The 55,389-nt window shown below is 66.9% G+C and carries 54 protein-coding genes and 1 pseudogene (2 of these 55 cut by a window edge); 18 read left to right on the plus strand and 37 right to left on the minus strand.

Translation table 11 applies throughout. The features are described 5' to 3' along the window. Positions 1-78 carry the final stretch of an SRPBCC family protein gene (locus tag CAL13_RS11975; protein WP_086072521.1) on the plus strand. 366 nt of this gene lie to the left of the window's left edge, so only the last 78 of its 444 coding nucleotides appear in the window; its start codon lies off the left edge, out of view; its stop codon occupies positions 76-78. Here CAL13_RS11975 and CAL13_RS11980 read toward each other — a convergent pair. Then, the gene (locus CAL13_RS11980; protein ID WP_086072522.1) at positions 75-1,010 is read right to left on the minus strand and encodes a LysR family transcriptional regulator; all 936 of its coding nucleotides are present in this window, start codon (positions 1,008-1,010) and stop codon (positions 75-77) included. The two genes, CAL13_RS11975 and CAL13_RS11980, sit on opposite strands and share 4 nt — an antisense overlap. An 89-nt stretch (positions 1,011-1,099) precedes the next feature. Between CAL13_RS11980 and CAL13_RS11985 the strand changes: the two genes are divergently transcribed. Further along, positions 1,100-1,933 carry an NAD(P)H-dependent oxidoreductase gene (locus CAL13_RS11985; protein WP_086072523.1) on the plus strand — a complete coding sequence of 278 codons (834 nt, stop codon included), beginning with the start codon at positions 1,100-1,102 and terminating at the stop codon, positions 1,931-1,933. On the opposite strand, the gene CAL13_RS11990 is transcribed toward CAL13_RS11985, so the two are convergent. Beyond that, positions 1,885-3,426, minus strand: a complete 1,542-nt coding sequence (locus CAL13_RS11990) for a glycosyltransferase family 39 protein (protein ID WP_086072524.1) — start codon at positions 3,424-3,426, stop codon at positions 1,885-1,887. The two genes, CAL13_RS11985 and CAL13_RS11990, sit on opposite strands and share 49 nt — an antisense overlap. A gap of 183 nt (positions 3,427-3,609) precedes the next feature. After that, positions 3,610-5,274, minus strand: coding sequence for a gamma-glutamyltransferase (gene ggt, locus CAL13_RS11995; protein ID WP_232462614.1), 1,665 nt, complete (start codon positions 5,272-5,274; stop codon positions 3,610-3,612). Between the two features lie 253 nt (positions 5,275-5,527). Between ggt and CAL13_RS12000 the strand changes: the two genes are divergently transcribed. After that, the gene (locus CAL13_RS12000) at positions 5,528-6,805 is read left to right on the plus strand and encodes an MASE1 domain-containing protein (RefSeq protein ID WP_086072525.1); all 1,278 of its coding nucleotides are present in this window, start codon (positions 5,528-5,530) and stop codon (positions 6,803-6,805) included. A 24-nt stretch (positions 6,806-6,829) separates the two neighbouring features. Here the strand turns inward: CAL13_RS12000 and CAL13_RS12005 are convergent, their stop codons facing one another. The 7 genes from CAL13_RS12005 to CAL13_RS12035 all read right to left on the minus strand — a co-directional run bounded on the left by CAL13_RS12005 (position 6,830) and on the right by CAL13_RS12035 (position 14,998). Next, complete coding sequence (locus tag CAL13_RS12005) at positions 6,830-9,106, minus strand: hybrid sensor histidine kinase/response regulator (RefSeq protein WP_086072526.1); 2,277 nt, start codon at positions 9,104-9,106, stop codon at positions 6,830-6,832. Continuing rightward, entirely contained in the window at positions 9,100-10,968 is a 1,869-nt protein-coding gene (locus CAL13_RS12010) for an ABC transporter ATP-binding protein/permease (RefSeq protein ID WP_086072527.1), read from the minus strand. Before CAL13_RS12010 ends, CAL13_RS12005 begins: the two co-directional genes overlap by 7 nt. Before the next feature lie 111 nt (positions 10,969-11,079). Next, positions 11,080-11,865, minus strand: coding sequence for a phytanoyl-CoA dioxygenase family protein (locus CAL13_RS12015; protein WP_086057600.1), 786 nt, complete (start codon positions 11,863-11,865; stop codon positions 11,080-11,082). A gap of 69 nt (positions 11,866-11,934) precedes the next feature. Beyond that, a complete protein-coding gene (locus CAL13_RS12020; RefSeq protein WP_086072528.1) occupies positions 11,935-12,468 on the minus strand; it encodes a chromate transporter in 534 nt (177 codons plus the stop codon). Further along, complete coding sequence (locus CAL13_RS12025; RefSeq protein ID WP_086057602.1) at positions 12,465-13,043, minus strand: chromate transporter; 579 nt, start codon at positions 13,041-13,043, stop codon at positions 12,465-12,467. Before CAL13_RS12025 ends, CAL13_RS12020 begins: the two co-directional genes overlap by 4 nt. Before the next feature lie 202 nt (positions 13,044-13,245). Beyond that, complete coding sequence (locus CAL13_RS12030; RefSeq protein WP_086057603.1) at positions 13,246-13,938, minus strand: 4-carboxy-4-hydroxy-2-oxoadipate aldolase/oxaloacetate decarboxylase; 693 nt, start codon at positions 13,936-13,938, stop codon at positions 13,246-13,248. A 64-nt stretch (positions 13,939-14,002) separates the two neighbouring features. Next, entirely contained in the window at positions 14,003-14,998 is a 996-nt protein-coding gene (locus CAL13_RS12035) for a Bug family tripartite tricarboxylate transporter substrate binding protein (protein ID WP_086057604.1), read from the minus strand. A 120-nt stretch (positions 14,999-15,118) separates the two neighbouring features. Between CAL13_RS12035 and CAL13_RS12040 the strand changes: the two genes are divergently transcribed. Further along, positions 15,119-16,012 carry a LysR substrate-binding domain-containing protein gene (locus CAL13_RS12040; RefSeq protein WP_086072529.1) on the plus strand — a complete coding sequence of 298 codons (894 nt, stop codon included), beginning with the start codon at positions 15,119-15,121 and terminating at the stop codon, positions 16,010-16,012. Positions 16,013-16,068: 56 nt separating this feature from the next. Here CAL13_RS12040 and CAL13_RS12045 read toward each other — a convergent pair whose 3' ends face one another. Next, positions 16,069-16,473 (minus strand): transcriptional repressor, encoded by a 405-nt coding sequence (locus CAL13_RS12045; protein ID WP_086057606.1) that lies wholly within the window; start codon positions 16,471-16,473, stop codon positions 16,069-16,071. Positions 16,474-16,662: 189 nt separating this feature from the next. Here CAL13_RS12045 and CAL13_RS12050 point away from each other — a divergent pair, with 189 nt between their 5' ends. Then, positions 16,663-17,721: an AI-2E family transporter gene (locus CAL13_RS12050; RefSeq protein WP_086057607.1), complete on the plus strand. Its 1,059-nt coding sequence runs from the start codon at positions 16,663-16,665 to the stop codon at positions 17,719-17,721. A gap of 104 nt (positions 17,722-17,825) precedes the next feature. Here CAL13_RS12050 and CAL13_RS12055 read toward each other — a convergent pair whose 3' ends face one another. The 5 genes from CAL13_RS12055 to CAL13_RS12075 all read right to left on the minus strand — a co-directional run bounded on the left by CAL13_RS12055 (position 17,826) and on the right by CAL13_RS12075 (position 22,734). Next, a complete protein-coding gene (locus tag CAL13_RS12055; RefSeq protein WP_420042394.1) occupies positions 17,826-18,656 on the minus strand; it encodes a MetQ/NlpA family ABC transporter substrate-binding protein in 831 nt (276 codons plus the stop codon). Continuing rightward, positions 18,656-19,321, minus strand: a complete 666-nt coding sequence (locus tag CAL13_RS12060; RefSeq protein ID WP_086072530.1) for a carbonic anhydrase — start codon at positions 19,319-19,321, stop codon at positions 18,656-18,658. The genes CAL13_RS12055 and CAL13_RS12060 overlap by 1 nt, the downstream gene beginning before the upstream one ends. Positions 19,322-19,789: 468 nt before the next feature. After that, positions 19,790-20,467, minus strand: coding sequence for a DNA oxidative demethylase AlkB (alkB, locus tag CAL13_RS12065; RefSeq protein ID WP_086057609.1), 678 nt, complete (start codon positions 20,465-20,467; stop codon positions 19,790-19,792). 344 nt (positions 20,468-20,811) lie between these two features. After that, a complete protein-coding gene (gene xerD / locus CAL13_RS12070) occupies positions 20,812-21,780 on the minus strand; it encodes a site-specific tyrosine recombinase XerD (RefSeq protein WP_086072531.1) in 969 nt (322 codons plus the stop codon). Between the two features lie 6 nt (positions 21,781-21,786). Further along, complete coding sequence (locus CAL13_RS12075) at positions 21,787-22,734, minus strand: VTT domain-containing protein (RefSeq protein WP_086073627.1); 948 nt, start codon at positions 22,732-22,734, stop codon at positions 21,787-21,789. A 113-nt stretch (positions 22,735-22,847) separates the two neighbouring features. Here CAL13_RS12075 and CAL13_RS12080 point away from each other — a divergent pair, with 113 nt between their 5' ends. After that, positions 22,848-24,005, plus strand: coding sequence for a metallophosphoesterase (locus CAL13_RS12080; protein WP_086072532.1), 1,158 nt, complete (start codon positions 22,848-22,850; stop codon positions 24,003-24,005). Positions 24,006-24,008: 3 nt separating this feature from the next. Here the strand turns inward: CAL13_RS12080 and CAL13_RS12085 are convergent, their stop codons facing one another. Beyond that, the gene (locus CAL13_RS12085; protein ID WP_198297843.1) at positions 24,009-25,319 is read right to left on the minus strand and encodes an ABC transporter ATP-binding protein; all 1,311 of its coding nucleotides are present in this window, start codon (positions 25,317-25,319) and stop codon (positions 24,009-24,011) included. 2 nt (positions 25,320-25,321) lie between these two features. Next, complete coding sequence (locus tag CAL13_RS12090) at positions 25,322-26,926, minus strand: ABC transporter permease (protein WP_086073628.1); 1,605 nt, start codon at positions 26,924-26,926, stop codon at positions 25,322-25,324. 331 nt (positions 26,927-27,257) lie between these two features. On the opposite strand from CAL13_RS12090, the gene CAL13_RS12095 reads away from it, so the two are divergent. The 3 genes from CAL13_RS12095 to CAL13_RS12105 all read left to right on the plus strand — a co-directional run bounded on the left by CAL13_RS12095 (position 27,258) and on the right by CAL13_RS12105 (position 29,872). Next, entirely contained in the window at positions 27,258-28,490 is a 1,233-nt protein-coding gene (locus CAL13_RS12095; RefSeq protein WP_086072534.1) for an MFS transporter, read from the plus strand. Positions 28,491-28,587: 97 nt separating this feature from the next. Further along, positions 28,588-28,971 carry a DUF423 domain-containing protein gene (locus CAL13_RS12100; RefSeq protein WP_086072535.1) on the plus strand — a complete coding sequence of 128 codons (384 nt, stop codon included), beginning with the start codon at positions 28,588-28,590 and terminating at the stop codon, positions 28,969-28,971. 31 nt (positions 28,972-29,002) lie between these two features. After that, positions 29,003-29,872: a DMT family transporter gene (locus tag CAL13_RS12105; RefSeq protein WP_086072536.1), complete on the plus strand. Its 870-nt coding sequence runs from the start codon at positions 29,003-29,005 to the stop codon at positions 29,870-29,872. On the opposite strand, the gene CAL13_RS12110 is transcribed toward CAL13_RS12105, so the two are convergent. Beyond that, on the minus strand, positions 29,820-31,172 hold the full coding sequence (locus CAL13_RS12110; RefSeq protein WP_086072537.1) for an MFS transporter: 1,353 nt from the start codon (positions 31,170-31,172) through the stop codon (positions 29,820-29,822). The two genes, CAL13_RS12105 and CAL13_RS12110, sit on opposite strands and share 53 nt — an antisense overlap. Before the next feature lie 145 nt (positions 31,173-31,317). Here CAL13_RS12110 and CAL13_RS12115 point away from each other — a divergent pair, with 145 nt between their 5' ends. Genes CAL13_RS12115 through CAL13_RS12125 form a run of 3 tightly spaced genes read left to right on the plus strand, consistent with a single transcriptional unit; the run spans position 31,318 to position 33,721 of the window. After that, complete coding sequence (locus CAL13_RS12115) at positions 31,318-32,277, plus strand: LysR family transcriptional regulator (RefSeq protein ID WP_086072538.1); 960 nt, start codon at positions 31,318-31,320, stop codon at positions 32,275-32,277. Beyond that, positions 32,277-32,930, plus strand: coding sequence for an ABC transporter ATP-binding protein (locus tag CAL13_RS12120; protein WP_232467652.1), 654 nt, complete (start codon positions 32,277-32,279; stop codon positions 32,928-32,930). The genes CAL13_RS12115 and CAL13_RS12120 overlap by 1 nt, the downstream gene beginning before the upstream one ends. Then, positions 32,927-33,721 carry an ABC transporter permease gene (locus CAL13_RS12125; RefSeq protein WP_086057617.1) on the plus strand — a complete coding sequence of 265 codons (795 nt, stop codon included), beginning with the start codon at positions 32,927-32,929 and terminating at the stop codon, positions 33,719-33,721. Before CAL13_RS12120 ends, CAL13_RS12125 begins: the two co-directional genes overlap by 4 nt. 74 nt (positions 33,722-33,795) lie before the next feature. Here CAL13_RS12125 and CAL13_RS12130 read toward each other — a convergent pair whose 3' ends face one another. Together CAL13_RS12130 and CAL13_RS12135 are read right to left on the minus strand one after the other, a co-directional pair. Further along, positions 33,796-34,434 (minus strand): glutathione S-transferase family protein, encoded by a 639-nt coding sequence (locus CAL13_RS12130; RefSeq protein ID WP_086057618.1) that lies wholly within the window; start codon positions 34,432-34,434, stop codon positions 33,796-33,798. A gap of 210 nt (positions 34,435-34,644) precedes the next feature. Beyond that, positions 34,645-35,517 (minus strand): annotated as a pseudogene (locus CAL13_RS12135) (LysR family transcriptional regulator); the annotation flags it as partial. 266 nt (positions 35,518-35,783) lie between these two features. Here CAL13_RS12135 and CAL13_RS12140 point away from each other — a divergent pair. The 3 genes from CAL13_RS12140 to CAL13_RS12150 all read left to right on the plus strand — a co-directional run bounded on the left by CAL13_RS12140 (position 35,784) and on the right by CAL13_RS12150 (position 39,034). Further along, a complete protein-coding gene (locus CAL13_RS12140; protein ID WP_086073630.1) occupies positions 35,784-36,725 on the plus strand; it encodes a Bug family tripartite tricarboxylate transporter substrate binding protein in 942 nt (313 codons plus the stop codon). A gap of 124 nt (positions 36,726-36,849) precedes the next feature. Beyond that, on the plus strand, positions 36,850-38,289 hold the full coding sequence (locus tag CAL13_RS12145) for an N-acyl-D-amino-acid deacylase family protein (RefSeq protein WP_086072539.1): 1,440 nt from the start codon (positions 36,850-36,852) through the stop codon (positions 38,287-38,289). A 58-nt stretch (positions 38,290-38,347) separates the two neighbouring features. After that, complete coding sequence (locus CAL13_RS12150) at positions 38,348-39,034, plus strand: aspartate/glutamate racemase family protein (protein ID WP_232462615.1); 687 nt, start codon at positions 38,348-38,350, stop codon at positions 39,032-39,034. 12 nt (positions 39,035-39,046) lie between these two features. Here CAL13_RS12150 and CAL13_RS12155 read toward each other — a convergent pair whose 3' ends face one another. From CAL13_RS12155 to CAL13_RS12210, 12 genes are all read right to left on the minus strand, one after another. Then, positions 39,047-39,661, minus strand: coding sequence for a hypothetical protein (locus tag CAL13_RS12155; protein ID WP_086072540.1), 615 nt, complete (start codon positions 39,659-39,661; stop codon positions 39,047-39,049). 12 nt (positions 39,662-39,673) lie between these two features. After that, positions 39,674-40,375, minus strand: a complete 702-nt coding sequence (locus CAL13_RS12160) for an ABC transporter ATP-binding protein (protein WP_086059429.1) — start codon at positions 40,373-40,375, stop codon at positions 39,674-39,676. Next, positions 40,375-41,142: a high-affinity branched-chain amino acid ABC transporter ATP-binding protein LivG gene (gene livG / locus CAL13_RS12165; protein WP_086057622.1), complete on the minus strand. Its 768-nt coding sequence runs from the start codon at positions 41,140-41,142 to the stop codon at positions 40,375-40,377. Before livG ends, CAL13_RS12160 begins: the two co-directional genes overlap by 1 nt. Continuing rightward, positions 41,139-42,371, minus strand: coding sequence for a high-affinity branched-chain amino acid ABC transporter permease LivM (locus CAL13_RS12170; RefSeq protein WP_086057623.1), 1,233 nt, complete (start codon positions 42,369-42,371; stop codon positions 41,139-41,141). The genes livG and CAL13_RS12170 overlap by 4 nt, the downstream gene beginning before the upstream one ends. Continuing rightward, entirely contained in the window at positions 42,371-43,297 is a 927-nt protein-coding gene (gene livH / locus CAL13_RS12175) for a high-affinity branched-chain amino acid ABC transporter permease LivH (protein WP_086057624.1), read from the minus strand. The genes CAL13_RS12170 and livH overlap by 1 nt, the downstream gene beginning before the upstream one ends. Positions 43,298-43,397: 100 nt before the next feature. After that, a complete protein-coding gene (locus tag CAL13_RS12180) occupies positions 43,398-44,513 on the minus strand; it encodes a branched-chain amino acid ABC transporter substrate-binding protein (protein ID WP_086057625.1) in 1,116 nt (371 codons plus the stop codon). A 234-nt stretch (positions 44,514-44,747) separates the two neighbouring features. Continuing rightward, entirely contained in the window at positions 44,748-45,440 is a 693-nt protein-coding gene (locus CAL13_RS12185) for a VIT1/CCC1 transporter family protein (protein WP_086057626.1), read from the minus strand. Positions 45,441-45,461: 21 nt separating this feature from the next. Beyond that, positions 45,462-46,346 carry a 3-hydroxyisobutyrate dehydrogenase gene (gene mmsB, locus CAL13_RS12190; RefSeq protein ID WP_086057627.1) on the minus strand — a complete coding sequence of 295 codons (885 nt, stop codon included), beginning with the start codon at positions 46,344-46,346 and terminating at the stop codon, positions 45,462-45,464. Positions 46,347-46,455: 109 nt separating this feature from the next. Then, positions 46,456-47,637, minus strand: coding sequence for an enoyl-CoA hydratase/isomerase family protein (locus CAL13_RS12195; protein WP_086072541.1), 1,182 nt, complete (start codon positions 47,635-47,637; stop codon positions 46,456-46,458). Then, on the minus strand, positions 47,634-48,788 hold the full coding sequence (locus tag CAL13_RS12200) for an acyl-CoA dehydrogenase family protein (protein ID WP_086057629.1): 1,155 nt from the start codon (positions 48,786-48,788) through the stop codon (positions 47,634-47,636). Before CAL13_RS12200 ends, CAL13_RS12195 begins: the two co-directional genes overlap by 4 nt. A gap of 117 nt (positions 48,789-48,905) precedes the next feature. Beyond that, a complete protein-coding gene (locus tag CAL13_RS12205; RefSeq protein ID WP_232467653.1) occupies positions 48,906-49,226 on the minus strand; it encodes an RnfH family protein in 321 nt (106 codons plus the stop codon). Between the two features lie 10 nt (positions 49,227-49,236). Next, the gene (locus tag CAL13_RS12210; protein WP_086057631.1) at positions 49,237-49,671 is read right to left on the minus strand and encodes a type II toxin-antitoxin system RatA family toxin; all 435 of its coding nucleotides are present in this window, start codon (positions 49,669-49,671) and stop codon (positions 49,237-49,239) included. A gap of 147 nt (positions 49,672-49,818) precedes the next feature. Here CAL13_RS12210 and smpB point away from each other — a divergent pair, with 147 nt between their 5' ends. Continuing rightward, positions 49,819-50,289 carry an SsrA-binding protein SmpB gene (gene smpB, locus CAL13_RS12215; RefSeq protein ID WP_086057632.1) on the plus strand — a complete coding sequence of 157 codons (471 nt, stop codon included), beginning with the start codon at positions 49,819-49,821 and terminating at the stop codon, positions 50,287-50,289. A 60-nt stretch (positions 50,290-50,349) separates the two neighbouring features. On the opposite strand, the gene CAL13_RS12220 is transcribed toward smpB, so the two are convergent. From CAL13_RS12220 to CAL13_RS12230, 3 genes are read right to left on the minus strand one after another with little or no spacing between them, the layout of a single operon-like run. Then, entirely contained in the window at positions 50,350-51,495 is a 1,146-nt protein-coding gene (locus tag CAL13_RS12220) for a GGDEF domain-containing protein (protein WP_086057633.1), read from the minus strand. A 51-nt stretch (positions 51,496-51,546) separates the two neighbouring features. Further along, positions 51,547-52,470: an SPFH domain-containing protein gene (locus CAL13_RS12225; protein ID WP_086057634.1), complete on the minus strand. Its 924-nt coding sequence runs from the start codon at positions 52,468-52,470 to the stop codon at positions 51,547-51,549. A gap of 4 nt (positions 52,471-52,474) precedes the next feature. Continuing rightward, entirely contained in the window at positions 52,475-52,921 is a 447-nt protein-coding gene (locus CAL13_RS12230; protein ID WP_086072543.1) for an NfeD family protein, read from the minus strand. Between the two features lie 192 nt (positions 52,922-53,113). Between CAL13_RS12230 and CAL13_RS12235 the strand changes: the two genes are divergently transcribed. Both CAL13_RS12235 and CAL13_RS12240 read left to right on the plus strand, forming a co-directional pair. Continuing rightward, complete coding sequence (locus tag CAL13_RS12235) at positions 53,114-53,827, plus strand: glutamine amidotransferase (protein ID WP_086073631.1); 714 nt, start codon at positions 53,114-53,116, stop codon at positions 53,825-53,827. 149 nt (positions 53,828-53,976) lie between these two features. Then, positions 53,977-54,852, plus strand: a complete 876-nt coding sequence (locus tag CAL13_RS12240) for a bifunctional transcriptional activator/DNA repair enzyme AdaA (RefSeq protein WP_232462375.1) — start codon at positions 53,977-53,979, stop codon at positions 54,850-54,852. Positions 54,853-54,884: 32 nt separating this feature from the next. Here the strand turns inward: CAL13_RS12240 and ppsA are convergent, their stop codons facing one another. Then, a protein-coding gene (gene ppsA / locus CAL13_RS12245) for a phosphoenolpyruvate synthase (protein ID WP_086057637.1) crosses the window boundary here: on the minus strand, positions 54,885-55,389 show its 3' portion. The gene runs 1,859 nt beyond the window's last position; the window shows 505 of its 2,364 coding nt (coding positions 1,860-2,364); the start codon falls outside the window, past its right edge; it ends in the stop codon at positions 54,885-54,887.

Below are 55,389 nucleotides of genomic sequence, written 5' to 3' on the forward strand. Positions count from 1 at the left end.
CTCAAACGCTTCATCGGCCAGGAAGTCTTCCTGGCCGGATTCCAGGCCCTGCAGGCGCGCATGGGCCGGCGGCGCTAGGGCGTGTTCACGCTGGAAGCAGTCCCGCCCTCGCGCCCCGACACCGAGGCGGCGACACAGTCGCGCAGCCAGCGGTGGGCCGGGTCGCGATGCACCCTTTCGTGCCACAGCATCGACATTTCAAAACCGGGCACCTCCACGGGCGCTTCTACCACCCGCAGGCCGGGCATGCGCCGCGCCAGGCGCTCCGGCAGCATGGCGACCAGATCGGTGCCGGTGACCGCCTGGACGACGAACAGGAAATGCGGCACCGACAACACCACCCGCCGCTCCATGCCCATCGCGGACAGGACCTGATCGGTCGTTCCAAGAAAGCCTCCGCCTTCCGGCGATACGACGACATGGCCAAGCTCGCAGAACTGCGGCAGGGTCGGCCGCCGCCTGAGCCGGGGGTGTCCCGCTCTTCCGACCAGCACGTAGCGTTCGTTGAACAGCGCCCGGCGCCGCAGCGATGACGGCGCGCCTTCGGTCGTATGAAACGCCAGGTCGATTTCGCCCTGCTCCGCCTGCCGTGCAATGCGGGACGGCACGGCATCGATGATGGACAGCCTCGTTCCCGGCGCCGCTTCACGCAAGCGCTGCAAGGTCGGCAGGACGATGGTGGATTCGGCGTAATCGGAAGCCGCGATGCGCCAGATGCGCGTGGCACGGGTCGGGTCGAAGGGACGTCCCGGCGATACCGCACGGTCCAGGGCATCCAAGGCTTGCCGCAGCGGTTCGCGCAGGGCCTCGGCTTTCGCGGTGGGACGCATGCCGCGCGGGCCCGGCAACAGCAGCGGGTCGCCGAAGATCTTCCTGAGCCGGGCCAGATGAACGCTGACCGACGGCTGCGACAGGCTCAGCCGGTGGGCGGCGCGCGTGACGCTGTGCTCGGACAGCAGCACGTCAAGGGTAACGAGCAGATTCAGGTCGAGCGTCCGGAGATTAATCATGGCTATACCTGGAAATTGCAAGAATTTATTGTCAATATAGCGCCGGCGGTCCTAATCTGGCTCCATCGCGTCAACCGACAAGGTGTTCCATGAATGTTCTCCTCGTGTATGCCCATCCCGAGCCCACGTCCCTGAACGGATCGATCCGGGACTTCGCCGTCGGCCGCCTGCGCCAGGCGGGCCATCATGTCCAGGTATCGGACCTGTACGCCATGAACTGGAAAGCCTGCCTGGACGCGGACGACAGCGCCGCGCCGCGGGAGCCGCGCTTCAATGCCACCGCCGCGTCGCGCCATGCGTACGACCATGGCTTGCAGCGGGCCGATATCGCGGCCGAGCAGGAGAAACTGCGCTGGGCCGACGCCCTGATCCTGCAATTTCCCCTGTGGTGGTTCTCCATGCCGGCGATCATGAAAGGCTGGGTCGATCGCGTCTATGCCGCCGGCTTCGCCTACGACGTGGGGGAACATTCGGACCGGCACTGGGGCGACCGCTATGGGGAAGGAACGATGGCGGGCAAGCGCGCCATGCTCATCGTGACGGTCGGCGGATGGGAATCCCATTACGGCCCGCGCGGCGTCAACGGTCCCATCGACGACCTGCTGTTTCCGATCCAGCATGGCGTTCTGTACTACCCAGGATTCGACGTGCTGCCGCCTTACGTGGTGTACCGCACGGGACGCGTGGACGCTGCGCGGTTCGCCGACATACGAGAAACCCTGGGCCGTCGCCTGGACACGCTGGCCACCGCTGCGCCCATTCCGTTCCGTCCGCAGAATCGGGGCGACTACGAGGTTCCGGCACTGACCCTCCGCCCGGATATCGCCCCCGGCGCCGTGGGTTTTGCCGCGCATATCGACCGCGGCGATGGCGGTCAGCCCGCGTGCGGGACAGCGGAAGGCGGCAGTACGAACAGCAGATAGCGATGCGCCGGCAATCGCAGGCCCCACGCCGTTTTGGCCACCTCGACGGCGACCGGGGCTGCGCCGGCGAAGGCCTGAGCGGCGTCGATACAGCCGCGGTTTGCCTCGCGACACACGAGCAGCGCGCCGGCACGCCGGACATCGCGTTCGGTCAGCCACGGCGTGGTCGCCGGCTCGAACAAGTCCCAATAGTGGCTGCGGTCGGGTCCATAGAAGGCGATGGCGCGGGCCTCCTTGTCGTCGCCCGACACGATGGCAAGGGGTTGACCGGTGCGTTCGCGCCAGATCGCGGTGGCGAGCTTCGCCAATTCGGCGCGCGGCTCGGCGGTCAGGCGCTCATGGCGTTGGGCATTGACAATGCCCCCTGCCGCCGATAAGGCCAGAACGACGATCCAGTAGATCGCCATCAGCCGGGCGATGCGCCTTTGTTCCATCGCGATGCCCGCGTTGTCCAGGATCGCCATCCAGAACGGCACGATGGCGAACCATTGGGTGTTTCCCCACAGGGCCGAAAGGCCCGTGCGGGTCACGAACGCCAGCGCGCATATCGCCAGAAACGTTCCTATCGAAAGCCACCACAGGTCGCGGCACAAGCTGCGGTGCGTCCAGCTGTGCAGCATCAGCTTGGCGGCCTGCGCGCGCCGATGGCCGGACAGCAACAGCAGAAACGCGGCGCTGGGCAGCAGGTATCCAGCCTGCATCAGGGAGTACCTGACCAGATCGGCCGCGACGACGGGCAGCGGATGGGACACGTCGTCCATGCGCTGGCGGGCATAGACGATGGTCTGCATGCCGGTATGCAACATCCATTCGATGTGCGGGAACAGCACGATTGCCGCCGCCATGACTGTGAGCCAAGCATGCGGGTGCAGCAGTCGCGCCCGCCATGCGGGACGGGCCAGCCCTGCCACCGCCAGGCCCGCCAGCAATGCCACCGAAAAATACTTGCCGAGCAGCGCAAGCGCCGCCGCGACGCCCAGCGCCATGGCGTCCTTGCGCGTACCGGACTGCACATAGCGGACGAAGAAGTACGCCGTCCACGGCCAGAGCGACAGCAGCACCGTGTTCGCGTTGAACTTGATCGCCAGGGTCGTATAAATAGGCGACACCGCCATCGCAAGCCCCGCCACGGCCGCCAGCCCGGGCGTCAGGAAGCGGCCGGCCAGCGCGACAATGCCGCACAGCCCGGCCAGGGCATTCAGACTGGACAAGGCGAAATACGCGGCGTCGCTGCGCGGGAAAACGGCGAACCAGGCGGCCGTTATCCAGGCGAACAGGGGCGGATGCTTGTGATACCCCGCCTGCCATTCAATGCCCCAGACGTAGTTCTCGAGCATATCGCCGGCCCAATCCAGATTGCTCCGGTAAAGCCAGGCGCCTGCCGTCCATACGGCGGCATGCAGCGCGAACAGCAGACGCAGGCGGGCGACATGCGTGTCAGCCCCGCGAAGGGATGGAGGATGCGGAAGGGGTAGAGCAGGATTTTTCGCCATTGGCCTGGACCGTCGTACCGGATCGGACAACCCGCTCCGGGGTGCACTTAGGTCAAGCGGGGAGCGAACGGTTCCATGGCTGCCAGCCCGGGTCCGCGACCCTCGGCAAGCGCGCGCCGGATCGATACCCCGAATGCCCTCCAACGCCGGCGTACTACCGTTGAACGGGCGAAAGCTGCGGCCTCAATACCCCAGCGCCGAGCCAGCCGGCCGCCGTTCGTCGTTGGCCCCGTAAAAGTAGCCGGGCCGCACCGCGCCGGACACCGCGGCATCATTGCCCGAACTGGCCTGGCCGGCGGGCCCCGCCGTTTCAGGCAGGCCGACCAGCACCAGTTCCGCGGCGCCCCAAGGCGTCTGCTCCACCATCTTGTAGCCCATGCCGCGCAGGATGTTCAGCGTATCGGGAGACAGGCCGCGCGTCTCGTAATAGACCTCATCCGGCAGCCATTGATGGTGGATGCGCGGCGCATCCACCGCTTCCTGCGGCGCCATGCCGTGGTCGATGACGTTGATCGCCGTCTGCAGCGTGATCGTGATGATGCGCGATCCCCCCGGCGATCCGAGCACCATGAAGGTCTTGCCGTCCCGGGTGACCAGCGTCGGCGCCATGGAAGACAGCGGCCGCTTGCCGGGCTCGATGCTGTTGGTTGCGCCCTGCACCAGCCCGAACAGGTTCTGCGCGCCGACCTTGGTGGTGAAGTCGTCCATTTCGTCGTTCAGGAAAAAGCCGGTTCCGGGCGCGATCACCCCCGCGCCGAAGCGGCCGTTCACGGTATACGTGGTCGACACCGCGTTGCCCTCTTTGTCGACGATGGAGTAATGCGTGGTCTCGGTTTTTTCGTGCGGCCCCATCCCGGGCTGCACCTGCGACGACGGCGTGGCGCGGTCCGGAAGAATTTTTTCCCGGATCGCGGCGGCATAGGAGGGACTCAGCAGGCGCCCTATCGGGTTCTCGACGAAGGCGGGATCGCCGAGATAGGTATTGCGGTCCATATACGCGTGGCGCATCGCCTCCGCCATGACGTGCACCGACGCCGCCGATCCATATCCCATGGCGCGCAGATCGTAGCCCGACAGGATGTTCAGAATCTGGCACAGCGTTACGCCGCCCGAACTGGGCGGGGGCGCCGACACGAAGGTGTAGCCGCGGTAGTTGCACGTAATGGGCGCGCTTTCGGTGATCCGGTACGCGGCGAAATCGGCGGCCTTCAATACGCCGCCGCCCGCGGTGGATGCCTGTTCGACGGCCTGGGGAATGCGGCCTTTGTAGAACGCATCCGGCCCATGCTCGGCAATGGCTTCCAGCGTTCGGGCCAGATCCGGCTGGACCAGCCGGTCGCCCGGCTGCAGCGGCGTGCCGTCCGGCCGCAGGAAAATACGGGCGGCCTCCGGATCGCGGCGGAACATGCCGATGCTGGTGTCCAGGATGTCGGTGTCGGCGCGGGTCAGCACGAAGCCTTCGCGCGCAAGCTTGATGGCCGGCGCCATGACGGCTTGCCGCGGCAGCCTGCCGTACTGCCGCAACGCCGTGTCCATCCCGAGCACCGTGCCGGGCACCGCCACCGCACGGTAGCCGTACAGGCTCGCGCCCTTGACCAACTGCCCCTTGTCGTCCAGGTACATGTCGCGCGATGCGCCGGCGGGCGCGGTTTCACGGAAATTGATGAAGGTGTCCCGCCCATCCGCCAAATGGATGGTCATGAAGCCGCCGCCGCCGATATTGCCGCAACAGGGGTTGACCACCGCTTGGGCATAACCCACCGCCACCGCGGCGTCGATGGCATTGCCGCCCATTTTCAAAATATCCACGCCGACCTGCGAGGCAAGGTACTGCGATGTGACGACCATGCCGTTTTGCGCTTCGACCGCGGGCCGGGATGCCGACCATACCGGAGCCGTCAACCCCAGACACAACACACCGGCGATCACCCACTTCGAACGTTGAATGTTGCGCATCGCGTCCCCTTGCCATCGGCGTGTGAAGTTGGAGCGGGCATTGTAAGATGCCGCGCACCGGCGCCCGGCAAACACCACAACAAGCCCCGGCTCATTCTAGTGATGGCAGGCGCCGGCTGCCACGCTCGCTTTCCCGCGATACGCCATGAATCGTCAACGACAGTGGGCATCGATCGGCTTTGCGTTGGCTTACGCCGCCCTTGCGGGCGCCAGCATGCTGCGCCGCGATACGCTCAACCTATCCACCCTGTTCTGGCCGCCGGCCGGCCTGCTCCTGGCCGCCCTGATGCTGGATGCGCCGCGGCGTTGGCCGGCCTGGATGGCGCTGGCCGCCAGCCTGCATATCGTCACGGGAATCGTTGTGGGGCAGCGCTCCTTTCCGGTGGCAGCGGTGTTCGCGCTGGCGGACCTGTTGTTCTGCGCCGCGGTGGCTGCCGCATGCCGTCCGCGGACCCATGGCGCCGCGGAGCCCGCATCCCTGCCGGTGACGCTGCGCTTCATCGGCGTGCTGGCGCTGTGCAGTGTGGCGGGCGGGATACTGACCGCTTTCATACTGCGCGCGATCGGCCAGGCCTCGTCTCCGACGCACTGGTATGTATGGAGCATGGCAGCCTTCGTGGGTTGCATCATCGCCACGCCGCTCGTAATGGCGGGATCGCGCCTGCGCTGGCGCGCCCTGGCCGAACAAAGCGTTGCGCGGCTATGGTTTGGACTGCTTGCCGCATTCGCCATGCTGGGCGGCACGACGATCGTTTTCAATGATCCTGCGCGTGCCGCCGGCCGCTTCGTCTGGCACGACGGCTTCGGCATGAGCTATGGCCCCCTGCTTTTCCTGGCCATCGTCGCTCTTTGCTGGGGACCGGCGGGCAGTGCGTTGACCGTCGCCGGCCTTGCCCTGGTCGCCGGCTCGTACACACTGAGCGGCATGGGTCCCTATGCGAACATCGCGCATTTCAGCGGCCAGCCCTTGCTCGCGGTGCAGGGCTATCTGGGCTGCGCCGCGATCTTGAGCCTGATCATCGGCGCGCTCGCTGCGGACCGCGAACGCGCGCTGCAACGCGCAGCGGCGCTTACCTCGCAATTGGAATCGGCGCTGCGCGTCAGCGGCCAGGTCGCTTGGGAGTTCCGGCGCGCCGGGTCCACGTTGCACTGGCTCGGCGAGCTTCCGCATGGCATTGCCTCGGGGCGCGCCGTTGTCCCCCTGGACGACTGGCTCAGCCGCGTGCACCCGGACGAACAGGAAAGGCTGCGCGTCTGGCTGCATACAGGCGCCGATTCCTATGCCTTCCGCCGGCTGCGCTTTCGCGTGCTCGGCAACGACGGCCGCTACCACGAAATGGAGTTGAGCGGCTCGGCCAGGCATGGCGTGCCGGACAGGATGACGGGCTTGCTCGGTACGCCCGGCGAGGAGCTTCCCTTCTGAGCGCAGGAATCCGGCGGCGCCGCTTCACCGCGGCTTGCCGGGCGTCCCTGCATCGGCGCCGCGGCGATCTGCCGCCCCTTTGATGACGGCATCCCTGTCCTCATCGAGACGGCCATCGATATGGCCATCGATTTCGCGATCGATCTGCGCGATGGTGTCGCCGAACCGGTCCAGGAAGGACTGCACCCTGGATAGTTGTTCCGGTCCCGGAGACGCGCGCAATGCGGCTTCCAGGTCCTCTCCCTGCTCAATCAGGGGCCACCGGCCCAGCATGCTCATGGCGCCCAGCACGCGATGCAGCCATTGCGCCAGACGGCCGCAGAACGGTTCGCACAGATCCGCACGCGCCGCGGCCAGGTCGGCTTGCAGCGCCTGAACGGCGGCCGATAGAAACTGCCGCAGTGCCGCATCGTCCGCAAACTGCGCGCGCAGCGCCGGCCAATCAAGGCCCGGCGGCGCCGTCCCGTGTCCCGCTTCGACGTCGCGGCCGCGGGGCAGCTCGGGCCGGGGCACGGATGCGACATGCGCAAGGGCGCCTGCAGAAGGCGGCGCCGGCGCGGGTACCGCCAGGCTGCGCTCCAGGACATCGCGCAAGGCATCCAGATCGACCGGCTTGGCGATGCGCGCATCGACGTGTGGTCCCACCGGCTCGGCGGGATCGACGGACGCGGTCACCACGACGATGGGCATGCGGGCCTGCGCCGCCACGCCTCGGCGGCGCTCCTCGTCGCGCCACGCCTTCGCCAGATCCGAACCGCTCATGGCCGGCATCTGGCAGTCGGTGAGCAGCATGGCGTACGGCCTGGCGCGCAAGGCGGCCAGCGCGGCCGCGCCATCCGCGCAGACATCGCAGGCGTAACCCAGCGCCGCCAGCTGCCGGCGCAGCAATTCGCGATTGATATCGTGATCGTCGACCACGAGCAGACGGACGTTGGCGGGCGCCTGGGGCGCCGCCATGCCTTGCAGCTGCCCCGCTTGCAATGTCCCGCCCGGGATGGGCGCGGCGCCGGCCCAATCGCCATGCGCGGACCCGGTCACGGGCGCCGGGCCGGCCGGTGCACCGGGCACCCCCGGTGCGCGCGGCCGGTGCACGGGAAAGCGGCAGCAAAACTCCGCGCGCGTGCCCAGGCCCGGCACGCTTTGCAGGGTCAGTTTTCCGCCCATCAGCGACGCCAGCCTGCTCGATACCGACAGCCCCAGGCCCGTTCCGCCATAGCGGCGCGCGGTAGCGCTGTCGGCCTGGCGGAATGGCGCCATCACTTCGGCGAGCTTGTCGGCGGCGATGCCAATGCCCGTATCGGTGACCACGAATCGCAATTGCTGGTGACCGCCCTCTTCCGCATCCAGGTGCAGCGTCAAGCGCACCTCGCCTTGCGCGGTGAACTTGGCCGCGTTGCTGATCAGGTTGGTCAGGATCTGACGGATGCGCAAGGGGTCGCCCAGCACCTCCTCGCACACGGCGTCTTCCACTTCGCAGGCCGTCTTCACGCCGCGGCGCCGCGCCGGCTCGCCCATCACCATCACGACGCTGTGCGCCAGCCCGCGCAGGTCCACGGGAATGCGCTCCAGGCTCATGCGGTTCGCTTCCGCCTTGGAAAAATCCATCACCTGGTCCAGGATGTGCAACAGCGCGTTGGCCGCGGTATCCGCGGCAAGCAGCATCTGGCGCTGCTCGTCTCCCATGCAACCGCGCTTGAGCAAATCCAGCATCCCGACGATGCCGGTCAGCGGCGTCCGTATCTCATGGCTCATGGTGGCGAAGAACATGGCTTTCGCCAACGCGGCGCTGTCGGCCAGGTCGCGAGCCTCTTCCAGCCTTGCCTCGGCGGCGCGGCGGCGCACGACCTCCCGGCGCAACTGCACGTAGCCGAACGATACCCCTATCGCAATGGCCAGGGGCAGCAGCATCGCAGGCAAGATCTGGCGCCAGAAAACGCCTGCCGGAACGGCCAAGTCCCAATCCCGGGCGCCGTCGACGGCCGACGCGTCGGCCGCGGATTTGCGCTGCGCCGGCGCCTGGGCGGTGCCGGCCGATGTACGCACGGCGCCGGCCTGGTGCGATGCATCCGGGCGGGATGGAAAAGCGGCTGCGGCGCCCGATGCCGCCGCAGCCGTCACGCTGGCTTCGGGTGGCACGGATCCCGCATGGTCGCCCCGCAGCGCCGCCGTCAGAACGGCGGCGATCATGAACATCGCCATGGCGCCAGCCGCGGCAGCCGGGCTGCGCAGCGCGCGGCTCCAGCGGCCGCCGGCATCGGCGCCGGCGGGGCCGTTCGCCGGCGGCCGGGTCTTCGCTAGCATGCCTGCGCTACCGCCAGCGCGGGCGCATGCGTCTCGTCCCGCGGGCCGACATACAGTTCGTGCGTATGAAAGCGCGCCAGCGCGTCCCGATGCGCCACGCTGATCAACGTCGTGGCCGGCAATCGCGCGAGCAGCGTTTCGTACAGGCGGCGTTCGGTGTCGGCGTCCAGCGAAGATGTCGCTTCGTCCATGAACAGATAATCCGGCCGCAGCAGAAATGCGCGCGCGAAGGACAGGCGCTGCTTTTCGCCGGGCGACAGCCGGCGCGCCCAGGCATCGGCGTCGTGCAGCCGTTCCGCGTAAACATCCAGCCGGCACAGGCGCAGCGCCTCGGCGCATTCGGCATCGCTGTAAGCGGTGGGGTCGCCGGGATAGCACACGGCGGCTTTCAATGACCCGTCCGGCACATAGGCAATCTGCGGCAGGAACAAGGCGACACGGTGCGGGGAAGCCGCATCGCCGTTGGCGTTGGCGTCGGCCTTGGCGTTGGCGTTGGCGTTGGCGTTGGCGTTGGCGTTGGCGTTGGCGTACACCTCTGGCGGCAGGATCAGCGTGCCGCTTGCATGCGGCCAGAGCCCTGCCAGCGTGCGCAGCAAGGTGCTCTTGCCGGCGCCGGAGGGACCGCGTATCAGCCATCTTTCACCGGCGCGCATGTGGAAGTCCGCGGGCACCGGCAGCGGTCTGCCGTCCGGCCGGTAGATGCGCAGGCTGCGCGCGGTGATTCCGGCGCCCGGCTCGCGCGTCAGACGATCCGGATCGCCCTCTCCCATGCGCTTGCTGAACTCGCGCAGGCGGTTGATCGTGGCGCGCCAGTCCGTCAACGTGGCGTAGCTGTTGATGAACCACGAGAATGCATTGCTGACCTGACCGAAGGCATTGTTCAGCTGCATGAGCACGCCCAGCGTAAAGGCGCCGGAGAAATAGCGCGGCGCCGCCGCGACCAGTGGAAAGATGATGGCGATCTGCCCATATATCGAACTGGCGAACACCAGGCGCTTGGTGTAGCGCATCACCTCGCGCCAGTTCTCGCGCACCGCGCCGAACACCGCGCGGGCGCGCCGTCCTTCCTGCGCGCCTCCGTCGTAGAACGCGATCTGTTCGGCGCTTTCGCGCACGCGAACGAGAAGCACGCGGAAATCGGCCTCCACCTTCTGCTGGCGGTAACCGACATCCACCAGCCGGCGGCTGAACCTATGTATCACCAAGGACCCGAGCACAGCGTACAGGGCGGCGGCCCAGACCATATAGCCCGGTATGCGAACCGGATGGCCCAGCACCGCGAAACCGATCGCCCCGGAAAGCACCCACAGTATCGTGACGAAAAAGCAAAGGGTCACGACGTTGGACACCAGGTCCGCCGTAAGCGCCAGGGTGCTGCTGGCCATGCTGCGCAGATCTTCGGCGATGCGCTGGTCGGGGTTGTCGACGACGCGGTCGCGTTCCAGCCGGTAGTACGAACGGCTGCGCAGCCATTGCGTCAGATACACGTCCGTCAGCCATTGACGCCAGCGGAACTCGAGCATCTGACGGAAATAGATCTGTGCGGTGCTCATGGCGATGAAAAGAAAGGCCAGGACCGAGAAGACCAGGACCAGATGGGTGAACGCGGGAAAATCGCGCTTGTCGAGCGCATCGTAGAACCCGGCGTTCCAGGCGTTGAGACGGACGTTCACCACCACAATGCCGATGTTCAACGCCAGGACCATGGCCAGCAGCGCTCTGGCCTTGTGGCGGTCTTCGGACACCCAATACGGCTTGATCAATTGCCACGCCGAGGGCGTGCGGCCGCCGGTATCGGGAAACCAGCCTTTGTTTTCCGGCAGGACGCGGCTGCCCTGCGCTTTGTCGTCAGCTGAAACCATGGTTCATCGGGCTCGTGTTGGGATGTCTTTTCTGACAAGCGGGGGGCCCAAAGGTTTCAACGGCGCCTGTGCCTCATGCCGCAGCGATGGCATGCGCGGCGGCTCGCCGCATCAAGGCGCGGACGCGCCGGCGTCGTTCAGCGGAATCTCAGGTTTGCTGGCGGAGCGGGTTCCGGGATGGGGATGCGTGCTGGCGGCATGATAGGTGTGGACCACCGAAAGCTTTACGCGATCGCTCTGATTGCGGCCGGCAGCATGCAGCGTGCGGCAGTGAAAAAACAAAACATCGCCCGGCTCGAGCCTCGGGCAGACCGCCGTTCCGATGAGCGCCGCATTTTCGGGCAAGTCCTCCCGCAGAAACTGGGCTGCGTCGAAGCGATGCGCGGGCAGTTCCATGACGTGCGATCCCGGCACCAGCCACAGTCCGCCGTTGTCCGACGTTTCCTCGCCCAGCGCCAGCCATGTCGACACCAGGTCTTCGCGTTCGAAGGACCAATAGCGGATGTCGCGGTGCCAGCCGGTCAGGCTTCCGAAGCGCGGATGCTTCGTCATGACGCAGTTGTGATGCGCGCGCGACAGGACGGCCGATTCGCCGAAATACGCCCGCATGATCGCCGCCACGGCCGGCGACGTGGCCCATTCGGCAAAAAGCGGATGACGCGCATAGGCGTCCAGCAGGCGCCGCACCGTGGCGCCGCCCTCTGCCTGACGGGACGCCGGAGCCCCGGGATACGCCAGGTCGGCTTCGTACTCCACGGGCGCCCGCGCTTCGGCAAGCTGTTCCAGCGCCACGGCGCGCAGCGCTTCGCATCGGCCCGCAGGGGCAAAGGAACGGGCAACGACAAAGCCCTGCTGTTTCAAGGTATCGAGCTGGGCGGGAGTCAAAGACGAAGACATCGACGGTTCATCCACGGAATGCCGCGGGAATCGCGGAACCGATGCGCCGCGACCTGCGACCGGAGGATTTTACGTGGAACCGTTCAACGCCACCAAGCCGATGAGACCGCCCCCCAGCAACAGCCACAAGGGATGCAAACGGCTGCGCCAGCCCAGGACCGCGACCGCGGCGGCGATGCCGCCCAGCAGCCAGCCGTCCACCGAGGCCGCCGTGATCAGGGCGGCGCTGGCGCCAACCAGGCCCACCGTGACCGGGAAGATGCCCTGCTGCGCCACGGCCCGCCATGGCTTGTCCTTGAAACGGTCCCACAACCGCAACACCAGGATGGTGACCAGGGACGAGGGCCCGAACTTCGCGAAACTGCTCACCAGCATGCCGGGCCACCCCGCAATGTGCCAGCCGACCAGCGGCACGATCATCAGGTTGGGGCCGGGCGCGGCCTGCGCCAGCGCGAACAGCGACGTGAAGTTCTCCGCAGTCATCCAATGATGCACGTCCACCACCTGGCGCTGCATCTCCGGCAGGATGGTGTTGCCGCCGCCGAATGCGAGCAGCGACAGCTCGGTGAACAGGACGGTGAGTTGAATCAGCACCTCTGTCATGACCGCTTCCTCCAGGTGATCAGGATGCTGAGGGGCGTCAGCGCCAGCATCGTCGGCAGCAGCGGCAGCCGCAGCACCGCAATGGCCAGGAAGCACAGCAAGGCGACGATGAGCCCCCAGCGATTCCTCAACAGGGGCGCGCCGATTTTCAGCGTGAGGGAAATCAGCAGGCCGGCGGCTGCCGCTGCCAAGCCGGCAAACAAGTGCCGCACATGCGGATCGTGCTGGTAATGGTCGTAGACGACGCCAAGCATGATGACGACCAGGGTCGGCACGAGCACGAACCCCAGCAGCGCCGTCACGGCGCCCGTGACGCCGCGAAACCGCATCCCGATGGCGACCGACAGATTGATGATGTTGCCGCCTGGCAGGAACTGGCAAAGACCGAGCAGGGTCGTGAACTCCTCGCCGGAGATCCATCGATGCTTCTCGACCATCATGCGGCGCGCCAGCGGCAAGGCGCCGCCGAAAGCCGTCATTCCGAGCACGAAAAACCCCGTGAAAAGCTGAGCGAGCGTGGGCGGCTCGGCCAAGGGTTCGATGGCGCGTACTGCCTGATCCGGTGCGGGCTTCATGCCGATGCCTTCTGCGGTAAAGGCGCGGCGTGACGGGGCGAGTCCCGGCCGGAGCGGCCGCGCGGGTTTCAACTCTTATAAATTATATAAGACTTAGGGCGCCAATCAGGCAAAAAAAAACCTCCGATCACCGGAGGGTTGGCAGCAAGCGAGGCCGGGGACGTGCCCCAGCCTGCCGCAATGACACACGGCCCTTCTTCCTTCAGGGCAGGTCGGCCTCGCTGTCCACATATACCAGGCCGGCCTCGCGCAACTTATCGCGCATGCCATAGATGTCCAGGCCCAGTTCGCCGGCGGCGAGCCGCTTGCGGTTCAGCGCTTCCTTCTGCAGCCGCGCGTCGCAAGCCTGCGCCACGGCGGCCGCGCGGCGGCGCGGCACGATGACCACGCCGTCATCATCGGCGACCACCACGTCGCCTGCGGAGACCATGGCCCCCGCGCAAACCACCGGCAGGTTCACCGATCCCGGCGTTGCCTTGATGGTGCCCTTGGCGGATATCGCCTTGGACCACACCGGGAAGCGCATGTCCTTGAGCGCCTGCACGTCGCGGCAGCCGGCGTCGATGACCAGCCCCGCAATGCCGCGCGCGCGCATCGACGTGGCGAGCAATTCGCCGAACATGCCGTCCGTGTTCGGAGCGCTGCAGGCCACCACCATGACGTCGCCCGGCTGGCACAGCTCGATGGCCACGTGCAGCATCCAGTTATCGCCGGGATGCGCCAGCACCGTCACGGCGCTGCCCGCGATCGCGGCGCCCGCGTAGACGGGACGCATATAAGGCTGCAGCAGGCCGCTGCGGCCCTGCGCCTCGTGAACGGTGGCCGTGCCGGCGGCGCCCAGGCGGGCGATCAGATCGCGATCGGCGCGCTCTATGTTGCGCACTGCGTAGGTCATGACGGGTCTCCAAAATGAATGCGGGCGGCCCCTGCGCCGCCCGCCCGTGTCTATCGGCCGCCGACTAGTCCGCCTTGATATTGGCGTTCTTGATCACTCGCGACCACTTGGCCGTTTCGTCTTGGACGAACTTGGTGAAATCCGCGGTGCTGCCCGGCGTGGCGACCGCGCCGAGTTCGGACAGGCGGGTCTTGACGTTCTCGTCAGCCAGCGCCTGGTTCAGCGCCTCATTCAGCTTGGCGACCACGTCGTCCGGCGTGCCTTTGGGCGCGCAGAAACCCCACCATACGGATGCTGCCGCGCCACCCAGCCCAAGCGACGACACGGTCGGCACGTTCGGCAGCATGGCGGCCGGCTTGCTGTCCATGACGGCCAGCGGGCGCATCTTGTCCGCCTTGATGTGCGGGATCGCCTCGACAGGATTGATGGACATGAAGTCGATGCGGCCGCCAAGCAGATCCGTGATCGCCGGCGCACCGCCCTTGTACGGCACGTGCAGGGCGTTGAACTTGCCTTCGTCCTTCAGCAGTTCGCTGGCGAGGTGGCCGGAGCTGCCGTTGCCCGCCGACGCATAGGTCAGTTTGTCCGGATTGGCCTTGCCGTAGTCGATCAGGTTCTGCAAGGTCTTGAACTGCGAGGACGAGGACACGACCACCACGAGCGGCGCATAGCCGATGGCGCCGACCGGCAGGAGATCCTTGGAGGGATCGAAGTTCAGCTTCGTGAACAGCGCGCCATTGCTGGCCAGCGAATTGGACGCCGTCAGCAACGTGTAGCCGTCTGCGGGGGCGCGCGCCACCAGGTCCATGCCGATGTTGGTCGCGCCGCCGGGACGGTTGTCGACGATAATGCTCTGCTTCAGCGACTCGCCCATTTTCTGGGCGACCAGCCGCGTCACGATGTCCACCGCGCCACCCGGCGCGTACGGCACCACGATGCGAATCGGTTTGGACGGATAGTCGGACGCCGCATGCGCCAGGCCGGGCGCCGCCGTCGCGACCAGGGCCGCGGCCACGCCCAGGCCGCGGATAAGTTTGGAAAGCGCGCTGCAGGCTCGCATGCGTTTGCTCCTCTCAAGTATCAAAAAAACGCTTTTCTTTACGATCCCTATAATGGTTTACCCTCATTCATATCGTCCAATACTTTTTCCGTTGGGCATTGATATTTTTTCCAAATAACCATGGATTTCCGCCAGCTCCGGTACTTCGTTGCGGTGGCAGAGGAACTGAGCTTCAGCGCGGCGGCGCGCCGCCTGCACGTCAGCCAGCCGCCGCTGAGCATGCAGGTGAAATCGCTGGAAGACGAGCTGGGCGCAACCCTGCTGCGCCGGACCAAGCGCCATGTGGAATTGACGGAAGCCGGTGCGCTGTTTCTGGAACAGGCGCGGCGCGCGCTGCAGCACCTGGAACGGGCGGGCGACGTAGTCCGTCAGGCCATGCAGGGCGAAGCCGGGGAAATCCGTATCGCGTTCACGGCTTCCGTGCCGATGTTCGAGGCTTTTCCCCGCATCGTGCAAAGCTTCCGCGGCCGCCATCCGGCGGCGCGCGCCGACCTGCTCCATATGTCCACCGGACAGCAGTTGCAGGCTCTGGCCGAGCGCAACATCGACGTCGGTTTCCTGCGCCCTTCCCTGCTTTTCTGTCCGCCGCCGGACATCCGGGTGCTGTCGCTCTGGAGCGATCGGCTCATGGCCGTGCTGCCCGCGGGGCACCGCCTCGCGCAAAGGCGGGCGCCCTTGCCCATGGCGGCGTTATCGGGCGAATCCTTCATTCTGTTCCCGCGCGGGCTGGGTTGCGGCCTGTTCGAACACGTCGGCGTGCTGGCCAGCCGCGCCGGGTTTGCCTTGCAGGTGAGCCAGGAGGCCCGGGAGGGCGCCACCATCATCGGGCTGGTCGCCGCGGGCATGGGCGTCTCCATCCTGCCCGAAACGTATGCGAAAACCGGCATTCCGGGCGTAACGTACCGGCCGCTCGATACGCCCGACGCCGCCAGCCGGGTGCTGCTCGCGCATCGCGCCGACGACGACACGCCGCTGCTGGCGCGCTTTTTCGAGACCGCCGCCGCGAGCCGCTGACCACGCCGGTCCGCGGCGCCGGCGTCGGCGTCGTGGCCGCGCCTGCCGCTTGGGGCCTATTTCGGCGTCGCGAAAATCGTGATGGTGAATTCGGTCAGGTTGTAGCCCATCTCGTCGGCGATCTGGCGCAGCCGGCGTTCGATATCCGGGTCGAAGAACTCCTCTACGTGCCCGGTGGGCGTGCTCACCAGATGCCCATGGTGCCGCTCGCCATCGTTCAGCTCGAATATCGCCTTATTGCCGCCGAGCTGGCTGCGCTTGAGCAGTCCCGCCTGCTCGAACTGCGTCAGCACACGGTAGACCGTGGCCAGGCCCATTTCGACGCCTTCGTTCATCAGGTGGCGATAGACGTCTTCGGCGCTGAGGTGGCGCCTTTCGCTGTTGCGGAACAGATCGAGTATCTTCAGGCGCGGAAACGTCACCTTCAGACCGATGCCCTTCAAATCGACGGAATCCGTCATGTCATGTCTCCACCTGGCCTGTCGGCGCCATCCCGGGCCGGCCTGCGGCGCCGCCGAGGTTCTTCATGCAAGCGCCATTGCCTCGGCGCGAAGCGCGGCCGTAAGCTGCGCGTCTTTCTGCTTCGGCAACATGGCATCATGCGCATTGCGCCCGCCGTCCGGGCCGGCGCTTCTCGCGGGAACCCTCATATGAGCAATTCCAATCTGCACTACCGGACCTTCCTGTTCTTGCTGATCGTCGTCACGATCGCGTTCGGCTGGATCCTGTGGCCATTCTACGGCGCGGTGTTCTGGGGCACCATCCTTGCCATCATCTTTGCCCCGCTGCACCGGCGCCTGCTCTCGCGCCTGGGCAAACGCCGCAACCTGGCCGCCCTCATCACCCTGCTGCTGTGCGTGGTGATCGCCATCCTGCCGGTCATCGTGATCACCGGTTCGCTCGTGCAGGAAGGTACGGCGCTTTACCAGCAGATCCGTTCCGGCAACCTGAACTTCGGCCTGTATTTCGAGAGGGTGATGAACGCCCTGCCTCCGTCCGTGCATGCGACGCTGGACCGGTTCGACCTTGCCGATATCCGTAGCCTGCAGGAGAAGCTGAGCACGGCCACGGTGCAGGGCAGCCAGTTCCTGGCCACCAAGGCGTTCAGCATCGGGCAGGACACCTTCCAGTTCGTGGTCAGTTTCGGCGTGATGCTGTACCTGCTGTTCTTCCTGCTGCGCGACGGAGCCACCCTGTCCCGCACGATCAGCCGGGCGATTCCCTTGAGCGAAGCCTACAAGCAGCACCTGACCCGCAAGTTCACCACGGTGATCCGCGCCACGGTCAAGGGCAACGTGGCCGTGGCGGCGACGCAGGGCCTGCTGGGCGGCCTGGCGTTCTGGTTCCTGGGCATCCAGGGTTCCCTGCTTTGGGGCGTGCTGATGGGGTTCCTCTCGCTGCTGCCGGCCGTGGGTGCGGCGCTGATCTGGGTGCCCGTGGCCGTCTATTTCCTCGTCACGGGGGCGCTTTGGGAAGGACTGGGACTGATCGCGTTCTGCGTGCTGGTCATCGGCATGGTCGATAACATCATGCGCCCGATCCTGGTGGGCAAGGACACCAAGATGCCCGACTACGTGGTCCTGATCTCCACGCTGGGCGGCATGGCGCTGTTCGGGCTGAACGGCTTCGTCATCGGCCCGCTCGTCGCGGCGCTATTCACCGCCGTGTGGGACCTGTTCGCATCCGAGGGCGAAACCGCGGCCAATTAGGGCCGCTGACGCCGGTGGACGCCGAAAGGCCCCCACCGGCGGCGCGCCTGCCGTCTTGAAAGTCGGCCTTCGGCCGACGTCCTTGAGCAGATGAAAAGACGTCCCTACCAGGGAAAGTCGATCAGGTCGCCATAAAGACGCCGCAGCGTCGCCTTGACCTCCGGCGAGCGCTGATAGACCGCGATGAACTTCAACAAGCGTTGATCCTGGGCGCGCTCGGGCCGGGTCACCCAGCGGATGGCGTAGCGCCGCACATTGGCGGGGTCCTGGTTGTCGAAGGCCAGGCCGTCTTTTTCGTCCAGGCCGCCGTGGCGCGCGAAGGTCGTGTACGTGACCGACGCAGTGACGTCATCGAAAGAGCGCGAGGCCTGCGCCCCTTCGATCGCGACGAATTTCAGATTGCGCGGGTTGTCCTGCACGTCCAGCAGCGTGGCCCGTTCGGCCACGCCGGGCTTCAGGACGATCAGCCCCATGGACTGCAACAGCAGCAGGGCCCGGCCGGTATTGACAGGGTCGGCCGGGATGCCGATGGACGCGCCCTGCGGAATCGGCTCGCCGCGCTTGATCTTCTTCGAGAACAGGCCGATGGTGGTGGAATAGCCGTAGGCAATGGGGACCAGATTCGCCCCGCGACTGCGGTTGAACACGTCCAGAAACGGCGCGTGCTGGAAGAAGTTGGCGTCGATGGAGCCGTCCACCGTGGCGACATTCGGCATGACCCAATCGGCGAATTCGACCAGCTTGGCATTGACGCCCTCAAGCCGCGCCTGATCGATGGCGATTTCCGTCGCCTCGTTTGCAATGCTGGCGATGACGCCGATGCGCAAGGGAGCCGGTTGCGCGATGGCGCGCGTGACGGCGGGAACCCATGCCAGGCCCGCCGCCGCGCCGAGCCCGCGCAGCATGCGACGACGCGGGATGCGGGCGGGATGCATCAGGCGGCGCTGTCGTCGGCCGGCCCCTCCCCGAAGGGATGGAACTCGCCGGTGCGTGGATCGCGGATGAACAGCAGGCCGGTTGCCACGCCGAAGTACGCGCCATGCAGTTGCAGCTCGCCACGCTCGACGCGCTGCCGGATATACGGGAAGGTCATCAGGTTATTCAGGCTGTGTTCCACCACCGCCCATTCCAGACGGCGCAGATCCGCGTCCCGCTCGCCACCCAGATTCAGCTTGTTCGCCGTTTCCCCGATCTGCGACATCCACTTGCCGATGAAATCGCCCTTGGCCAAGGGCTCGGCATGGTCGTAATAGGAACGGATGCCGCCGCAGGCCGCATGGCCCATCACCACGATGTGCTTCACGTTCAAGCCGTTCACGGCAAACTCGATGGCCGAGCTGGTGCCGTGATAGTGGGAATCCGGCTCGTACGGCGGCACCAGGTTGGCGACGTTGCGCAGCACGAAAATCTCGCCCGGCCCGGCGTCGAAAATCAGCTCGGGCGCGACGCGGGAGTCGCAGCAGCCGATGACCATGATTTCCGGGCTCTGCCCCACTTCCGCCAATTGACGGAAGCGCGCCCGCTCGGAAGGAAAGCGACTCGTCAGAAAAGCCTGGTACCCGGCGGTCAGCCGCCCGGGAAAATCGAAAGTCTTATCCATCTTTGATCTGCCTGAATTTGAAATCGCGTCGCACATTTTAGCTAGAGGAAGGCCACCCCTCGAAGCGCTATCGCGCTTCAAATATAAGCCCACCCCCGAAGCGCTATCGCGCTTCCCCCTCGAGGGGGCGCGCCTGCGGACCGGCAAAGCCGGATCCGCGGCGCCCCGATCAGGCCTGCTCCTTCTGGGGCGGTGATTCTCTGATGGGCACTGCTCCTTCTGGAGCTGCGGTGTTCCGATGGGCAATGCTCCTTCTGGATCCGCGGTGATTGGATGGGCACTGCTCCTTCCCGGTCAGCGGTGGCCGAATGGGCACGGCTCCTTCCGGATCGGCGGCGGACGGATCGGCAGGGCTTCTTGGGGTGGCGCGTCGTTAGGCCGTGCTCTTGTGTAAGGGGCCTGGCACCGAATGGGCCGCTGCGGGAAGCGCTACGTTGGTATGGCGCCCGGTTGCGCTGGAACGTTTGTTCAGGCGGTCTTGCGGAAGGTCAGGTTGACGCGGCTTGGGCCGGTGGCGGGATGGGTTCCGTCGCGCAGGGGTGCGACGCCGTGGAAGGCCAGGCGCGACGGGCCGCCCCATACGGCGATGTCGCCGTGCTGCACCGTGAAGCGGCGCGGGCGGTCGTTGCGCTGCAGGCCGCCGAACAGGAATACGGCGGGCAAGCCCAGGGAGATGGAGACGATGGGCGCGCGCAGGTCGAGCTCATCGCGGTCCTGATGCAGCGACAGCCGCGCACCGGGCCGGTACAGGTTGATCAGGCAGGCCTGCGGCGCGAAATCCGCATAACCGGCACGCGCGGCCGCTTCCCGCGCCAGGTCGATGAACACGTCCGGCATGGCGGGCCAGGGCCGGCCGGACAAGGGATCCTCCGCCCCATAGCGATAGCCACGCCGGTCCGAAATCCAGCCCTGGGTCCCGCAGTTCGTCATGGCCACCGACATCCGCTGGCCCCCGGGCGTTTCCAGGTGACGAAAAGGCGCCGCCGCCGCAATCGCTTTCACCGCCGCCAGCAGCGCCGGCGCGCGGCCGCAGGCGTAGCGACGCAGCAGCACGGCGCCCGGCGCGATCGGTTCGTCCCACGGCGCTTCCTCATCCGGGGCGCCGAACAGGTCACCGGAAGCGCCGGGAAGTGATGGATAAGCCATCCCGCCATTGTAGATCCCACCCCATCGAGGCCCTACGTAAACCTCGCCCGCCGCCGGCGCCACCGTCCCCAGCGCGTCCCAAAGAGCCAGCCATGGCAACCCCTTCGCTTACAAGCCACGCCACAAAAGCAGCACCACCTACCGGGGCGCTGCGGATCCGGCTCCGCCGCTCCGCAGGCGCGCCCCCTCGAGGGGCAAACGCCGAACGCTTCATGGCGAACCCCTTCGCTTACAAGCCACGCCACAAAAGCAGCACCACCTACCGGGGCGCCGCGGATCCGGCTTCGCCGGTCCGCAGGCGCGCCCCCTCGAGGGGGAAGCGCGCCAGCGCTTCGGGGGTGGGCTCAACCTCTAGGATGGTGCTGCGCGTGCAGCGTCTTCAACCGTTCGCGCGCTACGTGGGTATAGATCTGCGTTGTCGAAATATCCGCATGGCCGAGCAGCATCTGCACCACGCGCAAGTCGGCGCCATGATTGACGAGATGCGTCGCGAAAGCGTGGCGCAGCACGTGCGGCGATATCGGGGCGCGTATGTCGGCCTCTCTGGCATAGCGCCCCACCATCAGCCAGAAGGTCTGACGATGCATCGCCTCGCCTCGGACAGTCACGAACAGGGCATCGCACTGCCGGCCGGCCAGCAGCAGCGGCCGGGAATGACGGACGTAGCGGTCGATCCAGTGGGCCGCCTCGGCCCCCAGCGGCACCAGCCGGTCCTTGCCGCCCTTGCCGCCCACCACGCGCACCACGCCTTCGTTCAGATTGACGTCCAGCGCGGCCAGTCCGACCAGCTCGGATACCCTGAGTCCGGTGGCGTACAGGGTCTCCAGCATGGCCTTGTCGCGCAGACCCAGCTCGGTCTCCACGCGCGGGGCCGCGAGCAACGATTCCACCTGCGCTTCGGACAGCGTCTTCGGCGTTCGCAGCGGCTGGCGCGCGGACCGCACGGAAAGACAGGGATCGCTGGCGATGCGCCGTTCGCGCAGGGCCCACTGGAAATAACGGCGCAGGGCCGATAGGCGGCGGTTGGCCGTGGTCGGGCGCGTATCGCCATGCACGGCTGCGAACCAGCTTTCGATGTCCCCCGCCCGTGCTGCGCAGATACGGCGCCCCTCGTGTTCATGCAGCCAGACGTCGAAGGCCGCCAGATCGTTGCGATACGCGTTCAGCGTATTGCGTGACAGGCCGTCCTCCAGCCATAGCGCATCGAGAAACTCCGCCACCGAGGGGTCGATGTCCTGGCGGCTCTGAAGCGAAGGGGCATCCTGCTTGACCCGCCGCGCCGAGCGCGGCCGCGAACCGGCGCTGCTCGCCATCCTGGATCAACCTCTCGAGGGCGCGGGCTCACCCGGCCCCTGCGCCGTCCGCTGGCGCGCCACCCAGGCGTCATAGCCGCCCGCCAGCGCGGACACGTTGCGGTACCCCGCCTTCAGCAGGCGGTCCGCCATGACGGCCGCCGAAATCTCCTGGGGGCAGGCGCAATAGACGACGATATGCGCGTCCAGCGGCCAGGGGAAGCGGCCGTCGGCGGCCTTGACGTGCGGATCGACCGCGACCGCGCCCGGCAGGGGCTGTTCGCTATTGGCGCGCACGTCGATCAGGACCGGCACGCAGCCGGCGGCCCGCATCTCTTCCAGTTCGTCCAGCGTGACCCGCCGCACGTGCGCAAAACGCCGGATCGTGCGCGCCCGGCGTATCCAGCGGTAGGTCAGGTAAAGCGCCAGCGCCACCGCCACGGCGAGCAAACCATAACCGCCGTATTCCGCGAGCGCGTCCAGCACCACGCCGACCATGTCGTTGAAGGCGATGCCGACAATCAGCGCGGACCCCGCCCAGATCAGCGAGCCCGCCGCGTCATAGGACAGGAAGGTGCGGAACGGCAGCCCGGCGAAGCCCGACATCACGGTGGACAAGGCGCTTGCGCCCGGCAGGAACTTCGCCACCAGCAATACGCGCGGCCCGGTGCGCCAGTAGAGCGATTGCGTCTGCCGGATGCAGGAATCGCGGGATATGGAAACGCGGCACACCGTGCTCAGGAGACCGGCGCCGAACCGCCGGCCGCCCGCGAACCAGGCCGCATCGGCGATCAGGCAAGCCAGCACCGCCGCGCCGAGGGTCAGGGGCCAGGACAGGTCGCCGTGCAGCACCAGGGCGCCGGCCACGACCAGCAAGGGATAGGCGGGAATCGGCAGGCCAGCCTGCTCCAGCAATACGTTCACAAATACCAGCAGCGGGCCGTGGGCCAGCAGCAGGGTCTGGATGTCTTTCAAAGTGTTCTCGCAATACGCAACGGCGGCACCGGCCTGCGCGGCAATGGGAAGGCGCCGCCATGCCGGATAATGGGGGCGCGCCGACAATTTTTCAATTCGGCGGAGAATCACGCATGCGCCGCCCTCCCATTATCAACCGCATCCTCGCCATCGGCATTCTCGTGCATCTCTACATCGCGCTGCGGCTGCTTCCGGATGCGCCCATCCCGCAGGCGGCGCGCTGGCTGGGGGCCCTTTACCTGGCGCTGTCCTGCCTGCTCATCCCGCTGGGCGCGCGCGCCCGGCAGCTGCCGCCATCGTGGGGCCGGGCAGCGGCGTGGGCCGGCCTGCTGGCGATGGGGTTTTTCTCCTCGCTCTTCGTGTTGACCTTGCTGCGCGACGTGTTGCTGTTCGCCGTGTGGGCGGCGGACGCGCTGCGCGGTGTGCCGGCCGACGAAACCGCCCTGCGCGGGTCGTCCGCGCTATGGGTGCCCGTCCTGGCGCTGTTGCTGACGCTGGTCGGCCTGTTCAATGCCCGGCGGCGCGCGCGCATTGTCACGGTCAACGTGCCGATCGCTGGCCTGCCGCCCGCCCTGGATGGATTCACGATCGCGCAGATCAGCGACATCCACGTCGGTCCCACCATCCGGCGTCCCTATGTCGAGGCCATCGTCGCCGCCGTGAACCGGATGGAGGCCGACGTGGTCGCCATCACGGGCGATGTGGTGGACGGCCCGGTGCATCAATTGGCGCCGCATGCCGCACCGCTGGGCCAACTGCGCGCGCGCCACGGCGTCTACCTGGTCACGGGCAATCACGAGTACTACTCCGGCGCCCGTGAATGGGTGGCGGAATTCGAAAGGATGGGCTTGTGCGTGCTGTCGAACCGGCATGTCGTGATCGCGCATGGGGGGACGCCGCTGGTGCTCGCCGGCGTCACGGACTACAGCGCGGGCCAATTCGACCCCGCGCAGCGCAGCGATCCGCGCGGGGCGCTGCTGGGCGCGCCGCCCGATGCCGCCGTGCGCATCCTGCTGGCGCACCAGCCGCGCAGCGCCTTCGCCGCCGAGCCGGCGGGCTACACCCTGCAGCTGTCCGGGCATACCCACGGCGGCCAGTTCCTGCCCTGGAATTTCTTTGTCCGCCTGCAGCAGCCCTTCACGGCCGGGCTGCGCAGACTGGGACGGTTGTGGGTCTATACCAGCCGGGGCACCGGCTACTGGGGCCCGCCCAAGCGCGTCGGCGCTCCGTCGGAAATCACCCGCATCCGGCTGGTGCCCGCGCGCCTGTAGCGGCTACTCGGATGCCGGCGCCGTCGGCAGGTGCAGCCGGCCGGTGTGATAGTCGTAACCGTAGACCTCGCCGTAACGCCCCCACTCCACCGCCACCTTGAGCACGCGTTCGGCTTCGTCGGGCTTGAGAAAACCTTCCAGCACGTCCAGGAACTGTTTTTCCGGCAACTCCCCGGTTGGCTCCTGCTGAAGCGAGTGGCAGATACTGGCCGCCAGCGGAATGTGCGCCAGCAACTGCCTGCCGAAAATCTCCTGGCGCTCCTGCTGCTCGGATGCCGCGTAGCGGCGGCCCACCGGCGTCAGTGCGATATCGCCCTGCTCTACCACCGCCAGCCCGAGCAGCCCCAGCGCTTCGTAGGCGGGGAACAGTTCCTCATCCGGCAATCCGGCCTCCTCTGCCAGGCGGGGCAAGTCGGCGCGCCCGTTAAGGGGCGGTTCGGCGAGCAGCTCCAGCACGGCTTCCATCGTGCCGACGTTGGCATCCGGCAAGCGATAGGCCTGGTGCACGGCGGGCAAGGCGGCGCCTGCGGCGGCCGAAGGCTGGGGCTTGGCGGTCATGAGCGAATAGACCTGGTCGACCAGCGCGCGGACTTCGGCAGATTCGGCATTGCGCGGACGCGGCAGGCCGACGCGTATTTCGTCGCGCACGCGGCCCGGGTCGCTGGAAAAAATGAGGATGCGGTCCGCCATCATCACGGCCTCCTCGATGTTGTGCGATACGACCAGGATGCCGCGCGTACCGATGCGCCGTTCCTCCCACAGCTCCAGCATATCGTCGCGCAGCGACTCCCCGGTCAGCACGTCCAGCGCGGAAAACGCCTCGTCCATCAGCAACACGTCCGGATCGGTGGCCAGCGCCCTGGCGATGCCGACACGCTGGCGCATGCCGCCCGACAGCTCGCGCGGCAGCGCGCCGCCGAATCCCGCCAGTCCGATCAGCTCCAGCGCGGCCTCGGCGCGCTGCTCCCGCTCGGCCGCCGGCACGCCCTGGGCTTCGAGCCCAAGCGCCACATTCTGGCGCACGGTGAGCCAGGGAAACAGGGCAAAGGACTGGAACACCATCGCAATGCCCGCCGCGGGCCCGTACAAGGGCTGGCCGCGATAATGGACGCTGCCCTGGTCCGCCGGAATCAAGCCCGCCATGATCCGCAGCAGCGTCGATTTGCCCGATCCGGATTTGCCGAGCAGCGCCACGATCTCGCCTTCCCGCAGATGGAAATCGACGTTCTCGAGCACCGAGCGGATCGCTCCATCGGCGGTGCGGAACACCTTGCTGACACCGCTCAGGTCCAGCAGATTCTTTTCGGCCTTCATCGTCATCGGCTCCACTTTTCCGCCAGCAGGTACAGGCGGCGCCACAGGAAGCGGTTCAACCCCATCACGAAAATGCACATGACGCCGATGCCGAGCGCGATGCGCGGGAAATCGCCACGCGTCGTCATGTCGGCGATATAGCCTCCCAACCCCGTCGCGGTCAGCGTGGTGTTGCCCCAGGTCACGACCTCGGCGACGATACTGGCGTTCCAGGAACCGCCGCTGGCCGTGATCGCGCCGGTGACGAAGCTGGGAAACACCGCGGGCAGATAGAAACGCCGCCATTTCAGCCAGCCTTTCAGGCCGAGGTTGTCGGCGGCGTACCGCAGGTCGCTGGGGATGGTGGTGGCCCCGGCCACCACGTTGAACAAGATATACCACTGCGTGCCGAAGACCATCAGCGGACTGAGCCAGATCTCGGGATTGAGTTTCCAGGCCACGATGACAATGACGGCCAGCGGAAACAGCAGGTTCGACGGAAACGCCGCCAGCAGCTGCGCCAGCGCCTGGATCCGCTGCGACCAGCGCGGCCGCAGGCCGATCGCGATGCCCACCGGCACCCAGACAAGAGACGCGATCGCGATCAGCACCAGGACGCGGAGCAGTGTGATCAGGCCGAGCCAGAACACGTGCGCGACTTCGCCCCAGCCGACCTCGCCATGGACGAATACCGCAAGCCGCCAGACGGCGATCAGCGCCAGCGCGGCCAAGATGGCGTCCACGGCGCGTTGGACATGGGGGTTGCCGCCCCGGCTGCGGGCGCGCACCGAAGTCCCGTCGTAAGGACGGCGGAACCAGCCCAGGGCGCCCTGCGCGCGCTGGGCGACGGCCTCGGTCCAGGCGCGCGTCAATCGCGCGCGCCGCAGCCAATCGAGCAGCCATGATTGCTGAGCGGTATTGCTTTGGGCGTCCTCGAAGCGGAACTTGTCCGCCCATGCCAGCAGCGGGCGGAAAAACAACTGGTCGTACAGCAGGATGCCGACGGCCATCGCGACGATCGCATAGACGATGGCCCGCACATTTTGCGCATCGATCGCCACGGCAATGTACGACCCGATGCCGGGCAGCTTGATGTCCTGGTTCGACACCGTGATCGCTTCGGAGGCGACCACGAAGAACCAGCCCCCCGACATGGACAGCATCATGTTCCAAAGCAACGCGGGCGTGGCGTAGGGCAGCTCCAGGCGCCAGAAGCGCTGCCAGCCGCTCAGGCGGAAAACGCGGGCGGCCTCGTTCAGCTCCGACGGCACGGTGCGTATGGACTGATACAGGCTCAGGGCCATGTTCCAGGCCTGCGAGGTGAAAATCGCGAAGATGGCCGCGCACTCGACACCCAGCAGACGCCCCGGAAACAGCGCAATGAAGCCGGTGACCGTGATCGAAAGAAAGCCCAGGATGGGAATGGACTGCAGGATGTCCACGGCGGGCACCAGAATCTTTTCGGCCACGCGCGACTTCGACGCCACGGCGGCGAACGCGAAACTGAAGATCAGCGACGCTCCCAAAGCCATGAACATGCGCAGCGTGGTGCGCAACAGGTAATACGGCAGATAGGCGGGATCCAGCGAGATCGGCAGCGGCGTACCCACTGCGTACGGCTTGGCCATCTGCGACGCGCCGAAGGCGAGCGCCGCCAGGATGCCAAGCACCAGAGGCAGCAGTGCCCAATCCCAGCGATTGGGTCCGCGGCCCTGCGCCGAGCCGACCGCCGGCTTGAATTCGGATATCGGAAACACGCCCTGCTCCCACAGGCAAAAACCACGTCACGGTCGCGGGCGAACGGGGCAGCCCGCGAAGGCGTGCGCACGGTATCACGGCGCCCGGCCATGCGTCCATCGCCGCGACATGACGCAAAACTGAACGTCAACGCATGCCATCCCCGCGGCGAATTGGTTTACGATCTGCGGCTTCTTCCCGTCCCCCGAGCAACCTGCTCCCATGTCCACGACCGACGGCGCCGACCGTCTCGTTACCCGGCCGGCCTTCGCCCATTTCCTGCTGGCGCGGTTTGCCGCATCGCTGGCCTATCAGATCGTCTCCGTCGCCGTCGGCTGGCAGATCTATGCGCTGACCGGCAGCGCGCTGGACCTTGGATTGATCGGACTTGCGCAGTTCGGCCCGATGCTGGTGCTGACGCTGGTGGTCGGACATGTGGCCGACCGCTACGACCGGCGCTGCATCGTGGCGATATGCATGGCCGTCGAAGCCCTGGCCGCGCTCGTGCTCGCGGCCGTATCACTGGCCGGCGCGGCGAACCACCTGATCGTCTACGCCGCCATCATCGCCATCAGCTCGGCGCGCGCCTTTGAAGCGCCCACCCTGCCCGCGCTGATCCCGGCGGTGGTGCCGCGTGCGCTGATCCCCCGCGCCACGGCGCTGTCCACTTCGTCCAACCAGGTCGCGCAGATCGCCGGGCCGGCACTGGGCGGCGTCGGCTACGGCCTGGGCGCCGGCTGGGTCTACGCACTGGCGGCTGTCTTCTACCTGGCCGGTCTGTACTCGATGCTGCGCATGAAAACCGAAGGCCCGCCGGCGCGCAAGGAGCCGACGACCTGGCGCACGCTGTTCGCCGGCTTCTCCTTCATCGCCCGCCGGCGCATCCTGTTTGGCACGCTGTCGCTGGACCTGTTCGCCGTGCTGCTGGGCGGCGCCACCGCCCTGCTGCCGGTATTCGCCAAGGACATCCTGCAGGCAGGCCCATGGGCGCTGGGGGCGCTGCGCGCCGCCCCGGCGGTCGGCGCGGCGGCGATGGCGCTGGTGCTGGGCCGGCGCAGTCTGGACGGCAACATCGGCATGACGCTGTTCGGCGCGCTGTTCGTCTTCGGCGTGGCGACCGTGGTATTCGGTTATTCGCGCTCCATTCCCGTGTCGGTGGCGGCGCTGGCGGTGCTGGGCGCGGCGGACGCCATCAGCGTGGTGGTGCGCTCGTCGCTCGTACAGCTGAACACGCCCAACGAAATGCTCGGGCGGGTCAGCGCCATCAATATGCTGTTCGTCGGCACATCGAACCAGCTGGGCGAGTTCCGCGCGGGCGTGATGGCCGCCGCCACGGGACCGGTCGCGGCGGTCGTGATCGGCGGCGCGGGGACCATCGCCGTGGCGGCTTTGTGGATGTGGTGGTATCCCGAACTGCGCCGGCTGCGCTCGCTGCACAACGTTCCCAACACCTGAGCGGTCGCGGGGCCGGCCGGCCCATTACCCGCCGCCAAGAACTATTGTTTAATGTGCGGGCGCAGGCTGCTTCGTATTCCCCGACGACGTTACTCCGATGACCGACCGCATATTCGTATTCCTGGGCGCAATCAATATGTTCCTGGCCGTGGGCGCGGGCGCCTTCGGCGCGCATGGCCTGCGGCAGGTACTGTCTTCGGAAATGCTCGCCGTCTGGCAGACGGGCGTCACTTACCACATCGCCCACGCGCTGGGCCTGCTGGCGCTCGCGGCCCTCGGCGCACGCTACGGCGGCACGCTCTGGACGCTGGCAGGCTGGCTGATGTTTGCCGGCATCGTGCTTTTCAGCGGCAGTTTGTATCTGCTGTCCGCCACGGGCGTCCGCTGGCTCGGCGCCATCACCCCCATCGGCGGCGCGGCCTTCCTGGTTGCATGGGCCATCGTCGCCTGGGCCGCCTGGAGCCCGGCATCCGGGCGCTGAACGCGGGGCCGCCGTGAGGCAAGCCCAACGGATGAACGCCGGGCGCGGCATCGCCTGCATCCTGTGCGGCGTGCTTTGCCTGACCGTCAGCGATGCCATCGCAAAGTGGCTGGGAAGCGCCTATTCGCCGGTGCAGATTCTTTTCCTGCGCGCTACGATCGCGCTGCCCTTCGTGGCAGGCATCGTCATGATGCTGGGCGGCCGCCATGCCTTGCGCACCCGGCATCCCGGCATTCATCTGCTGCGGGGCGCCATCAACGTGATTTCGGCCGTCGCCTTCTACACCGGCCTGCGTTATCTGCCCTTTGCCGAGGCAACCGCCATCTCCTATGCAGCGCCGCTGTGCGTTACGCTGCTGTCGGTGCTCCTGCTCAAGGAGCGGGTGGACGCGGTGCAATGGACGGCCCTCGTTGCGGGCTTCGCGGGCGTGGTGTTGATCGTGCGCCCCGGTTCGGCGGGATTCGATGCAGCCGCGCTGCTGCCGCTTGCCACGGCCGTGCTTTACGCGTTCATGATGATTACCGCCCGTGCGATCGGACCGGGAGAAAGCGTGCTGACCATGGGCTTGTACATCGTCGCGGCGCAGCTCGTTTGCAGCGCGCTCCCCTTGCCCTGGTTCTGGCGGACGCCGGACCCATCGCACTGGCCATTCTTTGCGGGCGTGGCGCTGTTCAGCACGATGGGACTGACGCTGATCACGCAGGCGTTTCGCATCGCGCCCGCGTCGGTAGTGGCGCCGTTCGACTATATGGGCCTGGTGTGGGCGGCGCTGCTGGGCTGGATGGTGTGGCGGGAAGCGCCCGACGCGCTGACGTGGCTGGGCGCCCTGGTGATCGTTGTGGCCGGGCTTACTCTGATTCTGCGTGAGGCCATGCGGGGCGAGCGCAGGGCTGCGACGTAGCTCCGGCGGGCGATGCGCCGGCAGGCCCGGTTCCCGCCTTGTCTTGCGCATTGCGGGCGGCGCCGGCCACGCGGTACAGGCGCGCGGCCAGAATCAAGCCCAGGACCAGGAATGCGCCGATCAGCGCCGCCACGCCGGTCCAGCCGGCCGCCTCCCAGCACTTTCCGCCCACGGAACCAAGCACGCTGGAGCCCAGGTAGTACGCCAGCAGGTACAGCGACGCAGCCTGCGCCTTGTAGCCGCGCGCGAGCTGCCCCACCCATCCGCTGGCGACCGAATGCGCGGCGAAGAACCCGAAGGTGGCCAGGACGACGCCGGCCACCAGCACGCCCAGCACCGGCGACAGTGTCAGCAGCGTACCCGCCAGCATGGTGCCCACGCCCAGGCACAACATGGCGCCCCGGCCGTGGCGGTCCGCCAGGCGCCCGAATAGCGCCGACGCGAAGATGCCGACCAGATACACCGTGAAAATGGCGCTGATCAGCGATTGGCTCAGCGAATACGGCGGCGCCATCAATCGGAATCCGGCGTAGTTGTAGAGGGTGACGAACCCGCCCATCAGCAAAAATCCCAGCGCGAAAAGCGACAGCAGATTCACGTCCGCCAGATGCGCCGCGAAACCCTGGCGCGCGGCGCGCCAGCCGCCGCCGCGCTGCGGCGTGAAGTGGCGCGACGGCGGCAGACTCAGCACAAACAGGACCGCCGACGCAATGCCCAGCAACCCTACCGTCATCATCGCCACGCGCCAGTCCGCATGGTCGGCCACAAGGCCGGTCATGACGCGCCCCGCCATGCCGCCGAAAGCGCTGCCGCCGATGTACAGCCCCATGGCGAAACCCAGATCGGATGCCGCGACCTCCTCGGCCAGGTAGGCCATGGCGACCGCGGGCACACCGCCCAGGACCAGTCCCTGCAGCGCCCGCACCGCGAGCAAGGCGTGCCAGTCCGGCATGAGCGCCGCCGCCAGCGTCAGCACGCCGGAAGCGAACAGCGAGACCGCCATGATGGGTTTGCGCGGCAGGCGGCTGGACCAGAAGCCGACGATGAAGATGGCCAGGGCCAGCAGCCCCGTGGTCAGTGACAGCGAAAGACTGCTTTGTGTGGGCGATATGCCGAAGTGATCGGCGAACAGCGGCAGCAGCGGCTGCACGCAATACATCAGCGAGAAGGTGGAAAAGCCGGCGGCGAACAGCGCCCAATTGGCATTGCGGTAACCCGCGGTGCCGCGAGTCAGGCGCGCCGCCGGCGCCTGCTCCTGTCGCGGCTGGCCTGCGGCACGTGTGGTCGATGGGGATGTCATGGTGAAAGGCTGCAAGACGGACGGCGCCGGCCCGAAGACCCCTTCAAGCGTGAAACGGCGCGGCCGCCTGTCGATGCCGATACGGTAGACAGATTCGGGCTATCTGTCCAATATATGGAACTGCATCCAACCATATCGAGAAAATATGGAATTGCGCCATCTGCGCTACTTCGTCGCCGTCGCCGAGGAAAAGAATTTCACACGGGCGGCCGCGCGCCTGGGCATCGGCCAGCCCCCGCTCAGCCAGCAGATCCGCCAGCTCGAGGACGAACTGGGGGCTCCGCTGTTCCTCCGGCTGCCGCGCGGCATCGAACTGACCGAAGCGGGACAACAGTTCCTGGCGGACAGCCGCGACGTGCTCAACGCAGCCGCCCGCGCCGCGGACCAGGCACGCCGTCTCGGCAGGGGCGAATCGGGAACCTTGACGGTGGGGTTCACGGCTTCGTCCGTCTTCCATCCGGCCCTGGCGCGGGCGCTGCGGGCTTATCGGGACGAGTATCCAGGGGTACGCGTGGCGCTGCGGGAAGGCAATACGGGGGTGCTGGTCGAATCCCTGCGCCGGGGCGAGGTCGACGTGGCCTTCCTGCGCCCGCCGTATGCCCTCGATGAGCAGTACGGCGCCCGGCGCATTGTCGATGAAGCCATGCTGGCCGCGCTGCCGGCCGGCCATCCTCTTGCCGGGCGCAAAAGCCTGCGCGTGGCGGACCTGCGCGATGAGCCCTTCGTGCTGTTCCCCCGTCCGGTGGGCTCCGGCCTGTACGACGCCATCTACGCCGCTTGCCTGCGCGCGGGGTTCCGGCCCCGCATCGGCCAGGAAGCGCCGCAGATGGCGTCCATCGTCAGCCTGGTCGCGGCGGGTTTCGGCATTTCCCTCGTCCCTGAAAGCCTGCGCCATGTCCACTCCGAAGGTATCCGCTATGTGCCCTTGCGCGGGGATGCGCCGCGCGCCCTGCTGGAACTGGCCTATCCTCTGCATCCGCCCTCGCAGGCCGTGCGCAACGCGGTCGAGGTCATGACGCACGCCGGCACGACCCGGGATGCGCCGTCATCCGCGCCGAACGTCCGGCCGGCCCCGCGGCGGCGAGGCCGCGCCCCACACCATTGATGTCCGCCTTCGCAACCATGCCCCACACGTCGTCCGATCCCCTGCCCGCCGGGCTGGTCCTGAAAAACGTCTCCACGCGTACGCTTACGGGCGTCGACCTGCAGGTCGCACCGGGCGAATGCGTCGCCATCATGGGTCCTTCCGGCGCCGGCAAGTCTTTGCTGCTGCGCCAGATCGCCGACCTGGACCCCGGTACGGGCGAGGTCTGGCTCGATGGCAAGGCCCGCCGCGACATGCCCGCGCCGGCGTGGCGCCGCAAGGTCGCCTATTGCCAGGCCGAAGCAGGCTGGTGGGACGATCGCGTGGCGCCGCACTTCCCCGCCGGGGCGGCAAATGCCGGCATCGACGCACTGATGGCGCGCCTGGGGCTGGACGCCCATCTGCTGTCGGCGCAGGTGCACGAACTGTCCACGGGCGAGCGCCAGCGCATGGCGCTGGTCCGCGCGCTGGCGAACGACCCTGCCGTGCTGCTGATGGATGAACCGACCGCGGCCCTGGACGCCGACGCGACCGCGCGGGTGGAAACGGAAATCCTGGCGCGTCTGGGCGAGGGGCGCATCGCCATCATCGCGACGCATGCCCGGGAACAGGCGCGGCGCCTGGCGCGCCGCACCCTGCTTATCCGCGACGGACGCCTGGAGGCGGCGCCATGAACGTCATCGAACTGCACACCGCGGATCTCACCATCGCGGCCAGTCTTGTCGCTCTGACGGCCCTGGTGTCGCTGCTGCTGCGCCTGGACATGGCGCGGCAGATCATATGGGGAGCGGTCCGGACGGTGATCCAGCTGCTGCTGGTCGGCCATCTGCTGCGCCTGGTTTTCGCGCACAACAGCGCCTGGACCACCGCGGCGCTGGTAGCCGTCATGATGGCCCTGGCGGCGCGCGAAGTGGCAGCCCGCCCGAAGGTCAGGCTGCGCGGACTGGGCAACGCCTGGGTGGCGGCGCTTACCGTCGCCGCCACCACCGCGGTGACCGCGCTTTTCATCCTGCATACCGCCTTGCGCCCCGACCCCTGGTATGACGCCCGCTACGTCATCGCGCTGGTCGGCATCGTCCTGGGAAGCGTATTGAATGCCGCCAGCCTGGCGCTGGATGGCATGCTGGCCGGGGTCCGGCGCGAAAAGGCCGGGATCGAAGCCCGGCTGGCCCTGGGCGCCACCGCCCGCGAAGCCTTCGGCCCGCTGCTGCGAGCCGCCATACGGCGCGGCATCGTGCCTTCCATCAATCAGATGTCCGCCGCGGGGATCATCACCCTGCCCGGCATCATGACCGGCCAGATCATCGCCGGCATGGACCCGGTGGAGGCGGTCAAATACCAGATCCTGATCATGTTCCTGCTGGCCGGCGCCAGCGCGCTGGCCGCCATGGGGGCGGCTTTCGCGGCGATGCGCCGGCTGACCGACACCCGGGCGCGGCTGCGCCTGGACCGGCTGATGGACTAGCCTGCACACCTGGGAAAGCGCTGCCCGGGGCGTGCGGACAGCCGGAATCGCGCCGCAGCGGCTGCGGCGCGGGCTCAGTCTCCCGCGCCGGAAAAATGCCGATGCAGGACATCCGCGATCTGGGAGTGCGCGGCCGCCTGATCGGCGATCGCGGCCAGGCGCGGGCAATGCTCGTCGAACCAGCGGCGGCGCGGCCGCCAGTGCGTCATCACGGTCACATACAGGTCCAGCGCGGTCAGCTGATCGCCCAGGACGTGCGGCGCGCCGACCTGCTGCTCGATGTTGCGCCAGAGCATTTCGCGGCGCGCGTCGGTGGCCGCCCGCAGCCGCCTGGCGGCTTCGCCCTCGCCGGTCCAGCGCGACGGATGATCGCCGAAGGTGAAGGTGGGGTAGACGGCCGCCGTCAGGCGTATGAGCAGCTCGAAGAATCGCACCCGCTGGATGCTCCCCGGCGCCGGCGCCAGACCGGCGTGCGGCGCGGCATCGTTCAGATGCAGGATCATGGCGGCGCTTTCGGTCAGCACTGCCCCGCCGGGAAGGATAAGCGTCGGCACCTGGCCCAGCGGATTCAGCGTCAGCAGACGCTCGCGCCCGGGGCCTGGTTTCAAATAGGGAATATCGGTGAGCCGCATGTCCAGGCCCGTCAGGCGCAAGGCGGCCTCGACGATGGCGGACCCGCAGCCGCGCGAGCCGATCAGTTCGTAGTGCGTCATGGCGTGGCTCCCCCCGCGATGGTTCACGCGGCCCGCTTGCGACTGAAGTGCTCGATGACTGTACACCGCCGGCGCGCCGGGGAACGCATCAGTCGGTAACGGCAGTCCGCGGATCGGGATCGCCCTGCCCGGGGCCGGTTCGCTGGCGATGACCTTGCGCAGAACCGCCAGAAAGCGCCGCGCCATCAGAGGCAGGGGCTGCAGATCCGAATACGTGGCCCAGATGCCTACGTGCGCCGGTGGATCGATGGGCCGCAGCGCAACCGAACGGCGCAGCTCCGGGCCGACGCACCATGCATCGACCAGCCCCGGTCCCAGCCCCTGCTGGACGAAAGCGGCCGCGGTGACCGGCGAATGCACTTCCACCGCCGCCGGCGGCATCCCCGCCGCGCCGAAGAACGACCGCAAGGCCGTGCCCAGCGGCGTCTGCACCGGGTAGCCCACCCAGGCGCCGGACCTGAAATCGTCCGGCCGGATGACCTGGCGCGCCGCCAGCGCATGCTCCCTGGGCAGCAGACAGACGACCGGGCTGCGACCCAGTTCGACCGCGGTCAGGTTGGGATGGTCCGGCGGCTGCATGGAAACCGCGATATCGGCGTGGCCGCCCAAAAAATGCCCGGGAAGTTCGTCGAAGGTGGCGCTGCGGTAGTCGACCCGCACGTTCGCCCGCGCGGCGCGCAGCGCCCGCAGCGCCATTGGGACCATGCGCTGGCCGAAGCTCGCGCTGGAAACCACGCGCAGCATGCCGGCGCCAGCCTCGCCCAGACTGGCAGCCAGCTCGTTCACACGCTGGATGCCGCCATACACCTGTTCCACTTCGGCATAAAGCCGCCGCGCCTCCGCGGTCGGCGTCAGGCGGCTGCGCGAGCGCTCGAAAAGGGGGTAGCGCAGCCGGCTTTCCATCAGGGCCAGAACCCGGCTGACCGCCGGCTGGGACACGTGGAGCATGCGCCCGGCGCCGCTGATCGAGCCGGACAGCATAATGGCGCGAAAGACTTCGATCTGACGCAGGTTGAGCGGCGGCCGCGGGCCGGACTCGCCGCGCGGCGGCGCTTCCCACGACGTCAAACCGTCTTCATCCATGCCCGGCGGCCCCTTGCAAACACATTTGAATAACGCCGGATTATAGGTTTTCCATATTTTTTGATATGCGCCACGGCAAGAGCCGGTGTTAGTGTCCTGTCCTCCCCGCCAATCAGGCGCGTGGCGCCGATCGCTGCGTTGCCGCGCCAGGCCGTGCGGGGAGCAAATCCTGGTTTCCGGCCGCCCGAGAAAGCGGCCTTCACGCACAAGGGGAATGGACGATGTCCACACTAAAGCAGTTCCGCCGCTGGGCCGCCGCCGCGGCCATGATCGCGATCGCCGGCAGCGCCGCCGCCGCAGGCTCAGACTGGCCCGACCGGCCGGTCACCTTCATTGTGCCGTCGGCAGCGGGCGGCTCGCCCGATGTCCTGTCGCGCCTGATCACCACCCAGCTGTCCAAGGAGACCGGCGCGTCGGTGATCGTCGAAAACCGTCCGGGCGCCGCCGGCAATATCGGCGTCAGCCTGATCAAGCGCGCCGCGCCCGACGGCTATACCGTGGGCTACGGCAACATCAATACGCTCGCGGTCAACCGCTCACTGTTCAAGAAGCTGCCCTACGACGTGGACAAGGACCTGGAGCCGGTGATCCACATGTTCGACCTGTACAACGTGCTGGTCGTGCCGGCCGAATCGCCGATCCAGACCGTGCAGCAGCTGATCGACACGGCGCGCAAGAACCCCGGCAAGCTTTCCTATGGCGCGCCGGGCGTGGGCACCACCGGCCATATGGGCGGTGAACTGTTCAAAAGCATGGCGAAGATCGACGTCATGTTCATCCCCTACAACGGCGGTCCCGCCGCCATCCAGGACCTGCTCGGCGGCCGTATCGACTACCTGTTCGCCAATTCCTCCGAAGCCGGCCCGCTGGTCAAGAGCGGCAAAGTGCGCGCCCTGGGCGTCAGCAGCCTGAAGCGCCTGGCCCTGTTCCCCGACATTCCGACGCTGGACGAGGCCGGCCTGAAAGGCTACGAGACCGTGGCTTGGGGCGGCGTCGTGGCGCCGCGCGGCACGCCGAAGGACATCGTCGCCAAGATGAACGCCGATATCCAACAGGCGCTGAAGGCGCCTCAGGTCCGTGAAGGCCTGGCCACGCTGGGCGCCGTGCCCGCCGGCGGCAGCCCCGAGGACTTCAAGCAGTTGATCGATCGCGAAACGGCCAAGTGGCACGAGATCATCGAAACCGCCAAGATCGAAAAACTGGACTAGGGCCCCTCAACGCTGGAAAAGCCCGCCCCCGAAGCGCTGCCGCGCTTCCCCATCGAAGGTCGGGACGCTGGCGGACCGGCAAGGCCGGATCCGCCGGCGTCCCGGCGTCTTATACAGGGTTGATATGCAAGCTGACCTGATCATCCGGAATGCCACCATCGTCGATGGGAGCGGCAAGGCCCGGTACGAGGCCGATGTCGCCATTGCCGGCGAACGCATCGCCGGCGTCGGGCGTTTCGAGGCGGGCGACGTGCCCAGCCTGGACGCTCGCGGCCATGTCGTGGCGCCGGGCTTCATCGATTCGCACACCCACGACGACGGCTATCTGCTGGCGCACCCCGACATGACGCCCAAGGTATCGCAGGGCATCACCACGGTGGTCACCGGCAATTGCGGGATCAGCCTGGCGCCGCTGGTGCGCGACGAGGTGCCGCAGCCGCTGGACCTGCTCGGCCCCCCATCGTTGTTCCGCTTCCAGACCTTTGCGGCCTGGCTCGATGCCCTGCGAGCGGCGCCGCCCGCGGTCAACGTCATCCCGCTGGTCGGACACACCACCTTGCGGGTGGCCGCCATGGCCGACACCGGCCGCGCCGCCACGGACGCGGAAATCGCGGCGATGCGGGCGCTGATGGAGGAAGCGCTGGACGCCGGCGCTTTCGGCATGTCCACCGGCACCTTCTATCCCCCCGCCGCGCACGCGCCCACCCAGGAAATCATCCAGGTGGGCGAGCCCATCCGCGCGCGCGGCGGCCTCTACGCCACGCATCTGCGCGACGAGGCCGATCACATCGTGCCGGCGATGCAGGAAGCCCTGGACATCGGCCGCGCGCTCGATTGCCTGGTGGTGTTTTCGCACCATAAGCTGGCAGGCGAAAAGAACCACGGCCGCTCCGCCGAAACGCTGGCGATGATGGAGCGCGCCAGCGCCATGCAGCCGGTCTGTCTGGACTGCCATCCCTATCCGGCCACCTCGACCATGCTGCGGCTGGATCGGGTTCGCATCGCGCGCCGCACGATGATCACCTGGTCCAAGGGCTATCCGCAGGCCAAGGGCCGCGATTTCGACGAGGTGATGCGCGAACTCGGCCTGAGCGACGAGGAGACGCTGAAGGCGCTGTCGCCCGCGGGCGCCATCTATTTCCTGATGGACGAAGCGGACGTGCGCCGGATCATGACGCACCGCCTCGCCATGGTGGGGTCGGACGGCCTGCCCTTCGACCCGCATCCCCATCCCCGCCAGTGGGGCACGTTTACCAACGTGCTGCGCACCCTGGTGCGCGAGCAGGCGGCGATGTCGCTGGAGGAAGCCGTCCATAAAATGACCGGCTTCGCCGCGCGCAACTATGGCCTGTCCGAGCGGGGACTGATCCAACCGGGCTATTATGCGGATCTGGTCCTGTTCGACCCCGATAGCGTGTCAGATCGCGCCACTTTCGAGGCTCCGATACAGGTCAGCCAGGGCATTCAGGGCGTGTGGGTCAATGGCCGCCAGGTCTGGCGCGACGGCGCCGCCGGCACGGAACGGCCCGGCAGAATCCTGAGCCCTTCCCGAAAATCGGAGTAATGCATTGAACGACGCGCACCCCGGCTGCTATCTCGGCGTCCTGGGCGGCATGGGCCCCATGGCGGGCGCCGCCTTCGCCTTGCGGCTGTCCGCCCTTACCCCCGCCGACCGCGACCAGGACCATATCCCGGCGCTGCTGCTCAACGATCCCCGCGTGCCCGACCGCACCGCCGCCACCCGCGGCGGCGAGGATCCCCTGCCCTATCTGCTGCGGGGCATCCGCTTCCTGAACGACAGCGGCGCGCGGCTGATCGCCATCCCCTGCAATACCGCGCACCTGTGGTACGACGCCATGGTCAAGGCATCGCGCGCGCCGGTGCTGCACATCATCGAATCGGTGGTGGAAGACCTGCGCCGGCGCGGCATCCATAGCGGCAAGATCGGGCTGATGGGAACGGAAGCCACGCTCCGGCTCGGACTGTACCAGCGCCATCTGGAACGGCACGGCTACGAATGCGTGGTGCCGAGCGAAGAGGAACAGGTGGCTTATTGCACGAAGTCGATCCTGGCGGTCAAGGCGAACCGGCTGTCCGAAGCCTTCGAGCCGGCGGCGGCCTGCGTGCGCCTGCTCGCCTCGCGCGGCGCCGTGGCCGTCGCGCTCGGCTGTACCGAGCTGCCGCTGGCCATCCCGCATGACCGGCGCGGCGAATTCGACGTCCCCATGACGGATTCCATCGACGCGCTGGCCCTGGCCGTCATCCAGCGTTATCAGGCCGATCAGGACGTCGCGGCGCGCGCCGCGTAGGACGCCCGGCCTTCAAACCAGCGGCGAGGCGGGCGGCGTGGCTTGCAGCTCGCCGTCCAGCAGCTTGGACAGAATCAGCTTCTTGGCGGCCAGTTCTTCCCCGCTGCCCCGGTGCTTGTGCCAGTCCTCGAGAAAATCGCGCTTGCTTTGCTCGATGGCCGCGCGGTCCTTGTCGCGGTAAAGCTTCAGATCGCGGCGGATGTCCCGCTCCCAAAGGCCGCTTCGCTTGGACTGCTCGATGCGTTGCTCGACAAGGCGCATATAGGTGCCGTTCTCCTGGAATTCAGCGGCCAGCGCATCGAGAAAGCCCAGATAGCTGTTTCGGGTGCGCCAGGCATCGTAAGCGGTCCGCGCATCCTCGCAGGGGCCGGCATCGCTCCATTTCCGCAGCACGTCGTGGATGATGTCCAGGCGGGCGTACTTGCCCTTGCCGCCGATAAGGCCGTCCAAGACGTCGAGTTCGCTGTGCCAGCGCTCCCACGCCTCCGTGCCCTCGCCAAGGAAAGGCTCCGCCGCGGCGCGGCGCTGGCATTCCGCCTGCACGTCCACCGTGCGGCAATCGGAATAGGAATACTGGGGCGCGGCGGAAGCCCCCGATGCCGGGGTCCCCGAAATCGCCGATAGCACGGTGATGCTCCTTCAACCGCCCAGATACGCCTTGCGCACGTCGGCGTTCGCAAGCAGGTTGGCGCCGGTGTCCTGCAACACCACGCGGCCGTTCTCGAGCACGTAGCCGCGATCGGCCACCTGCAGGGCCTTGTTGGCGTTCTGCTCCACCAGGAACACCGTCACGCCCTGGTCCCGGATGGTGCGAATGATGTCGAAGATCTGCGCGATGATCAGCGGCGCCAGACCCAGCGTCGGCTCGTCCAGCAACAACAGGCGCGGGCGCGTCATCAGCGCGCGGCCGATCGCCAGCATCTGCTGCTCGCCGCCCGACATGGTGCCTGCGCGCTGGTCCGCGCGCTCCTTCAGCCGGGGGAAGAGCTCGTACACGTGCGCCAACCCCGACTCGATTTCCGCGCGGCTGGAGAAAAACCCGCCCATCATCAGGTTCTCCGCCACCGTCAGGTCCTTGAACACGCGCCGGCCTTCCGGCGAGATCGCGATGCCGCTGCGCATGATGCGCGAGGTTTCCTGCTGCGTGATGTCCCGGCCCTCGAACGTAATCGTTCCCGAACGCGCCCGCGGGTTGCCGCATACGGTCATCAGCAAGGTGGTTTTGCCGGCGCCGTTGGCGCCGATCAGCGTGACGATCTCGCCCTTGTTCACTTCCACGGACACGCCGTTCAACGCCTGGATGGCGCCGTAGTAGGTGTGCACGTTGTCCAGCTTCAGCATCATTCCTCTCCCAGGTACGCCTTGATCACGCGCTCATCGCTGCGCACCGCCTGCGGCGTGCCTGTCATGATGGGCTTGCCATGCTCCATGACCAGGATACGGTCGGAGATGCCCATGATCAGGCTCATGTCGTGCTCGATCAGCAGCACCGCCACGCCGAACTCGCGGCGCAGGCGGTCGATCAGACGTTGCAGGTCCTGTTTCTCCTGGGGATTCAGGCCGGCTGCCGGCTCATCGAGCATCAGCAGGCGCGGCTTGGTGATCATGCAGCGGGCGATTTCGAGCCGGCGCTGATGCCCATAGGCGAGATTGCCCGCCTCGCGGTTGGCGTACTGCCGCAACCCCATGAAGTCCAGCCATTGGGCCGCGCGCGACAAGGCGTCGGCCTCGGCCTGCCGGTAGGATTTCATCTTCAGCAGGCCCGGCAGCAGGCGCGTCTCGACCTGCGTGTGCTGCGCCACCAGCAGGTTTTCAAGAACGGTAAGCTGCTTGAACAGGCGCACGTTCTGGAAGGTGCGCACCAGGCCATGCCGCGCCACCAGGTGGCTGGATAGTCCGGTGATGTTCTGCCCGTCCATGACGATGTCGCCGGACGTGGGCTTGTAGAAGCCGCCCACGCAGTTGAACACGGTCGTCTTGCCCGCGCCGTTGGGGCCGATGATCGCGAAGACTTCGTCGCTCTTGACGTCGAACTCCACATGGTCCACGGCCAGCAGGCCGCCGAACCGCATGCACAGGCCGGATACTTTCAGGAGAACGTCGCTCATTTGTCCAGCTCCACGTGAGGACGCTTCATCGGCAACAGGCCCTGCGGCCGCCACATCATCATGAGTACCATCACCAGACCGAACATCAACATGCGGTATTCCGCGAATTCCCGCGCCAGCTCAGGCAGCACGGTCAGCAGGATCGCGGCCAGGATCACGCCCACCTGCGAGCCCATCCCGCCCAGCACCACGATGGCGAGGATCAGCGCCGATTCGATGAATGTGAACGACTCCGGATTCACGAGTCCCTGCCGCGCAGCGAAGAACGCGCCGCCGAAACCGGCGAACATGGCGCCCAGGGTAAAGGCCGAAAGCTTGATGCGCGTGGGATTCAGGCCCAGCGATCGGCAGGCGATTTCGTCTTCGCGCAGCGCTTCCCACGCGCGGCCCACCGGCATGCGTTTCAGGCGCGTGGCGACGAACAGCGTGATGAGCGCGAGCATCAGCGCCATCAGGTACAGCCAGATGATGACGTGCTGGTTCTGGAACGTCAGCCCCAGCAATTCATGGAAGGTGCGCTGGCCCTCGACGCTGGACGTGCGCGCCATCTCGAAGCCGAACACCGAAGGCTTGGGAATGCCCGAGATACCGTCGGGGCCGCCGGTCAGCCAGTTCAGGTTGATCAGCAGCAGCCGGATGATTTCACCGAAGCCCAGCGTCACGATGGCCAGATAGTCGCCGCGCAGGCGCAGCACCGGAAAGCCCAGCACGAAGCCGAACAAGGCGGCCAGCGCCCCCGAGAACGGCAGGGCTTCCCAGAAGCTCCATCCGCCCCAGTGATACAGCAGCGCGTACGTGTAGGCGCCCACCGCGTAGAAGCCGACGAAGCCCAGGTCCAGCAGCCCGGCGAAGCCCACGACGATGTTCAGGCCCAGGCCCAGCATGACGTAGATCAGCACCAGGGTGGCGATATCGACGGAGCCGCGGTCGCTGAAGAACGGCCAGACGACAGCGGCGGCCACCACAAGGATCATCACCCATTTGTGCCCCTGCACCGGCGCCGCCGGCAGCGTCGGCAGATTGCCTTTCAGGCGTTTGAAGGGCAGCGCCAGCCATGGCCGCAAAAGCTGCCCCACGAAGACCACCGCCATGGCGATGACGACGTTGCTCCAATGCGGATCCATCAGGGTTCGCGCGCCCTGGCGGACCAATTGCAGGCCGAACACCGGCGTGACGATGAACGCGGTAAGTATGGCCGCGATGAATGCGTTCTTGATTTGATTGGCCATCAGACTTTTTCCACCTCGGGTTTGCCCAACAGACCGGTGGGGCGGAACAGCAGGATCAGTACCAGCAGCAGGAAGGCGACGATGTCCTTGTACTGGGACGAGATATAGGCCGCGGCAAAGGTCTCCACCAGCCCCAGCAGCGCGCCGCCCAGCATGGCGCCGGGGATGCTGCCGATGCCGCCCAGCACGGCCGCGGTGAACGCCTTGATGCCGACGATGAAGCCGATGAAGGGATTCAGCTTGCCGATGGTCAGCGCGATGAGCACGCCGCCCACGGCGGCCAGCACCGCGCCCAGCACGAAGGTGAACGAGATGACGCGGTTCGTATCGATGCCCAGCAGATTCGCCATGTGCATGTCCTGCGAGCAGGCGCGCGACGCCCGCCCCATGCGCGAATACTTGATGAACAGCGAGAGCCCGATCATCAGCACGACGGTCACGACGATGATCATGATGCGCGAATACGGCACCGTCACGTCGAAGTTGGGGCCCATTGGGAAAGTTACCGCGCCGAAGATGATGTTCGGCACCGCCATGTCGCGCGCGCCCTGCCCCAGCGCCATCCAGTTCTGCAGAAAGATGGACATGCCGATGGCGGAAATCAACGCGACCAGCCGGGGGCTGTTGCGCAGCGGCCGGTACGCCACGCGTTCCACCGTGAACCCGTAGACGCCGGTCACGGCCATGGCGACGATCAGCATGGCCGCCACGATCAGCGGCACCGGCATGCCGCTCTGGGTGCCGATGGCCGTCAGCGTCACCAGGCCCACATAGGCGCCGATCATATAGATTTCGCCGTGCGCGAAGTTGATCATGCCGATGATGCCGTAGACCATCGTGTATCCGATGGCGATCAGGGCGTAGATGGCGCCCAGCGACAACCCGTTGAAGAATTGTTGCGTTAACTGCGGGAGAAGGTCGGACATTTTTTGTACTGGCTCCAAATAGTTCCGGCCCCGGTAATACGACCCGGAGCCGGAAACCTGGGCGTTCGGTTGCGATCCCGGAGGCGCCGGGGAGTCGCGATTACAGCTGCGTCTTCTTGCCGTTCTTGTCCCACTTGAAGACGGCGAACTCGAAGTTCTTCAGATCGCCCTTCGCATCGTATTCGACCTTGCCGATGCCGGTGTTGAAAGTGTGTTTATGCATGTAGTCGGCGACCTTGGTGGGGTCCTCGCCCACCGCGCCGATGCTTTCGGCCAGGATCTGCACCGCGGCGTACGCCGGCATCTGGAAGGCGCCGTCCGGATCGCGCTTCTTGTCATGGAAGGCCTTCACGATGCCTTCGTTGCCGGGCATCTTGGTGAAGTCGGCGGGCAGCGTGACGAGCAGGCCGTCGATGGCGGGACCGGCAATGGCCACCAGGTCCTGGTTGGCGGTGCCTTCCGGGCCCATGAACTGCACGTTCAGGCCCTGTTCGCGCGACTGGCGCAGCAGCAGGCCCAGTTCGGGGTGATAGCCGCCGAAGTAGACGAAGTCCACGCCGGCCGACTTCAGCTTGGTAATGACCGCGGAATAGTCGCTGTCGCCGACGTTGATGCCTTCGAACATCACGACGTTGACGCCGTCCTTGGTCAGCGTGTCCTTGACCTGCGTGGCCACGCCGGAGCCGTAGGTCTGCTTGTCGTGCAGCACGGCGACCTTCTTGGGCTTGACCGTCTTGGCGATGTAGTTCGCGGCGAACGGCCCCTGCTGGTCGTCACGGCCGATCGTGCGGAAGAAGTAGTGCGGCTTGATCGTGTCGGTGACCAGCGGCGAAGTCGCGCCCGGGGTAATGGCGACGATATGTTCCTGCTCGTAGACATTCACGGCAGGCACCGTCACGCCGGAGCACGCATGCGCCACGGCAAACTTGGCGCCCGAATTGACGACACGGTTGGCGGCCGGCACGGCCTGCTTCGGTTCGCAGCCGTCGTCGATCAGGATGGGCTCCAGCTTCTTGCCCTTGACGCCGCCCTTGGCGTTGATGGTTTCGATTGCCGTCAACGCGCCGGCCTGGATCTGATCGCCGTACTGGGTGTTGGGGCCCGTCATGGGTTGGGGGATGCCGATCTTGATGGTATCGGCAGCATGCACAGCGCCGGCCAGGGTCAGCGCCCCCAGCGCGAACGCGATGGGGGAAAGGCGTTGCAGCATATTCATGCGATAGATCTCCGCTAGGGTTGAGCGGCTGGGCACGTGGCGGGCGCGGGAAGGATATTCCCGAACCTATCGTGCGTCACCGGCTTCATGGGCAAACCACGATGTGGCGCGTATTCTGAAAGCTGGCTTTCAGGCTGTCACTGCGTGTATTCCCCAATATCGAAGAAACTGTACACATCCGGTGACACATCACCGTAACAGCCGCATCACGCAGCCGGAACAGCGGGCCCGCCATCAGCCCGCAGCGCCGAATAACGCACCCACGCCGGCTGTCACGCCCATCGCCACCGCGCCGAGGACCGACACGCGTACGGCGGCGGCCGCCTTGGGCGCCCCGCCGGCCCAGGCGGCGATGGCCCCCAGCGCCGCCAGACAGACCACCGAGCCCGTTGCGACCACCGGCAGCTGCAAGGCGGGACGCGGCACCAGCACGGCCAGAACCAGCGGCAAGGCGCTGCCGGCGGCGAAGCTCAGGGCGGATGCAAGCGCCGCCTGCAGCGGGCGGGCGCGGGTGTTCTTGGAGATGCCCAGTTCGTCGCGGGCATGGGCGTCCAGGGCATCGTGCGCGGTCAGGGCGCGCGCCACCTGCATGGCGAGCTCCGGCGCCAGCCCGCGATTGACGTAGATGTCCGCCAGCTCCTGCAGTTCGACCGCGGAATTGCGCATCAGCGAACGCTGCTCCAGCCGAAGATCCGCCTTCTCGACGTCCGATTGCGATTTGACCGAAACGTACTCGCCCACCGCCATCGACAGCGCCCCCGCCACCAGTCCCGCCAGTCCGGCCGTGAATATCGCGCCGTGACTGGCCTGCGCCGCCGCCACCCCGGCGATCAGGCTCGAGGTGGATACGATGCCGTCGTTGGCGCCAAGCACGGCGGCGCGCAGCCAGCCCGTACGATGAATGCGATGATGTTCCGGAGCCGGCATGAGTCAGGACGTCGAAAACTTTCAGCTTTTGCGATACAGATTCAGGATGCTGGAGAAATCGAGCTTGCCCTGTCCGCCCGCGCTATGCAGTGCATACAGGTTGCGGGCCAGTTCGCCCAGGGGAATGGGCGAGCGCGTCGCCAGGGCCGCTTCGGCGGCCAGGCCAAGATCCTTGAGCATCAGATCCGTACCGAAACCGCCCGCATAGCCCTTGGACGCCGGCGCGTGATCCATCACGCCCGGCCACGGGTTGTACAGCTCGGTGGCCCAGTTGCGGCCCGAACTCTTGGCGATGATGTCCGACAGCACTTTGGGATCCAGCCCGTTGGCCACGCCCAGGGCCAGTGCTTCCGCGGTGCCGGCCATCAGCACCCCCAACAGCATGTTGTTGCAGATCTTGGCAACCTGCCCCGCGCCGGCCGGACCCGCGTGAAAAATGTTCTTGCCCATCTGCTCCAGCACGGGCCGCGCGCGCGCCAGCGCGCCAGCATCGCCGCCCACGATGAAGGTCAGCGTGCCGGCCGCCGCGCCGGCCGTGCCGCCGGAGACCGGCGCATCCAGCATCGCGATGCCGCGAGCCTGCGCCGCGGCCGCCACCTTGCGGGCGGTCTCCGGCGCGATGGTGCTGCATTCGATGACGAGGGCCGTGGGATCGATATGCGCCAGCAGGTCCTCGCCGATATACAGCCCTTCCACGTGCTGGCTGGCCGGCAGCATGGTGATGACGATGTCGGCGCCCTCCACCGCCTGCCTGGCCGATGGCGCGGCCTGCGCGCCGGCCGCAGCCAACTGCGCCACGCCGGCCGGCAGCAGGTCGTACACCGCGAGTTCGCGGCCTGCCTTGACCAGGTTCAGCGCCATGGGCGCCCCCATGTTGCCCAAACCGATAAAAGCGATCTTGCCCATGCTGTCTCCTCGATATTGTTCCGGCACGGCGGCGCCGGCCGGCGGGCCGCCGCCGGTCTCGTGAACCGGCGGGCCCGCCTATCAAAAGCAAAAGCGGCTCACGCCGCCATCAGGCCGCACCCAGGTCCTGCAGCGGATGCGGCTGTCCCTGCGGCCACGGCTCCTCGAAGAATTTCAACACCCACTCCTTGCTGGCCGCCTCTATCGTGGCGGGGTTCCAGCGCGGCCGCTTGTCCTTGTCGATCAGCAACGCCCGGATGCCTTCCTGGAAATCGCCGTGCGCACTGGCGTGCAGCGCCGCCACGTATTCGGCGCGGAACACGTCGGCCAGCGACCGCTGCCGCAAGCGCATCAGCAGCGTGAAGGCCAGCCGCGCCGTGCCCGGCGAGCCGGCCAGCATGGTGCGGGCGGCCCGGGCCAGCCATGGATCGTCGTGTTCGGCCAGGGCGGCGATGTTCTCGTGGATTTCTTCCAGGTTGGTGCCGGCGCACAGGTTATTGATCTGGAAGGCATGCTGCTTCAACGGGCCGGGCGCCAGCGTTTCGGCCGGCTGCATGCCATGCAGCACCTGGCGCAGCAGGCCGTCGTTGATCGAACGCGGGGCGAACGCCGCGGGTTTTTCCACATCCCCGATGACGCCCGCCCCGCCCGCCCACGGCTGCTGGACCAGGTGATCGAGCAGGCGCGGCCAATCCTGGGCGCGCAGATGGAAGTCGGCCAGGCCAGCGAAAAACGCGTCCGACGCATTGAGCTGGGCCCCGGTCAGCGCCAGGAACAGCCCCGTGTTGCCCGGCATGCGACTGAGCAGCCAGCTGCCGCCCACGTCCGGAAACAGCCCGATCGAGATCTCGGGCATGGCAAGCCGCGAGGTCTCATCGACCACGCGATGGCTGGCCCCCATCATCAGTCCGATGCCGCCGCCCATGACAAAGCCATGTCCCCAACACAACACCGGCTTGGGATAGGTGTGGATACGGTAATCCAGCCGGTACTCGACTTCGAAGAACTCGCGCGCATAGCGGTTGCCCCAGGCATCGCCCTTGGGTGAAGATTGCATGCTGCGATACAGGCTCTGCAGATCGCCGCCGGCGCAGAACGCCTTGTCCCCGGCGCCTTGCAGGACGACCACCGCCACCCTTGGATCATCCGCCCAGGCGGACAGGCGCTGGTCCAGGCTGCGCGCCATTTCCAGCGACAGGCCGTTCAGACTCTGGGGGGCGTTCAACGTGGCGATGCCTATGCGCATCCCGTTGTCGGTCGGACGTTCCTCGAAAAGCACCGGCTGGTTCATCGCAAGTCTGCTCCCTTCTCCAACAGCTGGCGGGCAACGATCACGCGCATGATTTCGTTGGTGCCCTCCAGGATCTGATGCACGCGAGTATCGCGCACCAGTCGCTCCAAAGGATAGTCCTTCAGATAGCCGTAGCCGCCATGGATCTGCTGGGCGTCAAGGCAAACCTGGAAACCCATGTCGGTGGCGAAGCGCTTGGCCATGGCGCAATAGGCGCTGGCGTCCGGCGACCCGCCGTCCAGCTTGCATGCGGCCAGGCGCACCATCTGCCGGGCCGCGACCAGATGGGTCGCCATATCGGCCAGTTTGAACTGCAAGGCCTGGAAGTCGGCCAGCGGCGCACCGAACTGGCGCCGCTCGCGCATATACCGGCGCGCGGCGTCCAGGGCGCCTTGCGCCGCCCCCACGGAACACGTCGCGATATTGATGCGGCCGCCGTCCAGTCCGCGCATGGCGATCTTGAAGCCCTGGCCCGGCTCGCCCAGCATATTGGCCGCGGGCACGCGCACGTTTTCGAAAGTAATGGCGCGGGTGGACTGGCTGTTCCACCCCATTTTTTCTTCCTTGCGGCCGTAAGTGATACCCGGGCTGTCCGCCGGGACGGCGAAGGCGCTGACGCCCCCTGCTCCGCCGCCGCCCGTACGGGCCATGACGATCAGCAGGTCGGTGTCGCCGCCGCCGGAAATGAATGCCTTGGATCCGTTCAGGACATACTGCGCGCCGTCCTCCTCCGCCCGCGTACGCAGCGAGGCCGCGTCGGAACCGGAGCCGGGCTCGGTCAGGCAGTACGAGGCCAGCTTTTCGCCGGCGCACAGTTTGGGGCCCCAGGCTTCGCGCAGCCCCGGCTGGCCCCAGGTGCCGACCATCCAGGCCGCCATGTTGTGGATGGTCAGGAAAGCCGTGGTGGAAGGATCCACGGCGGCCATTTCCTCGAACACCAGCGTCGCGTCGATGCGCGGCAAACCCAGCCCGCCGATTTCCTGCGGCGCGTAAAGACCGCAAAAACCCAACTCGCCGGCGCGGGCAAAGACTTCGCGGGGAAAGATCCCTTCCGCATCCCAGCGCGCCGCGTGCGGCGCCATCTCGCCCTGCGCGAATTCGCGCGCCGCCTGCGCGAAAGCCCGCTGGTCCTCGCTCAATTCCATGTCCATGTGCCGTCTCCTCGTATCGATGTGCCGCCGTCCGGCGATATGCCCCGTCCGGCGTTTCGGGATTTACGTTAACGTAAACGGAAACAGAATGACAAGCCAGCGATGCGGCAAGCGCGGTCAGCGCCGCGCCTTGGGCGTGCGCGGCGGCGGCGCGGCCGGTTCCTGGCGCGCGCGGTGAGCGGCGCGGCGCCGCCGCGACTCCATGGGATCGAAGATGAGCGGCCGATAGATTTCCACGCGGTCGCCGTCTGACAGCGGGTGCGTGGCGGAAACCTGCCGCCCGAACACGCCGACGCCGGCCTGCCATGGGTCGACGCCGGGGAAGGACTCGGCAAATCCGCTGGCCGCGATGGCCTGCGCGGCAGTCGAACCCACGGGAAGTTCGACCTGCCGCTGCCATGCCTCGTGCGGCCGCGCGTGGCATACCAAGACCGTCATCCTGGCCCGATCATTCCCCATACACAGCCTGGGCGCGCTTGGTGAAGGAATCGATGAAGCTGGTCGCGATGCGGTTGAACACGGGCCCGACCAGGGCTTCCAGGGCGCGGTTCGAGAACTCGTACTCCATGGTGAACAGTACTTTGCACGCGTCGGGCGCCAGGGCCTGGAATTGCCAATGCCCCACCAGCATGGAAAACGGGCCGTCCACCAGTTCCAGATCGATGCGATGCGGAAACACGTGGGTGTTCCGCGTGGTGAATCGCTGCTTCATGCCGGCGAAGCTGATGATGATGGACGCCTGCATGCCGTGTTCGTCCCGGGACTTTACCTCCGCCCCGCCGCACCACGGCATGAACTCCGGATACTGCTCCACGCCGGCGACGAGTTCGAACATTTGCGCATCGCTGTAAGGGACGAGAACGGAACGCTGGACTTTGTGCATCGAGGGTCGCAAATCGCTAGAATGCTAGGATTTTACCGGTAGTGCCTCTCCCCTGTTTGATGTGCCACTCTCCTGGGGGATTTCCCCGCCGGGATTGCGCCGGGTTCGTGCGCGCGGGACGCGGCTGGCGCGCTGGAGCAGAATGAAATGAGCATTATCGATAATCGAAAAGCGTCCCACGAGTACTTCATCGAAGACCGCTACGAAGCGGGCCTCGTTTTGCAGGGCTGGGAGGTCAAAGCGATCCGCGAGGGCCGCGTGCAGCTCAGGGAAAGCTACATCATTGTGCGCGACGGCGAGATCTATATCGTCGGCATGCACGTCAGCCCCCTGCCCACGGCGTCGACGCACATCCACCCCGACGCCACGCGCACCCGCAAGCTGCTGCTGCATGCAGAGGAGATCAACAAGCTGATCGGCAAGGTCGAACAGCGCGGGTACACCCTGGTGCCGCTCAACCTGCATTACAAGGATGGCCGGATCAAGCTGGACTTCGCGCTGGGTCGCGGCAAGAAGCTGCACGACAAGCGCGACACCGCGCGGGACAAGGACTGGGCGCGCGAAAAAGAACGCCTGATGAAGCACGACACCCGCGCATCGCGGCGCAGCGAAGCTTAAGGCGCAAGCCCCGCTGCAACGGCGCTCCCGCTTTTTGCGGGGGGTGCAGAGGCCCTTGCACTACGCCACCACAATCCGGTCGCGCCCGGCCATCTTGGCTGCATACAAGGCCCCGTCGGCGCGCCGCATCATCGTTTCCACCGTTTCCTCGCCATCCCACTCCACCAGGCCGCCGCTGAAGGTATAGGAGACAGCCGCACCGGCGTCGGCGCATCGGCTTGCACGGACCCGTTGCAGCAGACGATCGGTTGCGAAGGCGGCCGCGTCGATGCGCGTATCGGGCAGCAGGACCACGAATTCCTCGCCGCCCAGCCGGCCGATGATGTCCTCCTGACGGAATACCGACACCGCAAGCATGCCGAAATGCTGCAGGACCGCGTCACCCATGGCGTGGCCGTGCGTATCGTTCACCTGCTTGAATCGGTCGATATCGAGCATCAGCAGCGACAGGCGCTGGTCGCCACGGATGGCGCGAGCCAGGGTCTTTTCGGCAAGCAGCCGCCATGCCTTGCGCGACAATGTTCCCGTCAGCGAATCGGTATTGGCCTCGCTTTCGCGCTGCGCCAGCATCCGGTCATGCACCATCAGGATCATCCCAAGCGTCAGGCTTGGCATGGCCAATACGCCGATGGACAGGAAAAGCAGATGCATGGGCGTACCCTGGGCCAGGGTCGGCATCACCTCGATCCGCGCCGCATAGAACATCCCGCGCAGCGCATGGCCAACCGCCTCGAACCCGGCGACGTAGAAAGCGAACAGATAGGGATAGCCGGGCCGGTTGCGCGGCCGCCAGCGGTGTATGGTCGTCGCCATCGCTGCCATCATCACGCACTGCAGCAACGACACCGCGACAATGCGCGCATTGGTGTCCGGCCAGACGTACCAGAACAGCGCGATGGCCGCGGTCTGCGCGCCCACCGCCGCAACCAGCCACCCGACAGGCGCCTGACGCCCGAAGAAGCGCAACACCGCGGCGACGTAACACGCGGCGCCGGCGGCCATCAGCAGATTCGCCGCGACGACGCCCAACACGGGCGGCAGAAACGCCTGCGCCGCCAGGCCGATGAGCGACACGAATACCAGGATCGCGCCGCGCGTGCATTCGCGTATGCCGGCGATGCCGCTGCGCGCCAGCGACCCCAGGACCGCCAGCATAAGAACATTGGTGAGCGCCGTGATGACGATCAGGGCAACGGAAGCAGACATTTGCAATGCCGACGGCGCATGAATCCGGCGGCCGCGGCCGCCGGGACGGGGTCACTTCTGGGACGATTTGACGATGGACATGGCCGAGGCGATCAGGCTGCCCACCTCGGCCAGATTGGCCGGCAGGATCAGCGTATTGCCCTGCTTGGCCACATTGCCGAAGGCGTCGACATAGCGTTCCGCCACCCGCAGATTCACCGCTTCCATGCCGCCGGGCTGGCGTATGGCTTCGGCGACCTGCGTGACGGCCCGCGCGGTGGCTTCGGCAATGGCGAGCACCGCGGCGGCCTCGCCCTGCGCCTGGTTGATCTGCGCCTGCTTCTCGCCTTCGGAACGGGCAATGGCCGCTTCCCGTTCGCCCGTGGCGATATTGATCTGTTCCTGGCGCCGGCCCTCGGACGCCGCGATGAGCGCGCGCTTTTCGCGTTCCGCCGTGATCTGGGCCTGCATGGCGCGCAGGATTTCATTGGGCGGCGTCAGGTCCTTGATCTCGTAACGCAGCACCTTCACGCCCCAGTTCAGCGCGGCCTCATCCAGCGACGCGACGATGGTGCTGTTGATGAACTCGCGTTCCTCGAAGGTGCGGTCGAGTTCCAGCTTGCCGATGACCGAGCGCAGCGTGGTCTGGGCCAGCTGGGTAATGGCGGAAATATAGTTCGACGACCCGTACGATGCCCGCATGGGGTCGGTGACCTGGAAGTACAGCACGCCGTCGACCTGCAGCTGGGTGTTGTCGCGGGTGATGCAGACCTGGCTGGGAACGTCCAGCGGAATTTCCTTGAGCGAATGCTTGTAGGCGACCCGTTCGATAAAGGGAATGACGAACCCCGCGCCGGGCGACAACACCCTATCGAATTTGCCGAGGCGCTCCACGACCCAGGCATGCTGCTGCGGCACGATCGCGATGGCCTTCACGACAATCAGAATCGCCAGAAGGACCACGACGATCAGGACAACGGTGGATGGATCAAGCATGGGTTCAGCCCCGGATAGGATGAGTGGAAACGGATTCGCGGGGACGGACGACGAGCTGGCTGCCCCGTACTTCGGTGATGACCTGCTCCCCGGCCACGGGTTCGCAGTCGGACGCGAGCACGGCATCCCAGCTGGCGCCACGGTACCAGACCCGGGCGGAACGGCTCCCCTTCCAATCGGCCACCGTGACGGTCTGCCCGATGTCCAGATTGACGTCCGCATTACGGAAAGGGTTGACTTCGCGCTTTTTCAAAATGCCCGTGGCCCGCAGAATCAACAGGCCGGCGACTACCACGACGCCGCACATGGCCAATTGCCCTTCAATGCCGACATCGATGGCGGCCGCCAGCCCGCCGGCCGCCAGCCCCGTTGCAACCAGGAGCAGATAGAACGTGCCCGTCGCGAGCTCGCCGATGAGCGCCAGCACCGCCAGCCCGAACCATATCCACATTTCGCCCGCCTTTCATTGCAGTTGGCGACCGATTTTACGATTTTGGAGAACGGTCCGGCGCCCGGCGGCTTGCGGCAGCGAAATCGCGGCGCTGGCCGTCATTCGCAGCGCCAACGGCCTTTCAACGCGCTGCGGACGCCGCTGCTTTATCATCCGTGGACGTCGCCGTGCCTCTTGCGGCGCCACGCAGACATGACCGCAAACCGCCCTCCCGTCCTCATTCTTCATACCGGCAATCCTGAAGAAAGCCTCGTAGCGGCCTACGACGACTACGCCGGCTTCATCCGCCGGGCCGCTGGCCTGGCTGCCGAGGAAACCCGCGTCGTACCGGTTTTCCTTGGCGAAGCGCCGGCCGAGCCCGCGCACTATCGGGCGGCCCTGATCACGGGTTCCCCGGCCATGGTGACCGACCGCGAACCCTGGAGCGAGCAGACCGCGAAATGGGTGCGCGAGGCCGCGGCCCAGGGGCTGCCTATGTTTGGCGTGTGCTACGGCCACCAGCTGATCGCCGACGCGCTGGGCGGCCGGGTTGGGAACAATCCCGCGGGCCGCGAGATAGGCACGCATATCGTGGAACATCTCGCGGACGATCCCATGCTCGCCGGCCTGCCGCGTGCCTTCCCGGCCCAGATGATGCACCTGCAGTCGGTCATCGAGCCGCCACCGGGCGCCGTGGTCCTGGCGCGTTCGAACATGGACGCCCACCAGATGCTGCGGGTCGGCGCCAAAATAGTGACGACGCAATTTCATCCGGAGCTGCCGCCGGCCTTCGTCACGGCGACGCTCGAGCGCCATGCGGCCGCCTACGCGCGCGAAGGGCTGGACGTGGAAGCGCTGAAGCGCGGCGTCGGGCCCTCGCCCGAGGCCGCGAGCCTGCTGCGGCGCTTCCTGGCGCTATACGGGTAGAGACAGGCGCCCCGCCGGGGAGCAAAAACCGGAGTGCCTTCTACTGCCGCTTTTGCCATTCTGGAGCCATGCGAGCGGCAGCGAAATGGACAACGATGGAGGCGGCCATGCAAGGTACGATGACGGCGGTTCCCGTGAAGGCGCGAATCATGAACTCCCCCGCCCGCCACACTCATCCGCATGCGGCCCTGGTCGAACAGGCGTGCCGCGCGCTGGAATCCGACCAGACCATGGATCTGTCCACGCTGGCCGAACGCGCGGGCATGAGCCGATTCCACTTTCACCGCGTTTTCAAGGCGGTCACCGGCATCACGCCCAAGGCCTATGCCCAGGCGGTGCGAGCGTCCCGCGCCCGGCATGAACTCGACCGGGGGCGCAAGGTCACGGACGCGCTTTACGAAGCGGGCTTCAATTCGAGCGGACGCTTTTATGAGAATGCGCCGGGCATGCTCGGTATGACGCCGACGGAATTCCGCCAACGCGGCGCCGGCGTGCGCATCCGATTTGCCGTGGCCCAATGCGCCTTGGGCGCGCTGCTGGTCGCCGCCACTGACAAAGGGATTTGCGAGATTGCCCTTGGCGAGGATCCGCAAACCTTGCTGCAAGGCCTGCAGGACCGCTTCGCGCGCGCAAGCCTGGTGGGCGGCGACGCCGAGTTCGAGCGGTGGGTGGCCGCCGTGGTGGGTTTCGTGGAAAACCCTGCCCTTGGCCTTTCGCTGCCGCTGGACGTGCGCGGCACGGCATTCCAGCAGCGTGTCTGGCAGGCGCTCCAGGCCATCCCTATCGGCACGACCGTGTCCTATGCGGACATCGCGCGCCGCATCGGTGCGCCTACCGCCGTCCGCGCGGTGGCCAGGGCCTGCGCGGCGAACGCCATTGCGCTCGCCATCCCGTGCCACCGGGTGGTGCGCACCGACGGACTCCCTGGAGGATACCGCTGGGGCATCGCGCGCAAGCTCGAACTGCTCGAACGCGAGGGCCGGGCCGCCCAGACGCACGGCCAGAAGAAAAAAGCCGCGCACTAGGCGCGGCCTTTCCTTGCATCGCTGGACGGCGCTCAGCCGGCCAGGCGCTGCCAGGTGTCGACGACGGTGTCCGGGTTCAGGGACATCGACAGAATGCCTTCGTCCTTGAGCCACTGCGCGAAGTCGGGATGATCGCTGGGGCCCTGGCCGCAGATACCCACGTACTTGCCCTTGGACAGGCAGGCCTGGATCGCCCGGCGCAGCATGAACTTCACCGCTTCGTCACGCTCATCGAAGTCCGCGGCCAGCAGCTCCATGCCCGAATCGCGGTCCAGTCCCAGCGTGAGCTGCGTCATATCGTTGGAGCCGATCGAGAAACCATCGAAGTACTCCAGGAATTGCTCGGCCAGGATGGCGTTGGACGGCACCTCGCACATCATGATCAGCTTCAGCCCGTTTTCGCCGCGGACCAGGCCGTTGCGGCCCAGCAGATCGACGACGCGCTCGGCCTGGCTCAGCGTACGCACGAAGGGCACCATGATTTCGACATTCGTCAGCCCCATATCGCCGCGCACGCGCCTGAGCGCCTCGCATTCC

It is taken from the genome of Bordetella genomosp. 9 (genome assembly GCF_002119725.1).
Classification (GTDB): Bacteria; Pseudomonadota; Gammaproteobacteria; order Burkholderiales; family Burkholderiaceae_B; genus Bordetella_C.

Coding starts and splice junctions, on each gene's coding strand:
- CAL13_RS11980 (WP_086072522.1), bottom strand. CDS start 1,010: ATGATTAATCTCCGGACGCTCGACCTGAATCTGCTCGTTACCCTTGAC.
- CAL13_RS11985 (WP_086072523.1), top strand. CDS start 1,100: ATGAATGTTCTCCTCGTGTATGCCCATCCCGAGCCCACGTCCCTGAAC.
- CAL13_RS11990 (WP_086072524.1), bottom strand. CDS start 3,426: ATGGCGAAAAATCCTGCTCTACCCCTTCCGCATCCTCCATCCCTTCGC.
- ggt (WP_232462614.1), bottom strand. CDS start 5,274: ATGGTCGTCACATCGCAGTACCTTGCCTCGCAGGTCGGCGTGGATATT.
- CAL13_RS12000 (WP_086072525.1), top strand. CDS start 5,528: ATGAATCGTCAACGACAGTGGGCATCGATCGGCTTTGCGTTGGCTTAC.
- CAL13_RS12005 (WP_086072526.1), bottom strand. CDS start 9,106: ATGCTAGCGAAGACCCGGCCGCCGGCGAACGGCCCCGCCGGCGCCGAT.
- CAL13_RS12010 (WP_086072527.1), bottom strand. CDS start 10,968: ATGGTTTCAGCTGACGACAAAGCGCAGGGCAGCCGCGTCCTGCCGGAA.
- CAL13_RS12015 (WP_086057600.1), bottom strand. CDS start 11,865: ATGTCTTCGTCTTTGACTCCCGCCCAGCTCGATACCTTGAAACAGCAG.
- CAL13_RS12020 (WP_086072528.1), bottom strand. CDS start 12,468: ATGACAGAGGTGCTGATTCAACTCACCGTCCTGTTCACCGAGCTGTCG.
- CAL13_RS12025 (WP_086057602.1), bottom strand. CDS start 13,043: ATGAAGCCCGCACCGGATCAGGCAGTACGCGCCATCGAACCCTTGGCC.
- CAL13_RS12030 (WP_086057603.1), bottom strand. CDS start 13,938: ATGACCTACGCAGTGCGCAACATAGAGCGCGCCGATCGCGATCTGATC.
- CAL13_RS12035 (WP_086057604.1), bottom strand. CDS start 14,998: ATGCGAGCCTGCAGCGCGCTTTCCAAACTTATCCGCGGCCTGGGCGTG.
- CAL13_RS12040 (WP_086072529.1), top strand. CDS start 15,119: ATGGATTTCCGCCAGCTCCGGTACTTCGTTGCGGTGGCAGAGGAACTG.
- CAL13_RS12045 (WP_086057606.1), bottom strand. CDS start 16,473: ATGACGGATTCCGTCGATTTGAAGGGCATCGGTCTGAAGGTGACGTTT.
- CAL13_RS12050 (WP_086057607.1), top strand. CDS start 16,663: ATGAGCAATTCCAATCTGCACTACCGGACCTTCCTGTTCTTGCTGATC.
- CAL13_RS12055 (WP_420042394.1), bottom strand. CDS start 18,656: ATGCATCCCGCCCGCATCCCGCGTCGTCGCATGCTGCGCGGGCTCGGC.
- CAL13_RS12060 (WP_086072530.1), bottom strand. CDS start 19,321: ATGGATAAGACTTTCGATTTTCCCGGGCGGCTGACCGCCGGGTACCAG.
- alkB (WP_086057609.1), bottom strand. CDS start 20,467: ATGGCTTATCCATCACTTCCCGGCGCTTCCGGTGACCTGTTCGGCGCC.
- xerD (WP_086072531.1), bottom strand. CDS start 21,780: ATGGCGAGCAGCGCCGGTTCGCGGCCGCGCTCGGCGCGGCGGGTCAAG.
- CAL13_RS12080 (WP_086072532.1), top strand. CDS start 22,848: ATGCGCCGCCCTCCCATTATCAACCGCATCCTCGCCATCGGCATTCTC.
- CAL13_RS12085 (WP_198297843.1), bottom strand. CDS start 25,319: ATGAAGGCCGAAAAGAATCTGCTGGACCTGAGCGGTGTCAGCAAGGTG.
- CAL13_RS12090 (WP_086073628.1), bottom strand. CDS start 26,926: ATGGCCAAGCCGTACGCAGTGGGTACGCCGCTGCCGATCTCGCTGGAT.
- CAL13_RS12095 (WP_086072534.1), top strand. CDS start 27,258: ATGTCCACGACCGACGGCGCCGACCGTCTCGTTACCCGGCCGGCCTTC.
- CAL13_RS12100 (WP_086072535.1), top strand. CDS start 28,588: ATGACCGACCGCATATTCGTATTCCTGGGCGCAATCAATATGTTCCTG.
- CAL13_RS12105 (WP_086072536.1), top strand. CDS start 29,003: ATGAACGCCGGGCGCGGCATCGCCTGCATCCTGTGCGGCGTGCTTTGC.
- CAL13_RS12110 (WP_086072537.1), bottom strand. CDS start 31,172: ATGACATCCCCATCGACCACACGTGCCGCAGGCCAGCCGCGACAGGAG.
- CAL13_RS12115 (WP_086072538.1), top strand. CDS start 31,318: ATGGAATTGCGCCATCTGCGCTACTTCGTCGCCGTCGCCGAGGAAAAG.
- CAL13_RS12120 (WP_232467652.1), top strand. CDS start 32,277: ATGTCCGCCTTCGCAACCATGCCCCACACGTCGTCCGATCCCCTGCCC.
- CAL13_RS12125 (WP_086057617.1), top strand. CDS start 32,927: ATGAACGTCATCGAACTGCACACCGCGGATCTCACCATCGCGGCCAGT.
- CAL13_RS12130 (WP_086057618.1), bottom strand. CDS start 34,434: ATGACGCACTACGAACTGATCGGCTCGCGCGGCTGCGGGTCCGCCATC.
- CAL13_RS12140 (WP_086073630.1), top strand. CDS start 35,784: ATGATCGCGATCGCCGGCAGCGCCGCCGCCGCAGGCTCAGACTGGCCC.
- CAL13_RS12145 (WP_086072539.1), top strand. CDS start 36,850: ATGCAAGCTGACCTGATCATCCGGAATGCCACCATCGTCGATGGGAGC.
- CAL13_RS12150 (WP_232462615.1), top strand. CDS start 38,348: ATGGCGGGCGCCGCCTTCGCCTTGCGGCTGTCCGCCCTTACCCCCGCC.
- CAL13_RS12160 (WP_086059429.1), bottom strand. CDS start 40,375: ATGCTGAAGCTGGACAACGTGCACACCTACTACGGCGCCATCCAGGCG.
- livG (WP_086057622.1), bottom strand. CDS start 41,142: ATGAGCGACGTTCTCCTGAAAGTATCCGGCCTGTGCATGCGGTTCGGC.
- CAL13_RS12170 (WP_086057623.1), bottom strand. CDS start 42,371: ATGGCCAATCAAATCAAGAACGCATTCATCGCGGCCATACTTACCGCG.
- livH (WP_086057624.1), bottom strand. CDS start 43,297: ATGTCCGACCTTCTCCCGCAGTTAACGCAACAATTCTTCAACGGGTTG.
- CAL13_RS12180 (WP_086057625.1), bottom strand. CDS start 44,513: ATGAATATGCTGCAACGCCTTTCCCCCATCGCGTTCGCGCTGGGGGCG.
- CAL13_RS12185 (WP_086057626.1), bottom strand. CDS start 45,440: ATGCCGGCTCCGGAACATCATCGCATTCATCGTACGGGCTGGCTGCGC.
- mmsB (WP_086057627.1), bottom strand. CDS start 46,346: ATGGGCAAGATCGCTTTTATCGGTTTGGGCAACATGGGGGCGCCCATG.
- CAL13_RS12195 (WP_086072541.1), bottom strand. CDS start 47,637: ATGAACCAGCCGGTGCTTTTCGAGGAACGTCCGACCGACAACGGGATG.
- CAL13_RS12200 (WP_086057629.1), bottom strand. CDS start 48,788: ATGGACATGGAATTGAGCGAGGACCAGCGGGCTTTCGCGCAGGCGGCG.
- CAL13_RS12205 (WP_232467653.1), bottom strand. CDS start 49,226: ATGACGGTCTTGGTATGCCACGCGCGGCCGCACGAGGCATGGCAGCGG.
- CAL13_RS12210 (WP_086057631.1), bottom strand. CDS start 49,671: ATGCACAAAGTCCAGCGTTCCGTTCTCGTCCCTTACAGCGATGCGCAA.
- smpB (WP_086057632.1), top strand. CDS start 49,819: ATGAGCATTATCGATAATCGAAAAGCGTCCCACGAGTACTTCATCGAA.
- CAL13_RS12220 (WP_086057633.1), bottom strand. CDS start 51,495: ATGTCTGCTTCCGTTGCCCTGATCGTCATCACGGCGCTCACCAATGTT.
- CAL13_RS12225 (WP_086057634.1), bottom strand. CDS start 52,470: ATGCTTGATCCATCCACCGTTGTCCTGATCGTCGTGGTCCTTCTGGCG.
- CAL13_RS12230 (WP_086072543.1), bottom strand. CDS start 52,921: ATGTGGATATGGTTCGGGCTGGCGGTGCTGGCGCTCATCGGCGAGCTC.
- CAL13_RS12235 (WP_086073631.1), top strand. CDS start 53,114: ATGACCGCAAACCGCCCTCCCGTCCTCATTCTTCATACCGGCAATCCT.
- CAL13_RS12240 (WP_232462375.1), top strand. CDS start 53,977: ATGAACTCCCCCGCCCGCCACACTCATCCGCATGCGGCCCTGGTCGAA.